General features: G+C 37.0%; 64 protein-coding genes and 3 pseudogenes (2 of these 67 cut by a window edge). 43 read left to right on the top strand and 24 right to left on the bottom strand.

Annotated elements, in window-relative coordinates:
* Both moaA and AC1DMU_RS23990 read left to right on the top strand, forming a co-directional pair.
* Positions 1–816, top strand: partial view of a GTP 3',8-cyclase MoaA gene (gene moaA, locus AC1DMU_RS23995; protein WP_088064603.1) — the 3' portion only. Its footprint begins 198 nt before the window's first position; the window shows 816 of its 1,014 coding nt (coding positions 199–1,014); the start codon falls outside the window, past its left edge; the stop codon is at positions 814–816.
* A 17-nt stretch (positions 817–833) separates the two neighbouring features.
* Positions 834–1,847 (top strand): molybdopterin-synthase adenylyltransferase MoeB, encoded by a 1,014-nt coding sequence (locus AC1DMU_RS23990; RefSeq protein ID WP_048540776.1) that lies wholly within the window; start codon positions 834–836, stop codon positions 1,845–1,847.
* Between the two features lie 37 nt (positions 1,848–1,884).
* Here the strand turns inward: AC1DMU_RS23990 and moaC are convergent, their stop codons facing one another.
* Complete coding sequence (moaC, locus tag AC1DMU_RS23985) at positions 1,885–2,370, bottom strand: cyclic pyranopterin monophosphate synthase MoaC (RefSeq protein ID WP_088064602.1); 486 nt, start codon at positions 2,368–2,370, stop codon at positions 1,885–1,887.
* Between the two features lie 83 nt (positions 2,371–2,453).
* Here moaC and moeA point away from each other — a divergent pair, with 83 nt between their 5' ends.
* From moeA to AC1DMU_RS23950, 7 genes are all read left to right on the top strand, one after another.
* Positions 2,454–3,743 carry a molybdopterin molybdotransferase MoeA gene (moeA, locus tag AC1DMU_RS23980; protein WP_088064601.1) on the top strand — a complete coding sequence of 430 codons (1,290 nt, stop codon included), beginning with the start codon at positions 2,454–2,456 and terminating at the stop codon, positions 3,741–3,743.
* Positions 3,713–4,228 (top strand): molybdopterin-guanine dinucleotide biosynthesis protein B, encoded by a 516-nt coding sequence (mobB, locus tag AC1DMU_RS23975; RefSeq protein WP_088064600.1) that lies wholly within the window; start codon positions 3,713–3,715, stop codon positions 4,226–4,228. The genes moeA and mobB overlap by 31 nt, the downstream gene beginning before the upstream one ends.
* Positions 4,225–4,689, top strand: coding sequence for a molybdopterin synthase catalytic subunit MoaE (gene moaE / locus AC1DMU_RS23970; RefSeq protein WP_000185929.1), 465 nt, complete (start codon positions 4,225–4,227; stop codon positions 4,687–4,689). Before mobB ends, moaE begins: the two co-directional genes overlap by 4 nt.
* Positions 4,690–4,691: 2 nt before the next feature.
* On the top strand, positions 4,692–4,925 hold the full coding sequence (moaD, locus tag AC1DMU_RS23965; protein WP_000621775.1) for a molybdopterin converting factor subunit 1: 234 nt from the start codon (positions 4,692–4,694) through the stop codon (positions 4,923–4,925).
* Positions 4,926–5,017: 92 nt separating this feature from the next.
* Positions 5,018–5,437 (top strand): DUF3888 domain-containing protein, encoded by a 420-nt coding sequence (locus tag AC1DMU_RS23960; protein ID WP_048540764.1) that lies wholly within the window; start codon positions 5,018–5,020, stop codon positions 5,435–5,437.
* Between the two features lie 36 nt (positions 5,438–5,473).
* Positions 5,474–6,331: a glucose uptake protein GlcU gene (gene glcU / locus AC1DMU_RS23955; protein WP_048540762.1), complete on the top strand. Its 858-nt coding sequence runs from the start codon at positions 5,474–5,476 to the stop codon at positions 6,329–6,331.
* A 13-nt stretch (positions 6,332–6,344) separates the two neighbouring features.
* A complete protein-coding gene (locus AC1DMU_RS23950) occupies positions 6,345–7,130 on the top strand; it encodes a glucose 1-dehydrogenase (RefSeq protein WP_088064599.1) in 786 nt (261 codons plus the stop codon).
* Positions 7,131–7,202: 72 nt separating this feature from the next.
* Here AC1DMU_RS23950 and AC1DMU_RS23945 read toward each other — a convergent pair whose 3' ends face one another.
* Complete coding sequence (locus AC1DMU_RS23945; protein WP_000451450.1) at positions 7,203–7,697, bottom strand: CarD family transcriptional regulator; 495 nt, start codon at positions 7,695–7,697, stop codon at positions 7,203–7,205.
* A 257-nt stretch (positions 7,698–7,954) separates the two neighbouring features.
* Here AC1DMU_RS23945 and AC1DMU_RS23940 point away from each other — a divergent pair, with 257 nt between their 5' ends.
* A complete protein-coding gene (locus AC1DMU_RS23940) occupies positions 7,955–8,191 on the top strand; it encodes a DUF2553 family protein (protein WP_000533808.1) in 237 nt (78 codons plus the stop codon).
* A 1-nt stretch (position 8,192) separates the two neighbouring features.
* Positions 8,193–8,375: a sporulation protein Cse60 gene (locus AC1DMU_RS23935; protein ID WP_000621751.1), complete on the top strand. Its 183-nt coding sequence runs from the start codon at positions 8,193–8,195 to the stop codon at positions 8,373–8,375.
* 34 nt (positions 8,376–8,409) lie between these two features.
* On the opposite strand, the gene AC1DMU_RS23930 is transcribed toward AC1DMU_RS23935, so the two are convergent.
* Positions 8,410–8,637, bottom strand: coding sequence for a DUF3973 domain-containing protein (locus AC1DMU_RS23930; protein ID WP_000498995.1), 228 nt, complete (start codon positions 8,635–8,637; stop codon positions 8,410–8,412).
* 424 nt (positions 8,638–9,061) lie between these two features.
* On the opposite strand from AC1DMU_RS23930, the gene AC1DMU_RS23925 reads away from it, so the two are divergent.
* The gene (locus AC1DMU_RS23925; RefSeq protein WP_000437776.1) at positions 9,062–9,493 is read left to right on the top strand and encodes an SRPBCC family protein; all 432 of its coding nucleotides are present in this window, start codon (positions 9,062–9,064) and stop codon (positions 9,491–9,493) included.
* The gene (locus AC1DMU_RS23920) at positions 9,494–9,817 is read left to right on the top strand and encodes an ArsR/SmtB family transcription factor (RefSeq protein ID WP_000098837.1); all 324 of its coding nucleotides are present in this window, start codon (positions 9,494–9,496) and stop codon (positions 9,815–9,817) included. It begins immediately after the preceding gene.
* Positions 9,818–9,849: 32 nt separating this feature from the next.
* Here the strand turns inward: AC1DMU_RS23920 and AC1DMU_RS23915 are convergent, their stop codons facing one another.
* Together AC1DMU_RS23915 and AC1DMU_RS23910 are read right to left on the bottom strand one after the other, a co-directional pair.
* Positions 9,850–11,289, bottom strand: a complete 1,440-nt coding sequence (locus AC1DMU_RS23915; protein ID WP_001228003.1) for an MDR family MFS transporter — start codon at positions 11,287–11,289, stop codon at positions 9,850–9,852.
* A 261-nt stretch (positions 11,290–11,550) separates the two neighbouring features.
* Entirely contained in the window at positions 11,551–12,822 is a 1,272-nt protein-coding gene (locus AC1DMU_RS23910; RefSeq protein WP_000558876.1) for a BaiN/RdsA family NAD(P)/FAD-dependent oxidoreductase, read from the bottom strand.
* A 294-nt stretch (positions 12,823–13,116) separates the two neighbouring features.
* On the opposite strand from AC1DMU_RS23910, the gene AC1DMU_RS23905 reads away from it, so the two are divergent.
* Positions 13,117–14,769 (top strand): putative polysaccharide biosynthesis protein, encoded by a 1,653-nt coding sequence (locus AC1DMU_RS23905; protein WP_001284033.1) that lies wholly within the window; start codon positions 13,117–13,119, stop codon positions 14,767–14,769.
* 41 nt (positions 14,770–14,810) lie between these two features.
* Positions 14,811–15,539, top strand: coding sequence for a pseudouridine synthase (locus AC1DMU_RS23900; RefSeq protein ID WP_001234944.1), 729 nt, complete (start codon positions 14,811–14,813; stop codon positions 15,537–15,539).
* A gap of 81 nt (positions 15,540–15,620) precedes the next feature.
* On the opposite strand, the gene AC1DMU_RS23895 is transcribed toward AC1DMU_RS23900, so the two are convergent.
* Positions 15,621–15,842, bottom strand: coding sequence for a DeoR family transcriptional regulator (locus tag AC1DMU_RS23895; RefSeq protein ID WP_000805512.1), 222 nt, complete (start codon positions 15,840–15,842; stop codon positions 15,621–15,623).
* Between the two features lie 357 nt (positions 15,843–16,199).
* On the opposite strand from AC1DMU_RS23895, the gene pepV reads away from it, so the two are divergent.
* The 4 genes from pepV to AC1DMU_RS23875 all read left to right on the top strand — a co-directional run bounded on the left by pepV (position 16,200) and on the right by AC1DMU_RS23875 (position 21,979).
* The gene (gene pepV, locus AC1DMU_RS23890; RefSeq protein WP_088064598.1) at positions 16,200–17,606 is read left to right on the top strand and encodes a dipeptidase PepV; all 1,407 of its coding nucleotides are present in this window, start codon (positions 16,200–16,202) and stop codon (positions 17,604–17,606) included.
* Positions 17,607–17,978: 372 nt separating this feature from the next.
* Positions 17,979–18,524 carry an RNA 2',3'-cyclic phosphodiesterase gene (thpR, locus tag AC1DMU_RS23885; protein ID WP_088064597.1) on the top strand — a complete coding sequence of 182 codons (546 nt, stop codon included), beginning with the start codon at positions 17,979–17,981 and terminating at the stop codon, positions 18,522–18,524.
* Between the two features lie 288 nt (positions 18,525–18,812).
* Positions 18,813–20,954, top strand: coding sequence for a type I pullulanase (pulA, locus tag AC1DMU_RS23880; protein ID WP_088064611.1), 2,142 nt, complete (start codon positions 18,813–18,815; stop codon positions 20,952–20,954).
* A gap of 227 nt (positions 20,955–21,181) precedes the next feature.
* Positions 21,182–21,979, top strand: coding sequence for a phosphotransferase family protein (locus AC1DMU_RS23875; protein ID WP_088064596.1), 798 nt, complete (start codon positions 21,182–21,184; stop codon positions 21,977–21,979).
* A gap of 3 nt (positions 21,980–21,982) precedes the next feature.
* Here AC1DMU_RS23875 and AC1DMU_RS23870 read toward each other — a convergent pair whose 3' ends face one another.
* The gene (locus AC1DMU_RS23870) at positions 21,983–22,261 is read right to left on the bottom strand and encodes a YtzH-like family protein (RefSeq protein WP_001122236.1); all 279 of its coding nucleotides are present in this window, start codon (positions 22,259–22,261) and stop codon (positions 21,983–21,985) included.
* Between the two features lie 228 nt (positions 22,262–22,489).
* On the opposite strand from AC1DMU_RS23870, the gene trmB reads away from it, so the two are divergent.
* Both trmB and AC1DMU_RS23860 read left to right on the top strand, forming a co-directional pair.
* On the top strand, positions 22,490–23,143 hold the full coding sequence (trmB, locus tag AC1DMU_RS23865; RefSeq protein WP_001239384.1) for a tRNA (guanosine(46)-N7)-methyltransferase TrmB: 654 nt from the start codon (positions 22,490–22,492) through the stop codon (positions 23,141–23,143).
* Positions 23,144–23,214: 71 nt separating this feature from the next.
* On the top strand, positions 23,215–24,069 hold the full coding sequence (locus AC1DMU_RS23860; protein ID WP_075311122.1) for a YtnP family quorum-quenching lactonase: 855 nt from the start codon (positions 23,215–23,217) through the stop codon (positions 24,067–24,069).
* Between the two features lie 40 nt (positions 24,070–24,109).
* Here the strand turns inward: AC1DMU_RS23860 and AC1DMU_RS23855 are convergent, their stop codons facing one another.
* Entirely contained in the window at positions 24,110–24,619 is a 510-nt protein-coding gene (locus AC1DMU_RS23855) for a GNAT family N-acetyltransferase (protein ID WP_088064595.1), read from the bottom strand.
* A 72-nt stretch (positions 24,620–24,691) separates the two neighbouring features.
* Positions 24,692–25,003, bottom strand: coding sequence for a PepSY domain-containing protein (locus AC1DMU_RS23850; RefSeq protein WP_048540743.1), 312 nt, complete (start codon positions 25,001–25,003; stop codon positions 24,692–24,694).
* A 148-nt stretch (positions 25,004–25,151) separates the two neighbouring features.
* Between AC1DMU_RS23850 and AC1DMU_RS23845 the strand changes: the two genes are divergently transcribed.
* The 10 genes from AC1DMU_RS23845 (at position 25,152) to murC (ending at position 37,218) form a co-directional block, all read left to right on the top strand.
* The gene (locus AC1DMU_RS23845; RefSeq protein WP_001031515.1) at positions 25,152–26,225 is read left to right on the top strand and encodes a M42 family metallopeptidase; all 1,074 of its coding nucleotides are present in this window, start codon (positions 25,152–25,154) and stop codon (positions 26,223–26,225) included.
* 286 nt (positions 26,226–26,511) lie between these two features.
* Positions 26,512–27,021 (top strand): DUF84 family protein, encoded by a 510-nt coding sequence (locus tag AC1DMU_RS23840; RefSeq protein ID WP_088064594.1) that lies wholly within the window; start codon positions 26,512–26,514, stop codon positions 27,019–27,021.
* Positions 27,022–27,104: 83 nt separating this feature from the next.
* The gene (locus tag AC1DMU_RS23835; RefSeq protein ID WP_000838193.1) at positions 27,105–27,419 is read left to right on the top strand and encodes a thioredoxin family protein; all 315 of its coding nucleotides are present in this window, start codon (positions 27,105–27,107) and stop codon (positions 27,417–27,419) included.
* Between the two features lie 78 nt (positions 27,420–27,497).
* Positions 27,498–28,310 (top strand): DUF1444 domain-containing protein, encoded by an 813-nt coding sequence (locus AC1DMU_RS23830; RefSeq protein WP_000784602.1) that lies wholly within the window; start codon positions 27,498–27,500, stop codon positions 28,308–28,310.
* Positions 28,307–28,921 (top strand): YtpR family tRNA-binding protein, encoded by a 615-nt coding sequence (ytpR, locus tag AC1DMU_RS23825; protein ID WP_001006767.1) that lies wholly within the window; start codon positions 28,307–28,309, stop codon positions 28,919–28,921. The genes AC1DMU_RS23830 and ytpR overlap by 4 nt, the downstream gene beginning before the upstream one ends.
* Before the next feature lie 194 nt (positions 28,922–29,115).
* Positions 29,116–29,460, top strand: coding sequence for a thiamine transporter (locus AC1DMU_RS23820; protein WP_088064593.1), 345 nt, complete (start codon positions 29,116–29,118; stop codon positions 29,458–29,460).
* Between the two features lie 38 nt (positions 29,461–29,498).
* Complete coding sequence (locus AC1DMU_RS23815; protein ID WP_098133123.1) at positions 29,499–30,455, top strand: N-acetylmuramoyl-L-alanine amidase; 957 nt, start codon at positions 29,499–29,501, stop codon at positions 30,453–30,455.
* 155 nt (positions 30,456–30,610) lie between these two features.
* A complete protein-coding gene (locus AC1DMU_RS23810) occupies positions 30,611–34,474 on the top strand; it encodes a DNA translocase FtsK (RefSeq protein WP_476941582.1) in 3,864 nt (1,287 codons plus the stop codon).
* Positions 34,475–34,535: 61 nt separating this feature from the next.
* A complete protein-coding gene (locus tag AC1DMU_RS23805; protein ID WP_000658380.1) occupies positions 34,536–35,654 on the top strand; it encodes a nicotinate phosphoribosyltransferase in 1,119 nt (372 codons plus the stop codon).
* Between the two features lie 253 nt (positions 35,655–35,907).
* On the top strand, positions 35,908–37,218 hold the full coding sequence (gene murC / locus AC1DMU_RS23800; RefSeq protein ID WP_000219461.1) for a UDP-N-acetylmuramate--L-alanine ligase: 1,311 nt from the start codon (positions 35,908–35,910) through the stop codon (positions 37,216–37,218).
* Positions 37,219–37,273: 55 nt separating this feature from the next.
* Here the strand turns inward: murC and AC1DMU_RS23795 are convergent, their stop codons facing one another.
* Both AC1DMU_RS23795 and AC1DMU_RS23790 read right to left on the bottom strand, forming a co-directional pair.
* On the bottom strand, positions 37,274–37,936 hold the full coding sequence (locus AC1DMU_RS23795) for an HAAS signaling domain-containing protein (protein ID WP_088064591.1): 663 nt from the start codon (positions 37,934–37,936) through the stop codon (positions 37,274–37,276).
* The gene (locus AC1DMU_RS23790) at positions 37,933–38,277 is read right to left on the bottom strand and encodes a PadR family transcriptional regulator (RefSeq protein WP_043935380.1); all 345 of its coding nucleotides are present in this window, start codon (positions 38,275–38,277) and stop codon (positions 37,933–37,935) included. Before AC1DMU_RS23790 ends, AC1DMU_RS23795 begins: the two co-directional genes overlap by 4 nt.
* 145 nt (positions 38,278–38,422) lie before the next feature.
* On the opposite strand from AC1DMU_RS23790, the gene AC1DMU_RS23785 reads away from it, so the two are divergent.
* From AC1DMU_RS23785 to AC1DMU_RS23775, 3 genes are all read left to right on the top strand, one after another.
* Positions 38,423–38,971 (top strand): GNAT family N-acetyltransferase, encoded by a 549-nt coding sequence (locus tag AC1DMU_RS23785; protein ID WP_088064590.1) that lies wholly within the window; start codon positions 38,423–38,425, stop codon positions 38,969–38,971.
* Entirely contained in the window at positions 38,968–39,459 is a 492-nt protein-coding gene (locus AC1DMU_RS23780; RefSeq protein WP_088064589.1) for a GNAT family N-acetyltransferase, read from the top strand. The genes AC1DMU_RS23785 and AC1DMU_RS23780 overlap by 4 nt, the downstream gene beginning before the upstream one ends.
* A gap of 76 nt (positions 39,460–39,535) precedes the next feature.
* Entirely contained in the window at positions 39,536–39,940 is a 405-nt protein-coding gene (locus AC1DMU_RS23775) for a PH domain-containing protein (protein WP_088064588.1), read from the top strand.
* 34 nt (positions 39,941–39,974) lie between these two features.
* On the opposite strand, the gene AC1DMU_RS23770 is transcribed toward AC1DMU_RS23775, so the two are convergent.
* Positions 39,975–41,090, bottom strand: coding sequence for an aminopeptidase (locus tag AC1DMU_RS23770; protein WP_088064587.1), 1,116 nt, complete (start codon positions 41,088–41,090; stop codon positions 39,975–39,977).
* Between the two features lie 187 nt (positions 41,091–41,277).
* On the opposite strand from AC1DMU_RS23770, the gene AC1DMU_RS23765 reads away from it, so the two are divergent.
* From AC1DMU_RS23765 to ccpA, 5 genes and pseudogenes are all read left to right on the top strand, one after another.
* The gene (locus AC1DMU_RS23765) at positions 41,278–41,790 is read left to right on the top strand and encodes a DUF948 domain-containing protein (protein WP_001197725.1); all 513 of its coding nucleotides are present in this window, start codon (positions 41,278–41,280) and stop codon (positions 41,788–41,790) included.
* Positions 41,790–42,116 carry a bacillithiol system redox-active protein YtxJ gene (gene ytxJ / locus AC1DMU_RS23760; RefSeq protein WP_046956174.1) on the top strand — a complete coding sequence of 109 codons (327 nt, stop codon included), beginning with the start codon at positions 41,790–41,792 and terminating at the stop codon, positions 42,114–42,116. Before AC1DMU_RS23765 ends, ytxJ begins: the two co-directional genes overlap by 1 nt.
* A 117-nt stretch (positions 42,117–42,233) precedes the next feature.
* Positions 42,234–43,250 carry a CamS family sex pheromone protein gene (locus AC1DMU_RS23755; RefSeq protein WP_088064586.1) on the top strand — a complete coding sequence of 339 codons (1,017 nt, stop codon included), beginning with the start codon at positions 42,234–42,236 and terminating at the stop codon, positions 43,248–43,250.
* A 56-nt stretch (positions 43,251–43,306) separates the two neighbouring features.
* Positions 43,307–43,411: pseudogene (locus tag AC1DMU_RS23750) on the top strand (hypothetical protein); the annotation flags it as partial.
* Positions 43,412–43,877: 466 nt separating this feature from the next.
* Entirely contained in the window at positions 43,878–44,876 is a 999-nt protein-coding gene (gene ccpA, locus AC1DMU_RS23745; protein ID WP_001103309.1) for a catabolite control protein A, read from the top strand.
* Between the two features lie 34 nt (positions 44,877–44,910).
* On the opposite strand, the pseudogene AC1DMU_RS23740 reads toward ccpA, so the two are convergent.
* The 3 genes and pseudogenes from AC1DMU_RS23740 to dhp61 form a co-directional block, all read right to left on the bottom strand.
* Positions 44,911–45,272: pseudogene (locus AC1DMU_RS23740) on the bottom strand (DUF4288 domain-containing protein).
* Position 45,273: 1 nt separating this feature from the next.
* Complete coding sequence (locus tag AC1DMU_RS23735) at positions 45,274–45,510, bottom strand: DUF3949 domain-containing protein (protein ID WP_088064585.1); 237 nt, start codon at positions 45,508–45,510, stop codon at positions 45,274–45,276.
* Between the two features lie 78 nt (positions 45,511–45,588).
* A pseudogene (gene dhp61, locus AC1DMU_RS23730) lies at positions 45,589–45,887 on the bottom strand (protein Dhp61).
* Between the two features lie 148 nt (positions 45,888–46,035).
* Here dhp61 and AC1DMU_RS23725 point away from each other — a divergent pair.
* Positions 46,036–46,308, top strand: coding sequence for a DUF3917 domain-containing protein (locus AC1DMU_RS23725; RefSeq protein WP_000636592.1), 273 nt, complete (start codon positions 46,036–46,038; stop codon positions 46,306–46,308).
* A 48-nt stretch (positions 46,309–46,356) separates the two neighbouring features.
* Here the strand turns inward: AC1DMU_RS23725 and mscL are convergent, their stop codons facing one another.
* The 4 genes from mscL to AC1DMU_RS23705 all read right to left on the bottom strand — a co-directional run bounded on the left by mscL (position 46,357) and on the right by AC1DMU_RS23705 (position 50,063).
* On the bottom strand, positions 46,357–46,764 hold the full coding sequence (mscL, locus tag AC1DMU_RS23720) for a large conductance mechanosensitive channel protein MscL (protein WP_088064584.1): 408 nt from the start codon (positions 46,762–46,764) through the stop codon (positions 46,357–46,359).
* Between the two features lie 128 nt (positions 46,765–46,892).
* Positions 46,893–47,819 carry a Gfo/Idh/MocA family protein gene (locus tag AC1DMU_RS23715; protein WP_088064583.1) on the bottom strand — a complete coding sequence of 309 codons (927 nt, stop codon included), beginning with the start codon at positions 47,817–47,819 and terminating at the stop codon, positions 46,893–46,895.
* Between the two features lie 154 nt (positions 47,820–47,973).
* Positions 47,974–49,104: an RNA-guided endonuclease InsQ/TnpB family protein gene (locus AC1DMU_RS23710; RefSeq protein WP_088064582.1), complete on the bottom strand. Its 1,131-nt coding sequence runs from the start codon at positions 49,102–49,104 to the stop codon at positions 47,974–47,976.
* Between the two features lie 743 nt (positions 49,105–49,847).
* A complete protein-coding gene (locus tag AC1DMU_RS23705; RefSeq protein WP_088064581.1) occupies positions 49,848–50,063 on the bottom strand; it encodes an ankyrin repeat domain-containing protein in 216 nt (71 codons plus the stop codon).
* Between the two features lie 149 nt (positions 50,064–50,212).
* On the opposite strand from AC1DMU_RS23705, the gene AC1DMU_RS23700 reads away from it, so the two are divergent.
* The 3 genes from AC1DMU_RS23700 to AC1DMU_RS23690 all read left to right on the top strand — a co-directional run bounded on the left by AC1DMU_RS23700 (position 50,213) and on the right by AC1DMU_RS23690 (position 52,751).
* Positions 50,213–51,667 carry a sensor histidine kinase gene (locus tag AC1DMU_RS23700; protein ID WP_088064580.1) on the top strand — a complete coding sequence of 485 codons (1,455 nt, stop codon included), beginning with the start codon at positions 50,213–50,215 and terminating at the stop codon, positions 51,665–51,667.
* Between the two features lies 1 nt (position 51,668).
* Positions 51,669–52,358 (top strand): response regulator transcription factor, encoded by a 690-nt coding sequence (locus tag AC1DMU_RS23695; RefSeq protein WP_088064579.1) that lies wholly within the window; start codon positions 51,669–51,671, stop codon positions 52,356–52,358.
* Positions 52,359–52,481: 123 nt separating this feature from the next.
* Positions 52,482–52,751, top strand: coding sequence for a hypothetical protein (locus AC1DMU_RS23690; protein ID WP_088064578.1), 270 nt, complete (start codon positions 52,482–52,484; stop codon positions 52,749–52,751).
* Positions 52,752–52,857: 106 nt separating this feature from the next.
* On the opposite strand, the gene AC1DMU_RS23685 is transcribed toward AC1DMU_RS23690, so the two are convergent.
* The 5 genes from AC1DMU_RS23685 to acuA form a co-directional block, all read right to left on the bottom strand.
* Positions 52,858–53,271, bottom strand: coding sequence for a VOC family protein (locus tag AC1DMU_RS23685; RefSeq protein WP_000660174.1), 414 nt, complete (start codon positions 53,269–53,271; stop codon positions 52,858–52,860).
* 68 nt (positions 53,272–53,339) lie between these two features.
* Complete coding sequence (locus AC1DMU_RS23680) at positions 53,340–54,212, bottom strand: alpha/beta fold hydrolase (RefSeq protein ID WP_098133575.1); 873 nt, start codon at positions 54,210–54,212, stop codon at positions 53,340–53,342.
* Positions 54,213–54,386: 174 nt separating this feature from the next.
* Positions 54,387–55,553 (bottom strand): acetoin utilization protein AcuC, encoded by a 1,167-nt coding sequence (gene acuC, locus AC1DMU_RS23675; RefSeq protein WP_000092828.1) that lies wholly within the window; start codon positions 55,551–55,553, stop codon positions 54,387–54,389.
* On the bottom strand, positions 55,550–56,194 hold the full coding sequence (locus AC1DMU_RS23670) for an acetoin utilization AcuB family protein (RefSeq protein WP_000634566.1): 645 nt from the start codon (positions 56,192–56,194) through the stop codon (positions 55,550–55,552). Before AC1DMU_RS23670 ends, acuC begins: the two co-directional genes overlap by 4 nt.
* Positions 56,195–56,211: 17 nt before the next feature.
* Positions 56,212–56,606, bottom strand: the 3' portion of a protein-coding gene (acuA, locus tag AC1DMU_RS23665; protein WP_063222474.1) for an acetoin utilization protein acetyltransferase AcuA. The gene runs 238 nt beyond the window's last position; the window shows 395 of its 633 coding nt (coding positions 239–633); the start codon falls outside the window, past its right edge; its stop codon occupies positions 56,212–56,214.

The following is a 56,606-nucleotide window of genomic DNA, read 5'->3' as shown; positions in this document are numbered from 1 at the left end:
GTACGAAAAATTAGACTTACTGGTGGCGAACCACTACTGCGTAAAGATTTAACAAAACTTATTGCTCGTCTCGTGAAAATTGAAGGGTTAGTAGATATAGGGTTAACGACAAATGCAATTCATTTAACGAAACAAGCAAAAGCATTAAAAGAAGCTGGATTACATAGAGTAAATGTTAGTTTGGATGCAATAGATGACGATGTATTTAAGGACATTAATGGCCGGAATATCAATACGAAACCTGTTATAAAGGGAATTATGGCTGCAAAAGAGGCCGGGCTTGATGTAAAGGTAAATATGGTTGTGAAAAAAGGGATGAATGACCATCAAGTACTTCCGATGGCTGCTTATTTTAAAGAGCAAGGAATCACACTTAGGTTTATTGAGTTTATGGATGTTGGTAGTACAAATGGATGGAACTTTGATCAAGTCGTTACAAAGCAAGAATTAATTGAAATGATTCATAGTGTGTATCCACTTGAGCCAGCCGAAGCGCATTATTTCGGTGAAGTTGCGAAGCGATATCGTTACGTTGGAACAAATGTCGAAGTCGGTTTTATTACTTCTGTTTCAGAGTCATTTTGTTCCTCTTGTACGAGAGCAAGAATTTCGGCAGATGGAAAGTTTTATACTTGCTTATTTGCGACAGAAGGATTGGATGTAAGGGAACTTCTTAGAGGAAATCTTTCGGATGATGAGTTAGTAAGCGTTATACAAGATGTATGGATGAATAGAAAAGACAGGTATTCGGATGAACGGACAGAAGAAAGTGCAAAGAATCGTCCGAAAATTGAAATGTCTTATATAGGAGGATAAGAAAGGGGGGCTATCGTATGCAGGAGCGATATTCAAGACAAATATTATTTTCTGGTGTTGGAGAAGAAGGTCAGAGAAAAATTAGAGAGAAGCATGTGCTTATTATCGGCGCTGGTGCTCTCGGGGCAGCGAATGCAGAAGCAATTGTTAGAGCAGGTGTTGGCAAAATAACAATTGCGGATCGTGATTATGTAGAATGGAGTAATTTACAAAGGCAACAATTATATACAGAAGAAGATGCAAAGCAATATAAACCAAAGGCGGTAGCAGCAGCAGAGCATTTACAAGCGATTAATTCTGAGGTGAAAATAAATCCGGTTGTGACTGATGTAACAGTGCAAGAAATGGAAGAGCTAGTGAATGATGTAGATTTAATATTAGATGCGACAGATAATTTTGAAACGCGTCTTCTTATTAATGATATTTCACAAAAGTATAATATTCCGTGGATATATGGTGGTTGTGTCGGAAGCTACGGAGTAACGTATACAATTTTACCAGGAAAAACACCGTGTTTCCGCTGTTTAATGGAACATCCAGCGAGCGGGGCAACATGTGATACGGCTGGTATTATACAGCCGGCAGTACAATTAGTAGTTGCGCATCAAATAACGGAAGCGCTGAAAATATTAGTAGAAGACTATGGGGCACTTCGCGAAACGATGTTATCGTTTGATCTTTGGAATAATCAACAGATGGCATTTAAAGTGAATAGGCAGAAAAAAGACACATGTTTATCTTGCGGAAGATTACGTACATATCCGAGTTTAACATTTGAAGCACAAACGAAAACAGAAGTGTTATGTGGCCGAAATACAGTACAAATCCGTCCAGGTGTGCGGAATGAATTTAATTTAGAAGAAATTAAAAAGCGCTTACAAAGAAGTGTGGATGTAAAAGCTACTCCGTATTTATTATCATTTCCGGTGGAGGAATTTCGTTTTGTTTTATTTACAGATGGCAGGGCGTTCATTCATGGAACGAATGACATAAATATAGCAAAACGCTTATATGCAAGATATATAGGTTGAACCTAAAGGGAGCCCTTTAGGTTCAACGGAAAGAAGATTAAGACTTTCTCGTATAATCTCCACTTTTTCCACCTGTTTTTTCAAATAAGTAAGTTTCGCCAATAATCATACCTTTATCAACAGCTTTGCACATATCGTACACAGTAAGAGCTGTAGCGGAAGCGGCTGTTAAAGCTTCCATTTCAACACCGGTGCTACCTTCTGTTTTAACTTTTACTTCAATAAGTAATCGATATTGTTCTTCGGATTGTTTCCAATCGAAAGAAACGTCAACACCTTTTAATAATAAAGGATGGCACATTGGGATAATATCAGAAGTGCGTTTCGCAACCATAATACCTGCGATTTGTGCAACTGCTAATACGTCACCTTTCCCAATTTCATTGTGAGAGATTTTATCGTAAATTTCTTTTGTAACGACAATGCTAGAGCACGCAATTGCTGTTCGGACGGTTGCTTTTTTGTCACTTATATCAACCATCTTCGCGCGTCCTTGGTCATTAAAGTGTGTGAATGAAGACATGGAATTCCTCCTTGAAGTAATTTCTATTTAATATATAAAGTTTAATCGAGATAAAAAAAATTGCAAATATGAGGTGAGAAACGATGATAGAAAAACGAATTCCAATTCAAGTTGCTGAGGCAGTAGAGAGAGTAATGGAATATGTGAAGCATGGTGAAGTAGAAGAGGTTTCTATTACGGAAAGTTACGGGAGAATTCTTGGGGAGGATGTTATCTCTGATCATGACGTTCCTCATTTCGATCGTTCTCCTTACGATGGTTTCGCGATTCGAGCAGAAGATACGAAAGAAGCAAATCAAGAGAATGCGATTGAGTTTGAAGTAATAGGAGAAATCGGGGCAGGATCTGTTTTTACAGAAGAAGTAGGACCTTTTCAGGCGGTTCGTATTATGACAGGAGCAGCTATTCCAGAGGATTGTAATGCAGTCGTAATGCTAGAGTTGACGGAAGGTTTTGAGAAGAACGGAAAAACATATATGAAGTTAAAGCGTCCTTTTCATAGTGGTGACAATGTGTCATTTAAAGGAGAAGATATAAAGAAAAATCAAGTTCTCGTTCAGAAAGGTGTTGCAATTAATCCAGGTGTTGCGGCCTTATTAGCGACGTTTGGATATAGTACTGTGAAGGTTGTAAAACAGCCTGTTGTTGGTATTGTGACGACAGGAAGTGAACTGCTAGAGGTACACGAGTCGTTACAGCCGGGGAAAATTAGAAATAGTAACTCGTATATGATTGCCGCTCAAATTATGAAAGTCGGAGGGAAAGTTCGTTATTATGGCCAACTTGCCGACGAGTTAGATGCATGCTTTGCAGCTGTTCAATCAGCGATGAATGAGGTTGATATTTTAATTACGACAGGCGGTGTGTCGGTAGGGGATTATGACTACTTGCCGGCTATTTATGAAAGATTACAAGCGAATGTACTCTTTAATAAAATAGCGATGAGACCAGGAAGTGTAACGACAGTAGCTGAAGTTGACGGAAAGTTACTTTTCGGTTTATCAGGGAATCCGTCAGCTTGCTACGTAGGCTTTGAGCTATTTGTGCATCCGGTTATAAAAACATATTTGTATGCGAAAGAACCCCACGTATATAGAGCGGATGCTATTTTACAAAAAGATTTTCCGAAGCCAAATCCGTTTACTCGTTTTGTAAGAGCAAACGTGACAATCGTAGACGGGGCATTACAAGCGATGCCGGTCGGTTTAGATAAATCGAGTGCGGTCTCTTCACTCGCCGATGCGAATGCTTTTATTGTGTTGCCTGGAGGAACGAGAGGATTTGAAGCAGGGATGAAAGTATCTGTATTATTGTTAGAGCACGACGAGGGATGTGATTGGCCATGGGCAAAGCCCCTTCAATCTTACAAATAGTAGGATATCAAAATAGCGGGAAAACAACGCTCGTTGAGAAAATTGTGTATGCATTAGCTGAACGAAACATGAAAGTTGCTACAATTAAGCATCACGGGCACGGAGGTTTTCCAGAAGTAGCGCAAAAAGATAGTGAAAGGCACCGAAAGGCTGGGGCTGTTGTCAGTAGTGTAGAAGGCGCTGGATTACTTTCACTGTCGTCATTAAGAGAGGAATGGTCCTTGCAAGAAATTATTCGCTTATATGAGTTTTTTGAAGTGGATACAATTTTAATAGAGGGCTATAAAAAAGAGAGCTATCCGAAAGTAGTATTACTTCGTTTTGCGGAAGACGTTGAACTTTTACATAAAGTAGAAAACATAGTAGCGGTTATTACGTGGCATGATGCACCTGCAAACTTACGAGAAGAATATAAAGTATTTCATATAACAGAAGAAGAGTTGTATATAGACTGGTTTATACAAACGGTAAGGAGTACGAAATGACAAATACGTATTATGAAGTAATTGATACAGAAATCTCGATTGAAGAGGTAGCAAAGAAGGTTATTCGCCGCGAATGCGGTGCTGTTACAACATTTATTGGAACGGTTAGGGAGTTTACGAAAGGGCGTCGTACATTATACTTAGAATATGTCGCTTATAAAACGATGGCAGAAAAGATGCTAGAGAAAATTGGCTCAGAAGTGAAAGAGAAGTGGCCAGGTACACACGTTGCGATTACACATCGCATCGGTACACTGCAAATTTCTGATATCGCGGTTGTTGTTGCTGTTTCAACACCGCATCGTAAAGCGGCCTATGAGGCGAATGAATACATTATGGAACGTATAAAACAAATTGTTCCGATTTGGAAAAAGGAGTTTTGGGAAGATGGAGACTCATGGATTGGTGATCAATTAGAAAAAACGCCATATCCAGCAGGGGAGCCTGGGAAGGAGCTGTAAGTATGATTCGAGTATTATTATTTGCGCACTTGCAAGAGGAAGCAGGAACAAGTGAATTACAAATAGAGAAAGAAAATATTACGGTTGCAGAGTTAAAAGATGTTGTTGCTAAAGAATATAATGTACCAGTGACAGCATCAACTATGGTTGCGATTAATGAAGAATATGCGAATGAAGATGATACGATCCGAGATGGTGATGTTGTTGCACTAATCCCACCAGTGAGCGGTGGTTAATATTGGATTCATTAAAACGACTTTCCTACATAGGGAAGTCGTTTTTTTATGGAAGTTTTGCGAACACTAACTTATAGAACAAGGAGGGTGTTATGAAAAAAATATGTGTAGTTATTACAATGCTATGTGCAATCTTTTTCTCTTCTCCAAGTGATTCTTTTGCGAAAGAATCGAGGGAGCAGCTGTTAGAGAGTGCATTATCAAATAGGTACTATTCAGTTATTAGACAAGTGACAGAAGATCAGTATGAATGTGCTTCCGTTATAAATATAAAACGTCTCGGTAAGAACGGTGAGTTCGTTCCTAGATTTGAAATTACGCTACAATTTCTTACGTTCCAAGGTGCACATAATCCGCCGAATGATAAAGTTACACTTATTTTGGAAGATTATTTAGATCACGTAAAAATAAAGAAGGTGGAGCGAGAAAAGAATGTTTCTGGTGCTATTGCAGAAAAAGTTTGTGAACGGGAAAAAGAAAAAATAAAAGCTCACTCTAATGATTCAGAGTGATAACTTATGACATTTAGTAAAGAAAGGTAATGAGCGATGGACATACTTTTAGCGATTTTACCGGCTATATTTTGGGGAAGTATTGTGCTATTTAACGTGAAACTGGGCGGGGGACCGTATAGTCAAACGCTCGGTACAACGTTTGGGGCACTTATTTTCTCGATTGTTGTTTATATTTTTATGAAGCCAGTATTAACTCCTACTGTTATTGGAGTTGGAATTGTGTCAGGTTTATTTTGGGCACTTGGTCAGGCGAATCAATTAAAAAGTATTGATTTAATGGGCGTTTCGAGAACGATGCCCATTTCAACAGGACTGCAATTAGTTGCGACGACTTTATTTGGAGTCATCGTATTTCATGAGTGGTCCACGACTATATCAGTCGTCCTTGGTGTTTTGGCTCTCGTTTGTATTATTATCGGTGTTATTTTAACATCACTTCAAAGTGAAGAAGAAAAGAGTGCAGAGCAGGCGGGTAATTTTAAAAGGGGCATTATCATTTTATTGATTTCAACAGTCGGTTATTTAGTTTACGTAGTAGTGATTAGGCTATTTAACGTAGATGGTTGGTCAGCTTTATTGCCACAAGCAGTTGGTATGGTGTTAGGGGGCGTTTTGCTTACGTTTAAACATCATCCATTTAATAAATATGCACTACGAAATATTATCCCAGGATTAATTTGGGCAGCTGGAAATATGTTTTTATTCATTTCGCAGCCGCGTGTTGGAGTGGCAACAAGTTTTTCGCTATCGCAAATGGGGATTATTATTTCAACGCTTGGCGGGATTCTTATATTAGGTGAAAGAAAAACGAAACGCCAATTAACGGGGATTGTTGTCGGTATCGTTTTTATTATCGCAGCCGGAATAATGTTAGGTGTTGCAAAAAGTTAAAGGGGGTATTGAAATGTATAGTGATTTAGCAGGAAAAGTTGTCGTTATTACAGGATCAGCAACTGGTCTTGGAAGAGCGATGGGAGTACGGTTTGCTAAGGAGAAAGCAAAAGTAGTAATTAACTATCGCTCACGAGAGTCAGAAGCGCATGATGTATTAGAAGAAATTAAAAAAGTAGGCGGAGAAGCGATTGCTGTAAAAGGTGATGTGACAGTTGAATCTGATGTCGTGAACCTCATTCAATCTGCTGTGAAAGAGTTTGGTACGCTTGACGTTATGATTAATAATGCAGGGATAGAAAACGCGGTCCCGTCGCATGAAATGCCGTTAGAGGATTGGAATAAAGTAATCAATACAAATTTAACAGGTGCTTTTTTAGGAAGCCGTGAAGCGATTAAATATTTTGTAGAACATGATATTAAAGGTTCTGTTATTAATATGTCGAGTGTTCATGAGAAAATTCCGTGGCCACTATTTGTGCACTATGCGGCGAGTAAGGGCGGCATTAAACTGATGACAGAAACGTTAGCGTTAGAATATGCACCAAAAGGTATTCGAGTAAATAATATTGGGGCAGGTGCAATAAATACGCCAATTAATGCCGAAAAGTTTGCTGATCCTAAAAAACGTGCTGACGTAGAAAGTATGATACCGATGGGCTACATTGGAAAACCGGAAGAAATTGCAGCAGTCGCAACGTGGCTTGCTTCCTCAGAAGCGAGTTACGTAACTGGAATTACGTTATTTGCAGATGGTGGAATGACTTTATACCCGTCGTTTCAAGCAGGGCGCGGTTAATAAAAAAGGACAAAGAGATTATCTCTTTGTCCTTTTTTCTGCAAAAAAAAATAGCGGTCGGCTATTTTAAATTTAATGATTAATTGTATCTTGAAGAAATTCTGTTGCTTGATGTTCAGAAACATTTTGCACAAGTGCAACTTCGCTAATCATCATTTTGCGTGCATTATCTAGCATTTGTTTTTCGCTCGCATTTAATGCTCTCTCTTTATTACGGCGAAGTAAATCGCGAACAACTTCTGCGCTATCTTGCAGATTGCCGTTTTTCATTTTTTCCATATTCATTGTATATCTCTGTTTCCAGGAAAGTGATGTGTCTGATTCCCCGTTTTGAAACTCAAGAAGTATAACATCTAATGTACCTTTATCTACGATATAACGAATACCTGATTTTTGTAATTGATCCATAGGAAGCATTATTTGCATGTCTTTACTAATGATACGTATCACACAATATTGACGTGTTGTTCCTAATATTTCTTTCTCTTCAATGGCTTCGATGACTCCTGCGCCGTTCATTGGATAAACGATTTTATCGCCAATTTGAAACAAATCATCCACCTCCATATGTGGTAACCACTTTTAATGATAGCACAAGTGAGTGAAAATGTCAAATTTTATATAATACCATAATGTTGATATTATAGTCAATAAGTAAAAACTCTTTTTTTTTTTATATATTTTTTTGCTCTTATTTATTGATGATTTTTTTGAAAAATAGTACAGACGAAGAAAGAAGGCATATCCACTTATTTTTAAGCATAAAATATAAAATCGCTAATACAATATACCTAAATCCGTTCTTTGCAAGGGAGGGAGAGAAGGTGGGGCGCACAATAAGAATTGATATTACAAATAAAGTTGTAGCTAAATTTAGACCGGATTATTTGGAATTATATACGAGTAAATTTATGATAGGTAAGTTTTATGTCTATACTGAAGGTAAACAATATGTGTTAGAAGACGGATATATATATGAAGACGGAAAATTTTATCGCATCATAGATACGCACCGTGGCAATAATCAAGCGGCGGAGGGCTGCGATCTAGGATGGTGTTAACATGATTCGTGTGAAAGTGTTTGATGAAAGTCACGAAAAAGACTTAGAAGACGCTGTAAATGTTTTTTTGAAAAAGATTGATGATAGTAATTTTGTAGATATTAAGTACCAAGTCGGTGTTTCCATTAATGATGACGAAAACCAAATTTATTGTTTTTCAGCAATGATCGTTTATAAAGCATAAAAAAGAGCTGGGTGAGCCAGCTCTTTTTTATGTTTTATGTTGGGACAACATGTGTCGGTAATACGTTCATAATAGATTGAGTTGTGCCTAATTTCTTTTTCGCTAAAAGAGGCTCCCCTGTTTCATGGTTTTGGGCATCTGTACACATACCAAGGTGATAACGATCACCTAAAAATGGATCGATATAAAAACCGTTTTTGAATACTTTATCATTCGGATGTTTTTCATGGTGAATGTCAGAGCAATTAATGCAATAGAACATAGCTTTCATCCCCTTTTTATTTTTGTTTGAAAAAAGTGAGTTGGTAGTCATTTCGCTCCTAAGGAAATGTTGAGGAGAAGAGAAATAACTACCTACTCAAATGGTGGGCATATTCCTTCTGATTTTTCATATCTCGCGTAGTGTCCCTGAGGGAAGGAGGAGAGACGAAATACGCATGATATACGTAAGGCACTTCTTTCAAGATAAATGATGGAGTTTCATGTTGAGAGAAGTTTTTATTTTTTGTTGCCTTTGTGAGTATATTATGAGGGAATGCTCAGAGGGTGTTTGTCCTGTTGAAAAAATGTTGAGAATTTCTCAACAGTAAAAAATAACTAGCGTTGACATGAAACCAAAAGGTGTTATATTATCGAAGTATAACCAAAAGGTGTTATATTTAATTGCCGAATAAAGGAGAATGAAAATGGAACAACAAAATACATTAACTGATATTAAACAAACGATCGTTTTTAACGCGTCTATTCAAAAAGTATGGAATGTAGTATCAACTGCAGAAGGGATTGCGTCATGGTTTATGCCGAATGATTTTGTATTAGAGGTAGGACATGAATTTCATGTGCAATCACCATTTGGCCCATCACCATGTAAAGTGTTAGAAATTGATGAACCAAACCATCTATCTTTCTCATGGGATACAGATGGCTGGGTCGTTTCATTTAATCTGAAAGACCTAGGAGATAATAAAACAGAATTTACGTTAATTCACGGCGGCTGGAAACATCCTGATGAAATTCTTCCGAAAGCGAATGCGAAGAGCTCTATTATTCGCGATAGAATGAGTGGCGGCTGGGTAGCGATTGTAAATGAAAAACTGAAAAAGGTTGTTGAAGGCTAAGTGTCTTCATCAGCAGCGAAATATGATGTATTTCAAGCAATTGCTGATCCAACCCGCCGAGAAGTAATACGGTTATTAAGTGATAAAGAGTTACCGATTTCCAAAATAACGGATCATTTTCCGATGAGTCGTACTGCGGTTGTAAAGCACCTTCATATTCTTTCGGAAGCGAATTTAGTAAGCGGAAGAAAAAGCGGAAGAGAGAAGATATATCGTTTGCATCCAGAACCATTAGAGGAATTACAACAGTGGCTCTCATATTATGAACGTTTTTGGGATAATAAATTATCTATGCTGAAACATATTGTGGAGAATGAAGAGTAAAAAGAGGATGACCAAAATGGTCATCCTCTTTATTATTGCTCACTTGTTTGAGTAGCTGGTTTTAATAAAATCCAAGCGATAATTAGTGTAAATACTGCTAATACGAAAGTACTCATATAAATGACGTGTACACTTGATGCTAATGCCTCTTGCGATTCGGTTACTACGTTTGCTGTAGTTCCTCCATGTCCGCCACCAGATACAAGATCAAGGTTTTGAATACCGCGTGCATGAATCATCGTATTAAAGATTGTGCCAAAGATTGCAGCACCTAAAGTTTGGCTAAATGTATTAATAAATGTGTTTAAACCAACGGCTGTTCCGCGTGTATGAGCTGGTACGGCTGCTTGAATTGTTACCATATAAATAGGTGTCACAAGCCCCATTCCTAATCCGAATAATCCGACTGCTACATAAATAAGGAACGATGGTGAATTTGTTGATAATGTAAATAATAAGAACGTAGCGACTGATAAAATGCTAGCTCCAAGTAAAATGATTTGTTTCGTTTTTAATTTGCCTACTAAGTTACCAGAGAAAATAGCACCAAATGTCCACATAACAGGGATTGGCATTAAAATAAGTCCGGCTTCTGTCGCATTTTTTCCTAATACACCTTGGCTCCAAATTGGAAGGTACATTGTAATACTAATGATCATTGCGCCAGCAATGAGCGTTAATATGTTTATTGTAGATAATGTACGGTTAGAGAAAAGTGCTAGCGGAATTAATGGTTCCGGAGATTTTTTCTCGATGAATAAGAAAATAATGAATGAAACGACGGCAAAGATTAATAGTCCGATAATTGTTATGTCGCCCCAGTTTTGCTTACTGCTACCTGTTAATAATGCATATAGTAGAGCGATCGTACTTAATGAGAAGACTGTTGCACCAAGATAGTCGATATGGTGTTTAGCGGGCTTAATAGATTCTTTGTAGTAAATGGCGATCATTAAGCAAGCGATAATTCCAAATGGGACGTTTAAGAAGAAAATATAACGCCAAGATAGAGAATCAACTAAAAATCCACCGACTAACGGTCCGATAACACCTGATACACCCCAAACGGCACTCATCCAACCTTGTGCTTTCGCGCGGTCTCTCGCTTCGCTATATAAGTCTCCAATAATCGTCATTGTGATCGGCATAACAGCACCAGCACCTATACCTTGAAGAGCACGGAAGAAGATTAATTGTTCCATTGATGTAACGACTCCGCAAAGCGCAGAACCGATTAAGAAGATTGTAGCTCCAATGAGTAAAACTTTTTTACGGCCGAATAAATCAGCTAACTTTCCGTATATTGGAGTCGAAACAGCTGTTGCAAGCATATAAATTGCATATACCCAACTAACAAGTTCGACGCCTGACAAATCACTCGTTATACGAGGGATCGCTGTACTAACAATCGTTCCTTCTACCGCAGAAAGAAACGTCATTAGCATTAAAGACATCATGACTTTTTTTCTCATATTTTTTCCCCTTACCCTTTTTCAAATATTCAACAATATAAAATATAAAGGTACTAAGGTATATAAAGCAACAAAAAAGCAATGGGAAGTTAGGAGGAGCGTATATTTGTCGTTCTTTGTCGGTAAGTCGATATATTTAAGAAAACGCCGATATATGTTGTAGAAACGCTGATATATTCGAGGAATCGCCGATATAATTGTAGAATCACTGATATCATTTCATATACCTAAAAAAAGAAACAGGAAGCCCTGTTTCTTTTTTTAATATTGCATTTTCGCGTTTTCTCCAGCTGTTGTTCCGGCAATTCTACCAGTAACGAGAGCAGATGTAATATTATAGCCGCCAGTATAACCGTGAATATCAAGAACTTCTCCGCAGAAATATACGCCGTTCGTGAATTTAGAAGACATTTCTTTCGGGTTAATTTCTTTAACGGATACACCGCCGCCAGTAACGAATGCTTTTTCAATTGACTGCGTACCATTTACATTCACAGTAAACTCTTTAAAGTCTTTCACAAGTGCACGAATTTTCTCGTGAGAAACTTGTCCAGCTTGTTCGCTGCCATCAATTTCATTTTTTTCTAATAAGAATAGGAAGTAACGTTCAGGAACATAACCTTTTAATACATTTTTAATCCCTTTTTTCGGATCTTCTTTCATTTGTTTCAGCATGCGCTGGAATAGTTGTTCACTATTTTCTTCTGGCAATGCATCGATACTCATTTGAATCGTATTCGTTTTAAACTTTTTCAGTGCTTTCACGACGAATTGGCTACAACGAAGAGCGGCAGGACCAGATAGGCCGAAATGAGTGAAGAGCATGTCCATTTTGTGAGAAATGATAGCTTTTCCTTTCGGGTTTAATACGCTTAAGTTAACATCGCGTAAAGCAAGACCTTGTAAGGAGCGATCACGAATAAATGGTTCGTTTGAAAGGATTGGTACTTCTGTTGGGAATAATTCTGTAATAGTATGTCCAGCCTTTTCAGCCCAAGCGTATCCGTCTCCAGTAGAGCCAGTTTGAGGAACGGATTTTCCGCCAACAGCGATAACGACATGATTCGTTTCTAACACTTCGCCAGTTTGCAATACGACTGCTTTCGTTTGACCGTTCTCATATTCAATTGTTTCAACGGGTGTATTCGTACGGATTTTTACACCTAAGTCTTTTAATCGTGTTAAAAGTGCGTCTACTACTGATTGTGCTTTATTTGATACAGGGAACATGCGACCATGATCTTCTTCTTTTAGTTGCACGCCAAGCTTTTCGAAGAATGTAATAATATCTTCATTATTGAAAATAGAAAAAGCGCTGTATAAGAAGCGACCGTTTCCTGGTATATGTTTAACGATCTCATCAAGTGGTAGACGGTTCGTTACGTTACAACGACCACCACCAGAAATCGCAAGTTTACGCCCTAGTTTATTTCCTTTATCAAGAAGTAAGACACTTGCGCCTTCTTCTGCAGCACCGATTGCAGCCATTAGCCCAGAAGGCCCGCCGCCGATGACAATAACATCATAATGCATAATATATCGACCTCATTTTCTACATTTCCTGCCTAAAAGAATAGCATGTTTTCCCTTAAAAGAAAAATAGAGTGAAGTACTGCTTAAGGAGAGAATTGTGGTACAATACAAAAGTTAGAGTTCAGCACTATCCTGCTATTTGTGGGCAATAAGACAAAAACCTTAAGATGTAAGAGAAATAAAAAGGGAATTTGGTAGCTCATAAATGCTCGAATAGTTCAACTAATAATCAGTGGGGAAGAACACCCACACTGATTAAAGTTTCACTTTATGTAGATGTAGGAGGATTTTTGTATGTCCGATTCGAAATTTCTGCGCGGAACGCTTATTGTTACGTTAGGGACATTTTTAGTAAAGTTCTTAGGCATGATTTACGTCTTTCCGTTTCATGCATTAGTAGGTACAGAAGGCGGAACGCTCTATACATATGGATACATTCCATATACGATCTTTTTAAGTATTGCAACGGCAGGGGTGCCGCTTGCTGTTTCCAAATTTGTTTCCAAATATAATGCGCTTGGCGATTATAAAACGAGCCGGAGAATGTTCCGCTCGGGAATGGTTATGATGATAGTAACAGGAGTTCTTTCGTTCCTAGTTCTATACATGACAGCGCCACTGTTTGCAGAAGCAATGCTTGGTAAACAAAGTATACACAGTAATGTAGAAGAAGTTACGACGATTATTCGTCTTGTAAGTTTTGCACTTATTGTTGTACCAGCAGCGAGTTTAATTCGTGGTTATTTCCAAGGTCACCAATCGATGGGACCGACTACTGTTTCGCAAATTATTGAACAAATTATTCGTATCGTCTTTTTATTAGCGGGTAGTTTTATTGTTATTAAAGTACTTGGCGGTACAGTTGCAACAGCAGTTGGGGTAGCGACATTTGCTGCGTTCGTTTCAGCAGTTGGAGCGCTCGGTGTACTCATTTGGTACTGGTTAAAACGTAAAAAACATTTGGATCAATATTTAATTGAACAAACTGTACCAGAATCGACAGTGAGTACGGTTCAATTATTTAAAGAATTATTTGCATATGCGATTCCTTACGTTGTAATTGGGTTAACAATTCCTTTATATCAACAAATTGATACATTGACATTTAACTCAATTATGCAAGCGATTGGCCAAGGTGATATCGCAGAGCGAGCGCTTGGTATTTTCACAATGTGGACGCATAAATTAATTATGATTCCTGTATCGCTTGCAACAGCGTTTAGTTTAACGCTTGTACCAGCGATTACAAAATCATTTACTGAAAAACAATACCGCTATTTAAAGTTACAAATTACACAAACATTCCAGGCAAATATGTTCTTAACATTGCCAGCAGTTGTCGGTATTTCAACACTTGCATATCCAATTTATACTGCGTTCTATGATTCAGATCCACTAGGTGGACAAGTATTAATGTGGTATGCACCGGTTGCGTTGTTATTCGCTTTATTTACAGTAACAGCAGCAATTCTGCAAGGGATCAATCAACAAAAACATGCGATTGTCGCGCTTATTATGGGTGTTATTTTGAAATTCGTATGTAACGTAATCTTTATTCGTTATTTCGGTACAGTTGGAGCGATTTTAGCAACTGCAGTCGGATTCTTAGCTTCCGTATGGTATACGAATCGACAAATCAAAAAACATGTACACTATTCATTTGGTGTTGTATATAAGAGAACTTTCCAAATTGCAGTATTAACACTTGTAATGGTCATTGCTGTAAAGTTATCACAATGGACTCTGTCCTTCATGATCTCACCTGATGGCCGAATGGGTGCTCTTATTACAGTTGTGGTTTGTGCAGGTATTGGTGGTCTTGTGTATGGATTGTTAGCAATTCGCACAGGAGTACTTGAACGAGTATTTGGTGGAGAAGCGTTAGAGAAAATCCAACGTAAACTTGGCAATAGATTCAAAATAAAGTTGAAATCAAAAGGGGCGTAATTACGTCCCCTTTTCTATGATAAACAAAGAAGGTGAAAAACGTGAGATTAGATAAATTATTAGCAAATATGGGATATGGAAGTAGAAAAGAAGTAAAGAAATTATTGAAAGACGGCGTTGTAAAAATTGATGGAACGCCAGTGAAAGATGCGAAGGTTCATGTAAATGTAGAAGAGCAAGAAGTTATGATTCACGGAGAAGTTGTGGAATATAAAGAGTTTGTTTATTTAATGTTGCATAAACCACAAGGCGTTATTTCAGCGACAGAAGATGATAATCATGAAACGGTAATAGATTTATTAGAGTTAGAAGATGCAATCTTTGATCCGTTCCCAGTTGGACGACTTGATATTGATACGGAAGGTTTCTTATTGATAACAAATGACGGGAAGTTATCACATCAATTGTTATCTCCGAAAAAGCATGTGCCGAAAAAATATTATGCACACGTTGCAGGAGTAGTAACAGAAGAGGATGTAAAAGAGTTTGCTAAAGGTGTTATTTTAGATGATGGCTATGAAACAAAGCCAGGTGCACTTACAATATTAAAAAGCGATGAGATTTCTGAAATCGAGCTTGTAATTACAGAAGGAAAGTTCCATCAAGTGAAGCGTATGTTTGAAGCGGTAGGGAAAAAAGTAGTCTACCTAAAGAGAACAGAGATGGGACCATTAGTATTAGATGAAGAGCTAGAACTTGGACAATACCGAGAGCTATCAGATGAAGAAGTAGAAATGTTAAAAACATATCAAGTCGATACTGAGAAATAGTGCTGTTTTTGGCGCAGAAAAGACCCCTTTCTAATGAGTTAGAAAGGGGTATGTATTTATTTACATACAATTATTTTTTCGTTATGAGGTCATTCTCACTTTCTTTCCTGTTGTTGTCCACTTACCGCGGCAAGGGCTATACACGAGTTCATTAAACTGCAACACATTTAGATCACGTTGTATCGTTCGCGGTGTGATCCCGAACTCATCTACAAGGTCTTTCGTCGTTACCGTTCCGTTTTCATTGATGTACATATAAATTGATTTAATGCGTGTTAGCATACGAGTAGTTGTAGGTTTCAAGAGAAAACCACTCCTCTACTAGTTTTTTTGACCCCATTCAGGAAAGAAGGTCGTTACTACCATTGTACTCTACATGATAAAATTCATGCTTTAATCTACTTAAATTTTACAGAAATTTAACAAATATTCATATAGAAAAATATTGGTAGTTGACATTGTATATATGGTCAGTCAACTAACACATAAAATTCTACGTAAAACGCCAAATTCCTGCAAATTTTTTTAGAAAAATAAAAGAAAAACTAATAAGAAATATCTGAAATATTACAATTGTTAGGTATTTGAGTTTCGTATATGGCATAAGAGATTTCGGTTTGTTATGATGAAAGAAACAATATAGTGAAGGATGGATGCGTGATGTCAGCGATTAATTGGACAGAAGAAGTTGCAAAACGAAAAGATGATTTAATTCGTGATACACAACAATTTTTACAAATTAAAAGTGTATGGGAAGAAGAATCAGCGAAAGAGGGCGCACCATTCGGTGAAGGTGTAGAAAAAGCTTTATCTTTCATGTTACATAAAGGGGAAACTGAAGGTTTTGCTTCTAAAAATTTAGAAGGGTATGCAGGTCATCTTGAAATGGGACAAGGAGAAGAGTTAGTAGGTATTCTTTGTCACGTTGATGTTGTGCCAGAAGGAGATGGCTGGACGACTCCGGCATATAGTGCAGATATTCGCGATGGAAAGATTTTTGCACGTGGTGCAATTGACGATAAAGGCCCAACGATGGCAGCTTATTATGCGATGAAAATTGTGAAAGAATTAGGTTTGCCTCTTTCAAAACGCGTTCGCATGATTTTAGGAACAGATGAGGAAAGCAATTGGAAATGTGTAGATCACTACTTTAAAAACGAAGAAATGCCAACAATCGGTTTTGCGCCAGACGCAGATTTTCCAATTATTAATGCCGAAAAAGGAATTTCTGATATACAAGTTGTGCAAAGTGGTAGTGAAGAAAAGAAAGGTACATATGAACTTGTTTCATTTGAATCAGGTCGCCGTTTAAATATGGTTCCTGATTTTGCAGAAGCGATTATTACAGGAGAAGATGTAAATGCACTTACAGTAGCATATGAAGAGCATTTACAAACTGCTAAAAAAATAGGTGAAGCAATTGTAGAAGGTAATACGGTGACGTTGCAAATTAAAGGGATTTCAGCTCACGGATCTACTCCAGAGAAGGGTGAGAATGCAGGTTTATTAATGGCAAACTTCTTAACTACAGTTGCTCTTGATGGAAAAGGGGCTTCGTTTGCATCGTTTGTAACAGAAACATTTACAGGAGATATTTTAGGAGAGAAAGCTGGTATTTCTTATAAAGACGATATTAGCGGACCGTTAACTGTGAATGTTGGTCGCCTTTCTTATACGAAAGAGAATGGTGGTAATTTAGGATTAAATGTACGTTACCCGGTTACGACTAACTTTGACGAAATGATTGCAAAGTTAAAAGAATACGTTGGTAATCATGGATTTAAAGTGGCGGATTATTCAAACTCTCGCCCGCATCATGTTGATAAAGACCACGTGTTAATTCGTACGTTGCAGCGCGTATATGAAGAACAAACAGGAGAAAAAGCAGAGCTATTAGCAATCGGCGGCGGTACTTACGCTCGTTCATTGAAAGCTGGCGTTGCGTTTGGTCCGTTGTTCCCTGGAAAAGAAGAACTTGCGCATCAAAAAGACGAGTACATTGAAATTGAAGACTTATTAAAAGCAACAGCAATTTACGCGCAAGCAATTCATGAATTAGCGAAGTAATGGATATATAAATAAGAAGAGGCGGCCGTCCCGATACATATTTTGGGACGGTTTTCTGTTACGTATAGGTTGCTTTTCTTATCGTATTTAGTTGTTAAGTCGATATAATTTCATTTATCCCGCATTAACGGGCAGTAAGACCCCCACTTTAAAATTTAGCGAAAGCGAAGAAGTTAGGTGGGGATCAACTGCCCGTAAAAGCCCGATTGGTGAGGGCTGATAATCAGTAGGGGATGGACAAAACCCCCACTGATTAAAGTTTCACTTTATTAACGCGACCCTAACTTGGTTAGACTTGTAGGGAAGTTTGATTCTATTTAATTGAATGAGATAAGAAAGAAAAGCAACAATAGAAAGAAGGAGAAGATGTACATGGAGCTGCATTATTTTGTCGCGATTACGTTACCGAATCATATAAAAGAAGTGCTGTCTAACTATAAAGAGGAAATGCAGGAGGCATTACCATTTCGTTCATGGGTACATAAAGAAGACTACCATATTACCCTTTCATTTTTAGGTAGTGCAACAGAGGAACAATTAGAAGGAATAAAGAATGGATTACAAACCCTTACAGAAACGCAAGAACTATCGTTCACATTACAAGGATTTTCTACGTTCGGTATGGAAGATAGGCCGCGTATTTTTTGGTCGAAGGTAAGCGAGAATTACGATTTGCTTCAATTACAAAAGCAAGTGCACGCTATGTGTGAAGGGAATGGATTTTCTTTAGAAGCACGCCCGTATCATCCGCATATTACTGTTGCTCGTAAATGGGTAGGAGAAGAGAAGTTTGATTTAGAACATATAAAGGAAGTACCTGAAATATCATTTCAAGCGGATACGATTACTTTATACGAATCTCACGTGAAGGAGACACCGAAGTATAAAGCGATTGCTGAAATAAAATTACAAAAATAGAATGTATGAAAACGTTTTTTATACAGGTGAATATACTATAGAGAATAATGAGTTACTGTATAGGGCTTCAATGATAAGAAAAGTCTTATCATTTGCAGCTCGTTTCATCCCTCTATTTGCGGGCAGTAAGACTCCTACCTCAAAATTAAGATCAAGCAAAGAAGTTAGGTGGGAGATCAACTGCCCATAAAGGCCCAATTGGTGAAGGCTAATAATCAGTGGGGTAAAGCTTTCCCGCTGATTAAAGTTTCACTTTATTTTAACTTTAAGAATGATGGTGATTTTTTTATGTTGAAAGTAAAACGTCCATTTGATGCCTATTTAGATGAAATGAATAAAATTACAATTTTGCTCCCACATGCGTATGGAACAAGCCGGACATTTCGTTTGCAAGAAGGAAGTAACGTGAAAGATTTACCGATTGCTCATACAATTGCGCTTCCGGATGCAACGAAGTATGAGTGCTTTATAGAAGAGCCGCTAGATGTGGGGAAGTATTATACAGTACGAGATGAACGGAATGAAGAAACAGATTTACAAATAGGTGCTGTCATAAGAACAGCGATTTTCGATGAAAAGTATTATTACGAAGGTACAGATTTAGGTGCTGTTTATCAAAAAGAAGCAACGACATTTAAAGTATGGGCTCCAACTGCGAGGCTTGCGAAAGTAAGGATTTATAAAAGTGATAAAGAATATACCGATCATGAAATGTATAGAGGAGAAAGTGGGGTTTGGACTCATACATTACAAGGTAATTTAGCTGGAGAAAAGTATACATTTCTTGTTTGTATTAATTTAATATGGAATGAAGCAGTGGATCCTTACGCAAAGTCAGTGACTGTAAATGGGAAGTACGGCGTTGTTATCGATTTGGAAAAGACAAATGTAACAAGACGAGAGCAATTACCACCATTGCACGCAATGACAGATGCCATACTGTATGAACTGCATATTCGTGATGCCACTATTCATCAGGGCAGTGGAGTGGGTAAAAAAGGAACATATAAAGGGCTAATGGAAGAAGGGACAACAGGGCGAAATGGGACGTTAACAGGTTTGTCTCATATAAAAGATTTGGGTGTTACACATGTTGAATTATTGCCTTTATATTGTTTCGGTGGTGTAGATGAGGCGAATCCTTCTTCTGCATATAATTGGGGTTACAATCCATTATATTACAATGCGCCTACGGGATTTTATGCTACAAACCCTTCTGACCCGTATAACAGGATAGTAGAGTGTAAGCAACTAATTGAAACATTTCATGAGCACGGCATTAGGGTGATTATAGATGTTGTATACAATCATGTGTATGAAAGAGAGCTATCATCATTTGAAAAGCTTGTCCCAGGATATTATTTTCGTCATGGTGAAGATGGTATGCCTTCTAATGGGACGGGAGTCGGGAATGATATAGCATCTGAACGGAAAATGATGAGGAAATTTATTGTAGAGTCTATTTTATATTGGCTTACTGAATACAATGTTGATGGATTCCGATTCGACTTAATGGGAATTTTAGATGTTGATACAATGAATATATTAGAAAAAGAAGTACGAAACATAAAGCGAGATGCATTGTTATTAGGAGAAGGGTGGGAGCTACAAACACCACTTCCTCTAGAGGAAAAAGCAACGTTAAATAATGCAAAGAAAATGCCGCATATTGCGCAATTTAATGATCAATTTCGTGATGGGATAAAAGGGAGTACCTTTCATATAAATAAGCGTGGTTTTGCATTTGGTGGGCATGTAGACTGTAATCATTTGCAGTATATAGCATCGGGAAGTCTTTTGAGTATGAAAGAAACAGGTCTGTTTCTAGAGCCTGTGCAAAGCATTAACTATGTAGAATGTCATGACAATATGACGATGTGGGATAAACTAATGCGGAGTAATGAAGAACCAGAAGAGATTTTGAAAAAACGTCACCTTCTAGCGAGCGCAATGGTGATTCTTTCGCAAGGTATCCCTTTCTTACATGCTGGGCAAGAGTTTTATCGTACGAAGCAAGGAAATGAAAATAGTTATAATGCAAATGATGAAATTAATCAATTAGATTGGGATCAAAAAGAGGAAGAGATAGAGACCGTTAACTATATAAAAGGTTTAATTGCGATTCGCAAAGAGCACAGAGCATTCCGATTACAAAACGCAGACCTTATAAAAAAGCACATGACTTTTTTGCAAACATCTCCAGAAGTACTTGCATATCACCTAGAGCATGCAGAATCATTTGGACCGTGGAAAGAGATTATAGTTTTATTTAATAGCGGTTTAGAAGCTAAAACGGTGCAACTTCCGAAAGAAGAAACGTGGCATGTGTTAGTAAACGAAAAGCAAGCGAAAATAGAGCCAATTTCTTCATTTAGAGGAAAGGAACTTAGGCTCGCTCCGATTAGCACGTATATATTGACGATAATGTGACAAATCGCTACTTGACGATGAGAATGTAATAAATGTAGAATTGACAAAGGTGACGATTTTGATAAGTTGTCATTCTATGACAGGTTTTGTAAAATAAAATAGAGAGTTTTTGGCTTATGCCAAGTTTTCTTTTCATTTACAGTAAAATATATGAATCCACAACATATGTAGAAATGTTGCGGTTTTTCTTTTCATAACTATAAAAGATAAGGATTTGTTAACGGGTAATGAATATGGAATGGTTGGAACAATTATTAGGAAAAGAGTGGAGTCTTGTACCGGCTGGTGGAGTAACGGGCGATGCGTATATTGCGCAAAACGGACAACAGAAGTTATTTTTAAAGCGGAATACATCGCCCTTTTTAGCGGTATTGTCAGCAGAAGGAATTGTTCCAAAATTACTTTGGACAAGAAGGGTAACGAACGGTGATGTAATTTCTGCTCAAAAATGGCTTCCGGGACAGAAGCTAGAGCCAGAGGATATGAAACTAGAACGTGTTGCGAAACTTTTGAAGAAAATACACTCTTCTAAAGCGCTTGTACAGATGATTCAAAGACTTGGGAAGCAGCCGCTTCACGCACAAGAGTTATTACAACAACTGCAACTGGTTTTAAGAGGAGATATAAGGGATGATGAAACAATTCAGCAAGGCCTTCAATATTTAATGGATTCATTAAAAGATATTGAATACAATGAATTCGTTGTATGCCATTGTGATGTGAACCATAACAACTGGCTATTGTCGGATGAAGATGAGTTGTTTTTAATTGATTGGGATGGAGCTGTAATTGCTGACCCAGCTCTAGACCTCGGTATGTTATTATATTGGTACATTCCGCGCCACGAATGGAGCGAGTGGCTCAAATATTATGATATTGAAATGGATGAATCGCTGCTTAGGCGTATGAGATGGTATGTAATAGCACAAACGATTTTGTCTATGCAATGGCACAAAACAAAAAAACAGCAAGCAGAAGCTGAATATTGGCATCAATATTTACAGCAACTACTTGCTTCAGAGTAATACTTAAGAAAAATTGTCCATTCCAGCAATCCACTGAGTAAGTTGTTCTTGATTATTGGAAATGTGGTTGTCCAAATTAGAGGAAGATTTACCCGATTGACTATAAGAATATACATCGTTTAGCATTGCTTTAGCGTCACTACTTATACTATCGTTTGCGAGTAACGATTGAATGAGACGCTCTAATTGCTCGCATTCAGAAACTGTCCCGCAACAATCACTTTGGTGATTGACTAAAATATCTTTCAGCACTTCTAATTGATGTTGTTGATTAATTGGCATGAACGGATCATCCTTTCGATTGTTTTTCTCTTCAAATGTACGAGAAAAAGCTGTTTCGTCATGGAATGTTTAATGCTGTATGTAGTTTTTATCAAAATGGTACATCTTATACTTGAAAGAAACGGACCGAGTGCTCGTACGTACTTGGTTTTTTGTTTGGGAGATTGATTAAAACAGAGAGAAGGAATTATTCCTTTAAAATAGCTATGTAAAGAGAGGGAGACATCTATGCGTTTAAGACATAAACCATATGCAATGGATCGAATTAATGAGTATTCACATATCGTAATTGGAAACCCAGAGGAGCGCGCTGGTAACTGGAAAGAAGTATTTGGAAATGAGCAACCAATTCATATTGAAGTAGGTACAGGTCGTGGCCGCTTTATGTACGATATGGCAAAAGCAAACCCACATATTAATTATATTGGAATTGAAAAATTCACAAGTGTTGTTGTAGATGCACTTGATAAATTAATTGAAGAAGAAGTACCGAACTTAAAGTTAATTAATAAAGATGCTGAAGATTTAACAGTTTTCTTTGCAAAAGGTGAGATTGACCGCGTTTATTTAAACTTCTCAGACCCATGGCCGAAGAATCGTCATACGAAGCGTCGTCTAACGTATAAAACATTTTTACGCAATTATGAAGAAGTGTTAGTAGAAGGCGGAGAAATTCATTTCAAAACAGATAACCAAGGTTTATTTGAATACTCTCTAATGAGTATGGCTGAGTATGGTATGTTATTAACTTACCTGAGCCTAGATCTTCATAATAGTGATTATGAAGGAAACATTATGACAGAATACGAAGAGAAATTCTCAAGTAAAGGTCATCGTATTTACCGAGTTGAAGCAAAATATCGCACAGAGCCTATGCAGTAATGCATAGGTTTTTTTTGTAACTAAAATAATCGGAATTTTATGTTAATATTGAAAGGAAAGGGGGATGAAAAATGGAACAGTTACAAATTGGAGATATAAAAGTGACGTGGCTAAAAGGCGGGAACACACATTTAGATGGGGGAGCAATGTTTGGTGTTGTACCGAAAGTGCTTTGGTCACGTAAATATAAACATAATGATACAAATCATATTTATTTACGAACAGATCCGTTACTTTTGCAAACGAAAGACGGTAATATGCTCATTGATTCCGGAATAGGAAACGGTAAATTGAATGAGAAGATGAAGCGAAATCAAGGTGTAACAGAAGAGTCATCGGTTTATAAATCATTAGAAAAACTAGATTTAAAACCTGAAGATATTCAGTATGTCTTAATGACACACCTGCATTTTGATCATGCATCTGGTTTAACGAAATGGGAAGGTGATCACCTTGTGCCATCGTTTCCGAATGCGAAAGTTTACGTAAGCGAAACAGAATGGAATGAAATGAGGAACCCAAATATCAGGTCGCGTAATACATATTGGAAGGAAAATTGGGAGCCGATTGTAGATCAAGTTGTTACATTCCAGCAAGAAATAGAAATTACGGATGAAATAAAAATGGCGCATACAGGTGGTCATAGTGATGGACATGCAGTTATTGCTTTAGAAAGCAAAGGTGAAACGATGATTCATTTAGCAGACCTATTGCCGACGCACGCACATCAAAATGTACTATGGGTGATGGCCTACGATGATTATCCGATGACATCAATTGAAAATAAGAAAAAGTGGATGGAGTACGGCGCTGAAAACGATGCTTGGTTTACGTTTTATCATGACGCGTATTACCGTGCAGTAAAGTGGAATAAGGAAGGACATATTGTAGAAAAGATAGAGCGGAAAACGAGTGTAGAAGCATAAAAATAGGAGGTTGTTCCAGAATATTTGCTGGAGCAGCCTCCTATTTAGATATGCTATATAAATAATGAAGCATATCTCCATTATAATATTTAGTCATGAATTCTTTTTCTTTAATCATACCAAGCTTCTTAGCAACTTTTTGTGAAGCAATATTGTCATGTTTAATAATTGAATAGACTTTTGACAGTCCTAATTCATTAAAAGCATATTCTTTAATGCTTTTAGTAATTTCACTTGCGTAACCTTTATGCCAAAACTCTTTTTTTAACAAATATCCAATTTCTATGACCTGTTCAACATCGGTATCCTGCATACTTAAACCGGCATTCCCTATAAATTCATCAGTTTCTTTTAGATACATCCCCCATAAGCCAAACCCAAAATCTTTATATCGTTTTATATTTTTATCTAACCAGGATTGGACATCAGCATCAGAAAAATTGTGCTTATAAGCATACATTACATCTGGATCTTGCAACATCATTTTTAAATCATCAAAATCATCTTGTCGCATTTCCTTTAGGCATAAGTATTCGGTTTCTAATATCATCTAACATCGATACTCCTTTTATTTCTTTCACAATTAAAAAATAAGAGGTTCACCTAATGGGAACCCTCCTTTTTATGCTGCTATAACCTCTAAAACAGTACCTGTTTTAGCATCAACTAAAAATTCAAATCGTTCTTGTATATCATCTAACATCGTTGTAAGACCGCCACGATAAACTTCGTATGCGACATCATATTTTTCAAATGCCTCTGGAACCATATGTACCCAAGAGCCAGTAATTTCACCTTTATGACTTAATGCTTGTTTCACCATTTTCAATGCTTTTTCTGAAGAAATATGGGATTGTTCTTGTACTTTGTTTGCAACAAGATAACCAGCTGCGAACCCAACGCCAAGACCTGCTACTAAACCTTTCCAGCTCATATATTCACCTCAATTCTATAAAATAAAAATAGTGTACCAATAATAATTATAAAGCAAATACAGTTAAAAAAGAAGAAACTAGAAACATTTCGAAAATTTCGTTACAATAAAAGAGGTATTCTACTAAGGTTTGAAAGAAGGGGACTTCGTGAATAAAGAGACATTACAATTATTTCGTACGTTAACAGAATTACAAGGTGCATCAGGTTTCGAACATGATGTACGCCGTTTTATGAAGCAAGAATTAAGCAAATATGCGGATGAAATTGTGCAAGACGGTTTAGGTAGCGTATTTGGTCTGAAAAAAGGGGACGAAACTGGCCCACGTGTTCTTGTAGCAGGTCATATGGATGAAGTAGGTTTCATGGTTACGCAAATTACGAAAAACGGGATGCTTCGTTTTCAAACGTTAGGCGGCTGGTGGAGTCAAGTGTTATTAGCGCAACGTGTACAAGTTATGACGAAGAATGGTCCTGTTATTGGGGTTGTTGGTTCTATTCCTCCTCATTTATTAAGTGACGCGCAACGTGCAAAACCGATGGATATAAAAAATATGTTAATTGATATAGGTGCAGATAGCTACGAAGATGCGATTGAGATTGGTGTAAAACCAGGACAACAAATCGTGCCAATCTGTCCGTTTACGCCGATGGCAAATGAAAAGAAAATTATGGCGAAAGCTTGGGACAACCGTTATGGATGTGGCCTTGCAATCGAATTATTAAAAGAATTAAAAGATGAAACATTACCAAACACATTATACTCTGGTGCGACTGTACAAGAAGAAGTTGGTCTTCGCGGTGCACAAACTGCTGCAAATATGATTCAACCAGACATTTTCTATGCGCTTGATGCAAGTCCAGCAAACGATGCATCTGGTGATAAAACGCAGTTCGGTCAATTAGGAAAAGGTGCTCTTCTTCGTATTTACGACCGTACAATGGTAACACATAGAGGAATGCGCGAATTCATTTTAGATACAGCAGAAACACACAACATTCCGTACCAATACTTTATTTCACAAGGTGGTACAGATGCAGGCCGTGTACATACAAGTAACTCAGGTATCCCATCAGCAGTAATTGGTGTTTGCGCACGTTACATTCATACACATGCTTCTATTTTACATGTTGATGATTATGCGGCAGCGAAAGAACTCATTACGAAGCTTGTAAGAGCAACGGATAAAACGACGTTAGAGACAATTAAGAATAACGCGTAGAGGAGAAGGGCGAAAAACCCTTCTTTTTTTAGGTTGAATAGATGCCCCAGCGGTGTGTGGTGGCGGTTAGTGCTTAATAGGTGCTCGAATGGTGTATTAAGACCGTGGGTAGGAAGAAAGAAGAAGCCTGTTTTTTTTGTTTAGGACCAATAATATTGTGGAAAGCCATCTTCTTTTATAGGTAGAAGGGATTCCACTGTGGTGTGTGATAGTGGTTGGTACTTAATTTGTGCCGAAGCGGATATTGGATGGAACAAAATGATGAATTTTTATAGAGGTGAACGAAATGAAAGTAGTAGTTGGATCGAAGAATAAAACGAAAGTTGGTGCTGTGGAGAAGGTTTGGAAAGATGCTACAATTACATCTCTTTCTGTTCCTTCAGGGGTAGCAAACCAGCCGTTTACAGATGAAGAGACGATGCAAGGAGCGATTAATAGAGCGAAGCGAGCGCTACAAGAAGGAGAAGCTCAAATTGGTATTGGATTAGAAGGCGGCGTAATGAAAACGGAGCACGGTTTATTTATGTGTAACTGGGGCGCGCTAGCAACAAATACCGGTAAAACATTCGTTGCAGGCGGTGCACGTATTAAGTTACCAGATGATTTTTTAGCACCTCTTGAAGATGGCAAGGAGTTAAGTGAAGTGATGGAAGAGTTTGTACAAAGAAAAGATATTCGTAGTCACGAAGGTGCTATCGGTATTTTTACAGATGATTATGTCGACCGCACGGAATTATTTGTACACGTTGTTAAGTTACTTGTTGGGCAATATAAGTATGACGAAAAGCAAGCATAAACCTTGCACCATGCGCGATGTATGGTAGTATAAAAGAAAGATTATAACATGAAAAAATGCACTCGTTAGAGGAGGAAATATAGATGAAATCATTAGAAAGCATGGAGCAATTCCAACAATTGAAAAATGAAGAGAATGTAGTCTTTATGTTCTCAGCAGAATGGTGCCCAGACTGCCGTTTTGTAGACCCGTTTATGCCAGAAGTAGAAGAGAAATATAGTGATTTCTCATTTTACTATGTAGATCGTGATGAGTTTATTGATCTATGCGTAAAATTAGACGTATTTGGCATTCCGAGCTTTGTAGCGTACAATAAGGGTGAAGAAACAGGTCGCTATGTAAACAAAGATCGTAAAACACAAGAGCAAATCGAAGAGTTCATTGAAGGTTTAAAATAAGGCAATTTGCCAATTGAATTGTAAAACAACCTCTACCTTCGCGGGGGAGGTTATTTTTTTGGAAGGGAGGAAAAAGAGATGAAGATGACAAGTAAAAAGATGAAAGACGAGTTAATGAAGAAATTATCTCGCCCAGAATGGGACTTTCAGTATGATAGCGAGAAAGAAGTTCTACGTATAGAACAGAAAGACTCGAAAAAAGGTATTAACGTATCGCTTCCAGGAGTTGTGGCAAAATGGGAAGTGAATAAAGAAAAAGCAATTGAAGAGGTTGCTTATTACGTACAAGAAGCGTTAATTGCGATGCATAAAGAAGAAAATAGCGCAGCGAAAATTTTACCTGTTATTCGCTCTACTTCTTTCCCGAAACAAGCAGAAGAAGGAAATCCGTTTATTATGACGGATCATACGGCGGAAACACGTATTTACTACGCGTTAGATTCGAATAAAACGTATCGACTCATTGATGAGCGTCTATTACAAAAATTAGAACTTACAGAGCAACAAGTGCGTGAAATGGCATTATTCAACGCTCGCTCATTAGGTTATGAATTTAAACAAGAAACAGTAGCAGGGAATACATTCTACTTTTTAAACACAAATGATGGGTATGATGCGACGCGTATTTTAAACGAATCGTTACTACAATCGATGCGTGAAAAGATTTCTGGTGACATGGTTGTTGCTGTTCCTCACCAAGATGTATTAATTATTGCTGATATCGTCAACGAAATCGGTTATGATATTATTGCACAAATGACAATGAAATTTTTTGCCGAAGGGCATGTTCCGATTACATCACTTTCATTCGTATATGAAGATGGAGACTTCGAGCCAATCTTTATTTTAGCGAAGAATCGGAAGAAGACAGATGGAAAAGAGAAAGGATGAACGAAGTGAACGTTTTTTACAACCTTGAAGGAATTGGTGACACTCTAATTGTTGCCTTACAAGATATTACTTTAGAGAACCGTACTTTTGATCGCAAAGGAGATGTTGCACGCGTATACGATCGTGAAAGCAATGTAACAGCAGGATTCAACATCTTTAATGCGTCTTCTTACTTAGAAGTAAAAGAAACAGGTAACCTAACATTAACGAAAGAATTTGTAGAAAAAATCAACGGGATTTTAGCGAAGAACGGCTTTGAAGAAACAGTAGAAGCAGATCTTTCTCCAAAATTTGTTGTAGGCTATGTAGCTGAAAAAGAGAAGCATCCAAATGCTGATAAGTTAAACATTTGTAAAGTAGAAATCGGTACAGAAACATTACAAATCGTATGTGGCGCACCGAACGTTGATGCAGGACAAAAAGTTGTCGTTGCAAAAATTGGCGCTGTAATGCCAAGCGGTATGTTAATTAAACCAGCTGAACTTCGCGGTGTTCCTTCTTCTGGAATGATTTGCTCAGCGCGTGAATTAGAGCTTCCAGATGCTCCACAAGAAAAAGGTATTCTTGTATTAGAAGATAGCTTTGAAGTTGGACAAGAGTTCAAATTTTAATTGATGTAAGAAAAGAGAGGTTGTCCTTTTGGACAGCCTCTCTTTTCTGTTGAATCGTTGATATATTGCGAGTTGTGACAGATATATTCAAAAAATCGTTCATATGATAAGGATGTCACCTTTTTTCTCAAAAACTATATTGTATTTTATAAACAAACTAGTTAAAATTTAGAAAAATAGAAGGGGATAGACGTATGAAACAACAACTAAAAATTGCAGAACTTCTGAAACGAATTGAAACTTCAAAACAGCAAGATATCGAACTAGGTTCCTATGAAATATATGTGTTTAGCGAAAATGAATTAGAAAAAGGACAAATCGGTTATCGATATGATAAACATAAAAATTCATTAATAGGTGAAGAACATGGAAAATGGAAAGAAGAATGGATTGTTATCGGATATGAAACAGATATGGGGGATCCGATTTTCGTAAATGTGGCTGATGGTGCGTATTTAGTTTATACGGCAGAGCGTGGTACAGAAACGTGGCAACCCGTTCATATTGGAAATATGGATGAGGTTATAAAACAATTATAAAAAACTTTGAGACCGGTGCAAAGTGATGGGAGAAACACATGAAGTATATAAAAATAATGAGCATGATCGCATTCATTGGAATATATATGGGAGGTTGTTCGCAAGAAGAACCGAAAAAAGAAGTAACATCTTCTATGCAGGAAAAAAACAAAGATAACAAGGAAGACGCACCGGTAGAAAAGCAGCAAGAAGAGAAAGAAAAGAAAGAAGAACCGCTAGCAGTTCAAACGAATGAGCAAGTGGAGCAGAAGCAGGAGGAAGTGCTGGCTGAAGAAAAGAAAGAGGAAGCTACGCCAGCGCAGCCAACAGAGCAACCGCTGCAAAATAATGAACAAAAAGTAGAGAGTAATGAAAAACAAGGAAAGTTTCTTGTTGTTATTGATCCGGGGCATCAACAAAAAGCAAATTTATATTTGGAGCCAATCGGGCCAGGAGCAACGACGCAAAAATATAAAGTGACAGATGGTACAACTGGTGTTGTGACGAAAAAAAGAGAGGCTGTTCTTGTATTAGAAATGGCTTCCGTATTAAAAGAAAAGTTAGAAGCAAAGGGAATACAAGTATTAATGACGAGAACGTCACAAGATGTGGATATAAGTAATAAAGAACGCGCGACATTTGCGAATGATCATAAGGCGAATTTATTTTTACGTCTTCATGCAGATGGCTCTGAAAATCCGAATCAAAGTGGATTTGCTGTATTAACGCCGGCAGAAGGAAGTCCGTACACGAAAGAGATTTATGCTGAAAGTCTTCAAATCTCTCAAACGATTGTAAATAAAATGAGAGAGAATCATCAAGTGAAAGTAAATGGAATTAAATTCAGGGATGACCTTTCTGGATTTAATTGGGCAAAGGTTCCTGGCGTACTATTAGAACTTGGATTTATGTCAAATTCTGAAGAAGATAAAAAATTATCTGACCCACAATATGTAAATTCTTTATTGCAAAGTGTAACGGATAGTGTAGATGAGTATCGGAAGAGTAAAGCTTAAACGCAGTCTTACATGGAAGGCTGCGTTTTTCCATATGAAAACACTCGTAAATTAGAATGTTATGGATAAATATGACATGCTTAATTTTACCTGCACTTTTTGCCGAATGCTGATACAATAAAGGATGTTACTATTTAGTAGAAAGAGTGGTAAGCATGTTAGATTGGATGAAAAAGCTGTTTAACAAAGAGGAAGAACAAACAGCGATAAATAAAGAAGTACCAAAGCAAATCGAAAGTCAGCCGAAGATCCCTCGTGTAAACCACTACACTGAAGCAAGAGAAGCACAAATGGCAAGTCGGAATGCAGGTAAATGCCGTTTTCCATTAGTACCGGATAATGGGTTCGATGAAGAGGATGTTATAGCAACAGGGCATTTTGAAGAACAACCTGTTCAAGTTGTAACATATGAAAATCAGCCTACTCAAAGAGGGGTCAAAGTGGAAAGAAGTAGACGACAGTATGTGGAAAAAGTAGTTTCTACATATGAAGAGCCGGCAGTACAATATGAACCGGAGAGAGAGCCTGTCGTAAAGAAAGCATCTGCACCTTCGCAAGAAAGTAACCGTAGACCATTTCGTCCAACAGAAATGATCTCGCCAATTTACGGATATAATCGTCCTTCTGTAGAGAAAAAGGTAGAAAAGCAGGAGGAAAAAAAGGAAAGAGAAGATCTTGAAATATCTGTAGAGGGCAAATCAGTCGTTGATGCATGGTTAGAGAAAAAAGGATATACATTATCTGATTTCTCAGAAGGACAAGCAACGAATTCTTCCAGTCATGAAGGTGTTGATCAGCGAGATCAACAAAGTAAAAAGGAAGAAAAGTCAGTTGTCGATCAATGGCTAGAGAAAAACGGTTATGAAATTGAACGCCAAGAGCCTATAGTAGAAGAAAAAGAAGTGGTTCAAGAAATTAGTGCACAGCAGGCAGTTCCAGCGGGTGAAGTACCTCATCAAACAATTGCTGAGCGTATGGAAGATGCTAAGCAAGAAAGTGATGTAGTGGTCAAAAACATTCTACAAACAGAATTAGTAGATTCTAAAGTAGAGCACGAGGATACAATATTATCAGAAGAAACTAAACGTAATACAGAAATAGAACAACCTACTATTGAAGTAGAAAAGCAAGCTCCAGAAGAATCAGTGATTGTCAAAGCAGAAGAAAAACTTGAAGAAACAATCATCGTGGAAATACCAGAAGAAGTGGAAGTAATTGCAGAAACAGAAGAGTCAGAAGAAGTGGAAGTAATTGCAGAAGCAGAAGAGCTAGAAGAAGTGGAAGTAATTGCAGAAACAGAAGAGTCAGAAGAAGTGGAAGTAATTGCAGAAGCAGAAGAGYYAGAAGAAGTGGAAGTAATTGCAGAAGCAGAAGAGCTAGAAGAAGTGGAAGTAATTGCAGAAGCAGAAGAGCTAGAAGAAGTGGAAGTAATTGCGGAAGCAGAAGAGTTAGAAAAAGTGGAAGTAATTGCAGAAACAGAAGAGCTAGAAGAAGTGGAAGTAATTGCGGAAACAGAAGAGTCAGAAAAAGTGGAAGTAATTGCGGAAACGGAAGCGCCAGAAGAAGCAGAACCTGTAGTACTTGAGGAAACACAGCAAGAAATGGTTTTAAATGAAGCAATTGAACAAACGAATGAATTCATACATGTTGCAGAGGCTGAAGAACAAGCGAAGAAAGATGTTCAAAGCTTTGCGGATGTTTTAATTGCAGAAGAACAACGAGTTGTAGAAGAAGCAACGATTGCAGAAGGACAACAAGTTGTAGAAGAAGCACCGATTGCGGAAGAGCAACGAGTTGTAGAGGAAGCACCAGTTGCAGAAGGACAACAAGTTGTAGAAGAAGCACCGATTGCGGAAGAGCAACGAGTTGTAGAGGAAGCACCGATTGCAGAAGGACAACAAGTTGTAGAAGAAGCACCGATTGCGGAAGGACAACAAGTTGTAGAAGAAGCACCGATTGCGGAAGAGCAGCCAGTTGTAGAAGAAGCACGGATTGCAGAAGAACGACAAGTTGTAGAGGAAACACCGGTCTCAGAAGAGCAACCAATTGTACAAAAAGAAGAACCAAAACGTCAGAAAAAGCGCCATGTCCCATTTAATGTTGTTATGTTGAAACAAGACAGAACGCGATTAATGGAAAGACATGCGGCTAGAGTAAATGCAATGCAACCTTCTATGAGTGAACGAGTAGAGAATAAGCCTGTCCAACAAGTGGAAGAAAAGCCAATGCAGCAAGTAGTAGTGGAACCACAAGTGGAAGAAAGACCAATGCAACAAGTGGCAGTAGAACCACAAGTGGAAGAGAAATCAATACAGCAAGTAGTGGTAGAATCACGAGTGGAAGAGAAACCAATGCAGCAAGAGGTAGTAGAACCACAAGTGGAAGAAAAACCAATGCAGCAAGTAGTGGTGGAATCACAAGTGGAAGAACGTCCAGTGCAGCAAGTAGTGGTGGACCCACAAGTGGAAGAGAGACCAATGCAGCAAGTAGTGGCAGAGCAAGTACAAAAGCCAACTTCAAGTACGGAAGTACAAGAGAAAGCATATGTTGTAAATCAAAGAGAGAACGATATGCGAAATGTATTGCAAACACCACCGACATATGCAATTCCGCCATTAACATTGTTGTCAATTCCGCAGCAGGCAGCTTTAGATAATACGGAATGGTTGGATGAACAGAAAGAATTATTAGATACAACATTTAATAATTTCCACGTTGGTGCACATGTTATTAACGTATCGCAAGGTCCAGCGGTAACTCGTTTTGAGGTACAGCCAGACCCAGGTGTGAAAGTAAATAAAATTACAAACTTAAGTGATGATATTAAACTGAGTTTAGCAGCGAAAGATATTCGTATTGAAGCACCGATTCCAGGGAAGAGTGCGATTGGAATCGAAGTTCCAAATAAAGAAAGTAAGCCAGTATTCCTTCGTGAAATTTTAAGAAGTCCTGTGTTTACAAAGAGCGAATCACCGCTTACAGTTGCGCTAGGACTTGATATTTCAGGCGATCCAATTGTAACGGATATTCGAAAAATGCCACATGGACTTATTGCGGGTGCAACGGGTTCTGGTAAAAGTGTGTGCATTAACGCAATTTTAACGAGCATTTTATATAAAGCGAAACCGCATGAAGTGAAGTTAATGTTAATCGATCCGAAGATGGTTGAGCTTGCACCATACAATTCTGTTCCGCATCTTGTAGCACCTGTTATTACGGATGTAAAAGCAGCGACAGCTGCATTAAAGTGGGCGGTTGAAGAAATGGAGCGTCGTTATGAATTGTTTGCGCACGCTGGTGCTCGTGATTTAACTCGTTATAATACGATTGTAAGTGGGCGAGAAATTCCAGGAGAGACATTACCTTATATCGTTATTGTCATTGACGAGTTAGCCGATTTAATGATGGTAGCACCTGGTGATGTTGAGGAAGCGATTTGTCGTATTGCGCAAAAAGCACGTGCTTGTGGTATTCATTTATTAGTAGCAACGCAGCGTCCGTCTGTAGATGTTATTACAGGTTTAATTAAGTCAAACATTCCAACGCGTATTGCGTTTACTGTATCATCTCAAGTTGATTCGCGTACGATTATTGATATTGGGGGCGCGGAGAAATTACTTGGCCGTGGTGATATGCTATTTTTAGGAAACGGTACGTCTAAACCAGTTCGTGTACAAGGTGTATATGTATCGGATGATGAGATTGAGAAAACAGTTGATCATGTGAGAAAGCAAATGAAGCCGAATTACTTATTTAAGCAAGAGGATTTATTAGCGAAAACAGAACAAGCTGAGTCGGAAGACGAATTGTTCTTTGATGCATGTCAATTTGTTGTAGAACAAGGGGGAGCGTCCACATCTTCTGTACAGCGAAAATTCCGCATCGGTTATAATCGCGCGGCACGTCTCATTGAAGAGATGGAATCGCAAGGGATTATTTCTGAAGGAAGAGGAACGAAACCGAGAGATGTCCTTATTTCTGAGGATGAATTCGCTGCTATGCAGGAAACAAATGTATAGTAAACGGTTTTGCTGTATACTAATAGAAAATGTTGGATAGTAAAGTAGGGAGTAAAGCGACATGAAAGAAATTGAATTAAAATTAAAAGGTGAAATAAATAGACTAACAAATAGAACATTTAAATTTGACGAACGTGTTGGAGAAGGTTGGTTCTCTGCCGTTTACTTTTTAAAGACTAGAGAAATCATTGAAGAATTTCGCCCGAAAAGTGTTGTGACGATGCAATTTTTCCAAAAGGAAAATGCAGTTCTTTGCGGAACAGATGAAGTGATTGCGTTGCTACAAACATTCGCCAAAAATCCTGAGGAACTTGAAATTAACTCTTTAAAAGATGGCGATAATATTAGTCCGTTTGAAACAGTGTTAACAATTCATGGTCCTTATGAAAATTTCGGATTTTTAGAAGGTGTCATTGATGGAATTTTAGCCCGTCGTACATCAGTTGCGACAAACGTATATAACGTTGTCCAAGCTGCGCGTAGCGTAGATAAAGAAAAACCAGTTATTTTCATGGGAGATCGTGACGATCATTATACGCAACAAGCTGGTGACGGTTATGCAGCATACATCGGAGGTATGAGCGCACAAGCGACGCATGCGATGAATGAATGGTGGGGTAGAAGTGGTATGGGGACAATGCCTCACGCATTAATTCAAATGTTTAATGGTGATGTTGTGGAAGCGGCAAAAGCATATCATAAGAAATTCCCAGAAGATGAATTAGTTGTATTAATTGATTACAATAATGATGTCATTACAGATGCACTTCGCGTAGCGCGTGAATTTGGATCAACATTAAAAGGTGTACGTGTAGATACGTCGCGCACGATGATTGATCAATACTTCATTCGCCACCCAGAAGTACTTGGAACATTCGATCCACGTGGTGTAAACCCATCGCTTGTATTCGCACTTCGTAAAGCACTTGATGAAGAAGGATTCCAGCATGTAGACATCGTTGTAACTGGTGGATTTGATGAGAAGCGTATTCGTGAATTTGAAGCTCAAAACGTACCTGTTGATATATACGGAGTAGGAAGTAGCTTATTAAAAATGAATATTGGCTTTACTGGTGATAACGTAGAATTAAATGGAAAACCAGAAGCGAAAGCTGGTCGTAAATATCGTCCAAACCCACGTCTAGAGCGTGTTCAATTAGAAAAAAGAGAAGATATGTAAAAGAGAGAAAAACTGATAGGTGATTGACCCTATCAGTTTTTCTGTTATCATAGTATAGCGGCTTCTTTTTTGCTATAATGGATTTGTTATGGACATAAAAAAGAAGTACGTACGAGTTTATCCTGATAAGTGAAGGGAAAGAATAACTTCACTACATCAAAAATGTATGATGATTACCAAAATAAGAAAAGATTCATATACTGTCTTATAGATAGGCCGTTGTATTAGTTCGAAATGTTGGAGGTTCTTTAAGATGACAGTTTACCATTTTGTAGGAATTAAAGGAACAGGAATGAGTTCATTAGCTCAAATTCTTCATGACATGAAGCATACTGTTCAAGGGTCTGATTATGAAAAGCGTTTCTTTACACAAACAGCGTTGGAAAAGCGTAATATCTCGATCCTTCCTTTTGATAAAAATAATGTAAAAGAAGGACAAGTGATTATTGCAGGAAATGCATTTCCTGATACGCATGAAGAAATTGTAGCAGCAAAAGAATTAAACATCCCAGTACATCGTTACCATCACTTCTTAGGTGATCTTATGAACCAATACACAAGTGTTGCTGTAACTGGTGCACATGGAAAAACATCAACAACTGGTTTGTTAGCCCATGTAATGCAAGGTGCACACCCTACATCTTACCTCATTGGAGATGGAACAGGGCATGGGGTAGAAAATAGTAAGTATTTTGTATTTGAAGCTTGTGAGTATCGTCGTCATTTCTTGTCTTACAATCCAGACTATGCAATTATGACAAACATTGATTTTGATCATCCAGATTATTTCTCAGATATCAATGATGTATTCAATGCATTCCAAGAGATGGCATTGCAAGTGAAAAAAGGTATTATTGCATGTGGGGATGATGAAGAACTTCAAAAAATTCAAGCGAAAGTACCTGTTATTTTCTATGGATTTGGAGAAGATAATGATTTCCAAGCACGTAACATTCAAAAGAGAACAGATGGTACTATTTTCGATGTATTCGTTCGTAATACGTACTATGACACGTTCAAAATTACAGGATACGGCAACCACAGCGTATTAAATGCATTAGCAGTAATCGCGCTTTGCCATTATGAAAACGTTGATGTAGAAGCAGTTAAGCATCAGTTAACAACTTTTGAAGGCGTAAAACGTCGCTTTAATGAAAAGCCAATGGGAGAGCAAGTTATTATCGATGACTACGCACACCATCCGACAGAAATTAATGCAACGATTGAAGCAGCTCGTCAAAAACATCCAGAGCGTGAAGTTGTCGCTGTATTCCAGCCGCATACATTCTCACGTACAGAAAAGTTCTTAGATGAGTTCGCTGAAAGCTTAAGCAAAGCTGACCAAGTATACTTATGTGATATTTTCGGATCAGCGCGCGAAAACAAAGGTGAATTAACAATCGAAGATCTGCAAAAGCGTATTGACGGTGCAGAACTAATTACAGATACAACAACGGATGTATTAAAGAAACATAAAAACGGCGTTCTAATTTTCATGGGCGCAGGAGACATCCAAAAATTCGAAGCAGCTTACGTAAAAGAAGTTCAAGTTGCAGAGAAGTAATAGAAAAGACGCATAGCTGTGGCTGTGCGTCTTTTTTTGTTGTGTTCGATATATTTTAAAAAGCGTTAATCTGTTGATATTGTTTATTCTTTTTGTATAGTTGTTTTAATAAAAAGATATATAGTGAACTAAAAAGTACATATCCGATTAAATAATAGAATGAAAATATATCGAATTGTTTTGTTATCATAATTCGAATCGCGAAGAATGCAAACGGAAGTGCAATTAAAACGCTAGTACTAAAGGAAATCATTGTTTTTAAAAATTTTAATTGCTTTGTATTCCAATGGTTTTCTCTACAGATGAACCAAATATTGCTTACGATAAAGGCTAATAAAAATGGTAAATTAGCTGAAATATTTATAAAGCCAAGTGCGATAGGTACTGATAAAGCAACGAGTGGAGCAACAGATAGCCCTGTAAAGTATTTAATAAATGTATTTGTAAATTGCTGTGCATCTTGAATAACGTCTGTATATTCTCCGGCAATTTCCTTTGCTAATTCTTTTGGAGGAAGAAATTCTTCAATCACTTGTGAAGGGATGATTTCTAATGGTATCCCTTCACTTTCTTTACTTAATGCATTTTCATATAAATCCGATTTGATCTCTAGCACATGTTGTTCTCTTGCTGACGTAGGTAGGTTCATTAAACCTTTATGAAGATCGTGTAAGAAAGAAGTAATGAGTTCATTTGAAAAGAATTGTTCTTTATTCATTTTTTATCCTCTCCTTTAGCTAGTAACATTAGAGCATGATACACTGCATCATAATCATGTAAGCGACTATTTAAAATTTCTCTCCCTTCGTCTGTAATTCGATAGTATTTTCTTTTTGGGCCATCACCGGACTCTTCCCAATAGGAAATAGCCCAATTGTTTTTCGTGATTCGATTTAATATGGGGTAAATCGAACCGTTTGGGATATGAAACACAGGGATATCTTGTAATGCACTTGTAATTTCGTATCCGTACATAGGTTGTTTACTTATTAAAGACAAAATAGCGAGATCAAAAACACCTTTACGTAATTGAATTATAAAATTATCATTTTTTTCCATACTTTAACTATATATGACTCATATCTAGATATCAATCATATATAGTGGTTGTTCATATATAAAATTCAAAAGAAAGTGTGAATATTTAACAATTTACATCTGTAAGTGTTAGAATAATAAGAAAACTGAAAGGGAGCTAAAAAACATGTTCACACTTCGAGTAGACGAAGAAATCGAATTACAGTTATTAGAGAAGCATTATAAAGAGGAACTATATCAATTAATAGACCAAAACCGTAATCATTTACGAAGATGGCTTCCTTGGGTAGATGGGATGAAATCAGCTGGTGCGTATGATGAGATTTGTCCGATGTGGTTAAAGAAGTTTGCAGAGGGAGACGGTTTTGAAAGTGGCATACGTTATAAAGGAAAGTTCGTTGGGATGGTAGGCATTCATCCGGTAAGTTGGGGGAAGAAAGCGGCCAGTCTCGGATATTACCTGGCAGAAGATGCTGGTGGGAAAGGTATTATGACGCGTAGCGTGAAAGCTGTACTTCACTATGCATTTGAGGATTTAAAATTAAATAAAGTGGAAATTAGATGCGGTGTTGAAAATGTGAAAAGCCGCGCTATCCCAGAGCGTTTAGGTTTTAAGTTAGATGGTATTTTAAGAGATGATGAATGGCTATATGATCATTTTCACGATATCGCTGTATATAGTTTACTAGCTTCAGAGTGGAAGGAGATTCGATGAACGAGAAGATACGTATTATTCCGTATGAAAGTACGTTTCAAGATGAAGTAGTAGATCTTATCGTGCATATTCAGCAAAAAGAGTACAATGTCCCCATTACGAAAGAAGAGCAGCCAGACCTGCTTGAAATAGAAACATTTTATCAAAGGAATCATGGAAACTTTTGGGTAGCAACTTATGATGATAAAGTAGTTGGAACAGTAGCTTTATTAGATATTGAGAATCAGCAAGTAGCGTTAAGAAAAATGTTCGTAAAAAAAGAATTTCGCGGAAAAGAATGGGGCGCATCACATAAGTTGCTCCAAACAGCAATTTCGTGGGCTGAGAATAAAAAGCTGAAAGATATTTACTTAGGAACGACAGTGAAATTTTTAGCAGCACATCGCTTTTATGAAAAGAATGGTTTTCAAAGTGTGGATATAGAAGATTTGCCAAAAAGTTTTCCAGTGTTACAGGTGGATAAGAAATTCTATAGATATATTGTTTAAGAAGGTCATGTAGAAATGGCCTTTTTTTATGAACTAAAATGGAAAAATTGGTATAATTTAGGGTAGGGGGGCGTGTATGAACATTCCGATTCAAAGAAGTAAATCGGTAGTAATTTTCGTTTGTCTCACGTTAGTTTTTATGTTCGTATATCCACTTGTCATGATTATCTCAAATAAAGAGCAGTGGATGTCAGCGTTAATTGGAATGGGTTTATGTTTCCTTGTAAATGTACCACTCGTTTGGGAAGTATTTATTAAAAAGCATAAAGTAGAAAATGGTGTATTAAAGTACGGTATTTTAAATGACGATATCGTATTGAAAGAGATACGAATCATTCGTCAAGTTGGGAAATCCCTTGAAATTACGACGAATACATACAAAGTACATATGGTTACGATGCCGCAACATATGGAGCAGTTTTTATCGCTTGTAGAAAAAGAGAGTCCACATGTGAAAATAGAAATGGTAGGTAATAAATAAAAACGCTCGGAGAACATTCCGAGCGTTTTTATTATTATTTTAAGTTCTCTGGGTTTAAAGCTTCTAGTTCAGATACAACGAAGCGTCCGTCTTTACGGATTAGTACGTCGTCGAAGTAAATTTCGCCGCCGCCGTATTCAGGGCGCTGGATGCATACTAAATCCCAGTGAATGTTCGAGTTGTTGCCGTTCCATGCATCTTCGTAAGCTTGTCCAGGTGTAAAGTGGAAGCTGCCATCGATTTTTTCATCGAATAGGATGTCTCCCATTGGATGTAAGATGTATGGGTTTACGCCAATTGCGAACTCACCAACGAAGCGTGCGCCTTCGTCTGTATCGAAGATTTTGTTAATGCGCTCTGTATCGTTTGCAGTTGCTTCAACGATTTGACCGTTCTCAAATTTAAGTTGTACATTTTCAAATGTATAACCGTTGTAAGGAGATGGTGTGTTGTAAGAAACTGTACCATTAACAGAATCGCGAACTGGTGCAGAGTATACTTCACCGTCTGGAATGTTTAAATGACCTGAGCATTTAATAGCTGGAATATCTTTAATAGAGAATGTTAAGTCAGTTCCAGGGCCAGTTAGGCGAACTTTATCAGTTTTATTCATTAATGTAACAAGGCTATCCATCGCCTTATCCATTTTACCGTAGTCTAAGTTACAAACTTCGAAGTAGAAGTCTTCGAAAGCTTCTGTGCTCATTTTAGCAAGCTGCGCCATAGAAGCATTTGGGTAGCGAAGAACAACCCAGCGCGTTTTCGGAACGCGGATGTCTCTATGAACTTTCTTACCAACTGTTTGACCGTGAATTTGCATTCTTTCACTTGGCACGTCAGCTTGTTCGTTAATGTTATCGCCAGAGCGAAGACCGATATAAGCGTCCATATCTTTCATTATGCTTGCTTCATATGCAGCGATTTGTTCAAAATGTTCTTCAGTAGCACCCATTAATAAAGAGCGATCTACTTGATGATCTTTTAAAGAAACGAATGGGAAACCACCAGCTGCATATGCTTCTTTTACAAGTGCAGTTACAAGTTCTTTTTGTAAGCCAAAGTTTTCAATTAATACTTTTTCGCCTTTTTGTAAGCGGATAGAGTAGTTAATTAAATTGTATGCTAACTTTTCAATGCGTGGATCTTTCATATGTAAAGCCTCCCTACTAATTATGTATCCTCTCCTATTGTAACCTACTTAGTGGAATTTGTTGAATCATTTATGTTAAAGTTAACGAATAAGTATGAAAATTCTAATGAAAAGATAGGGATTAGAACGAAACGGAAAATGATTGTATAATAGGGGAAAGTATGAAAAAGATAAAGGAAGTGATGAAATGCAAGTTCTTTTATATGTAAGTGCGGCTATTATCGCGGTTGCTTTCGCTGTATTAGTAGTATATGTATGCAGAACGTTGTTATCGGTTCAAAAGACGTTAGAAAACGTTGCAAGCACGTTAGAAGGTTTAGAAAAGCAAATGCAAGGGATTAGCGTAGAGACGGAGCAATTATTACATAAAACAAATGCGTTAGCTGATGACATTCAACAGAAGTCACAATCATTAAATAAAGTAGTATCGGGTGTAGATGGAATTGGAACGACAATCCATTCTTTAAATACGAAACTTCGTAATGTATCAGATTCTGTTACGGACGAAATTGAAAATAATGCCGATAAAGTAGCGCAAGTTGTACAGTGGAGTAGCGCAGCAATTGAAGTATACAATCATTATCGTGCGACAAGACAAGAGAAAAAGGTTGAAAAAGAAGAGCGTAAATTAGAAAGACTTGAGAAAAAAGCTGAAAAGAAAGAAAAGCGCTCTAGACTTCGTATGAGAGGTGAATCGTGATGAATATGACAAAAATTGAAGCAATTGAAGAACTTGAAGTATTAGTAGAAAAAAACGAGCCTTATGTTCTTTTTAAACATAGTACGACATGCCCGATTAGTCACGGTGCATATACAGAATTTCAAGCGTATTGTAGTGAAGAAAGAGCAGTACCAGCGTATTACTTATACGTACAAGATGCGAGAGATGTTTCGAATCGTGTTGCAGAACAGTACAGCATTAAACATGAATCTCCGCAAGTGTTATACATAAAAGATGGGATGGTAGTATGGAATACGTCTCATTGGAACATTAAAAAAGACGCTTTAGAAGAGAATATTAAGTAAAAAGAAGCAAGCGAAAGGTGCTTGCTTCTTTTTTTTGTTTTTGTTGAAATATATTTAATGGTACACTGTTATTAGTTCAAATTAAATAATTAGATTGTTGAAAGTAGGTTTTAAGTAATGAAGAAAATGGCATTATCCTTCGCGGTCGTAAGTTTATTACTAGGAGCTTGTAGTAATGATACGATTAGTAAGAAGGATGAAGTTATACAGAAGGATACGAAAGAAAAAAGCATGATTCCGAGAACTGCTGTTTCTAAAGATTATTATAGAACTGTAATTCCTTTAAAAGAACAAAAGGTTATCAATACAGCTAATATAACAACAAATTCTAAATTAGATTTAGCAGAGTATGAAAATGGTTTAATGAATATTGCAAAAGAGCAATTTGATACAGAAAATCATGTACTACAATTAAATCAGTATATTCCGGAGAAGTTAGTTGATGAACTAGTCGCAAAAGTAAAAGCACCCGTTTTGACAAATATTATAGAACAAGACTATTTCGGGAAGCAGAATTCAAATGAATTAAGTTTATCTGGCGTTGTGATCGGGTTAGCCATGTCTTCAAGTGTATCGAATGAAGAAGCTATGTCTAAGGGTACTGAAGTTGCCAAGCAACTTATTGAAGCGATTAATAAAAATGACAAGTATAATAAGTCTCCAATTACGTTTGCGATCTTTAAGCAAGAAAGTACAAGTTCTTTAAAAAATGGGACGTATATTGCTAGTGCTACCGTTCAAAAGAATGATACGAACCTTGGAAATTGGAATACGATCGATGAACAAGCATATTCATATCCTTCTGATGAATTTAAACAAGCACATGGAGAAGATAATACAAAAATAACTGAATTTGCTGATGCGATGAAAGGTTTTTCTACTGGAGACTTTATCCCAGTAAATGCTAAGGTTTCTTATAAGAAAAATCAAATGGATACATTAAATATGAATATCGTTATTAAATATAACGGTAAAACAGAATTAATGGCTCTTACCCAACTGGCTGCTCAAAGTATGTTAGAAAAATTACCTAAAGATGCGAAAGTACAATTGCAGATAAAGTCTGAGAGTAAAATCGAGGCAATTATTATAAAAGAGAAAAACAGCGAAAAACCGTTTGTTTCCTTCTTATAAAAAAAGACAGTGTTTAAACTGTCTTTTTTTTTATTGTAAGTGAAAATGTACGAAGGGAAAGAGCGACGCTTAATACGCTTCATGTTTCCGCTGTGCCGATTTTAAAGAAAGAAGCATATTTACCTGTCGTTGTCGATATAACGCATTCTACAGGGTGCCGCACACCTCCAAATCCAGCGCATCAAATGACTACCATTGTCGTTTTCTGTCGGTAAGTCGATATATTTAAAAAATTGCTGATATAATTGGAGTTGTGGTCGATATATTTGGAAAATCGCTCATATATTTCGAGTTTTGATCGATATATTCGAAAAATCGCCGATATAAATTTCATTTACTATCTACTATCGTATTGCTTAAAATAAGGTTTCTACGTATTGAATATCTATATTTTTACAAAAAATGCCCTTTTTTTCATAAAAAATACGAAAATACGAGAAAAGAAGCGAATTTTTTCGAAACTTTTGCGGGAAAATATTGTATGAGCCTGCGTTTTTATCGTATCATTAGTAAAAGGAAGAACTCGGGACGATTGGTGGCATCTGCAAATAGAGTTGATGTCTTTTTTTCATTCAAGTAACCGATACATAAAAATAGATAACAAAAATAGAAGGAGTGTGCGATGAGATGAACGTAACAATTTATGATGTAGCGCGTGAAGCAAACGTTTCAATGGCTACCGTATCTCGTGTAGTGAACGGTAATCCAAATGTAAAGCCTACAACAAGAAAGAAAGTATTAGAAGCGATTGATCGTTTAGGGTACCGCCCAAATGCGGTAGCACGTGGACTAGCAAGTAAGAAGACAACTACAGTAGGTGTTATTATTCCTGATATCTCAAATACGTTTTATGCAGAACTTGCTCGTGGAATTGAAGATATCGCAACAATGTACAAATATAACATCATTTTAAGTAACTCTGACCAAAACAAAGAGAAAGAGTTCCATTTATTAAATACGATGCTTGGAAAACAAGTGGACGGAATTGTTTTCATGGGTGAAGATATTACAGACATTCACATTGAAGAATTCAAAAAGTCTCCAGTACCAATCGTATTAGCAGCGTCATTTGATGAGCAAAATGAAACGCCATCAGTAAATATTGATTATACGCAAGCAGCTTACGACGCAATGAAGCACTTTATTGAGCAAGGGCATACGCGTATCGGTTTCGTCTCTGGTCCTTTCATTAATAAAGCGGGAAGCGCGAAGAAGTTACAAGGTTATAAAAAAGCTTTAGAAGAAGCAGGTATTTCATATGATGAAAATCTTATAATCGATGGAGATTACACATATGATTCAGGTATCGAAGCATTCGAAAAGCTTTGGAGCAGTGATGAAAAGCCAACAGCAATCTTCGTATCTTCTGACGAAATGGCACTAGGTGTAATCCATGCAGCACAAGACGCTGGATTAAACGTACCAACTGATGTAGAAGTACTTGGTTTCGATAATACACGCCTTGCATTAATGGTTCGTCCGCAACTTTCAACAGTTGTACAACCAATGTATGATATCGGTGCAGTAGCAATGCGTCTATTAACAAAGTATATGAACAAAGAAAAAGTGGAAGATCACACTGTTATCTTACCTCACCGTATCCAATTTAGAGATTCAACGAAATAAGTATAAAAAAGCTCACAGCAATTGCTGTGAGCTTTTATTCGTATTCAGGGTAGTATGTTTTAACTATTGTATCTACCGTTTCATTTTTTTAACGTGTAAAAATCTTGCGTACAACTCTGTTCCTGTTTCAAATGAAGTATCATTTAATTCAAATACATGTAGCACTTTTCGAAACTTCCATGTGACTTGTTCACCGTACACATTATCGTACGATTCTTCAGAGTGTATAGCTATTTTTTTGCCTAATTCGTGAGCTTCCTCTAGGTCGTTTGCTTTAACGAGGATAATACTTTCTTCAAAAAGTTTATCGTGATTTTCTTCATAATGCTCATCCACTTTCGTAGGATGAGGCTCACCAGAATGAACAGATTCAAATAATAATTTTACAGCGTACATATTATGCTGCATGTTTCACCTTATAAATAATACTTGCGACAAGCGAAGCAGGTATTGTAAATACGTTGCTTTGATAATGATAGTGTATTTGGGATTCTTCATAAGACATGTTGTCATATAGCTCGTTTTGTGACACGTTCATTTTTTTCTGTTTTTTCTTTAATATCTTAATATAGTTATACTGTATTGGGACGAGAATGATGAAATAGGCTAATACGATTAGTGAAATCCAAATCATTATGAACACTCCCTTGTAAAGAATATTTATATATGGTAATTATATCGATTTATATAAAAAATATCCATTTTTTGGTGGTCAATTTTCTTTCCAAAATGCAAAAAGTTCTTCAGGACTTCGTAAATTATGTTCCAGGCATGTTTGTGTGCAGTGCGTTTAAAACTTTGTATTAATTGTTCTAACCTAGAAGGATTATATTGTTTTACATTGCCAGCAATAATAATTTCATCTTTGTCTAAGTTAAGTGATAATTTTAGTAAAGTTATATTTGTTTCTAATTGTACAACTTAGACATAAAAAAACTTTTTGTCTAAGTCGATTGTAATATAATCGAATCGCTCTACCTGTTTAAAATATCCTACAATATCATCTTCCAATTGAAATCCTCCCGAGTATATGGCCTATTGGTGACTTCGCTATAAAATGGTATTGTTCCTTGTTATATGTCACATAAGTGCAAATTTAACTATTATAGGGCAATGTCATGTATAATAGAAAGAAAAGGCTTGTGAGGGGGGAGAAGAGATGATCGTTCTTTGGATAATTACGCTTTGTATGACTGCTATTTTTGCATATATGACGTTAAAACAAAATGGCTTAAAGCGATTTGTTCCAGGAAGTATTCTTGCAGGAATTGCCCTTATCACGTATGTAATTTCTATTTTTATTGAAAGTGTATCAGTGGACATGAGCACAAGTTTAATGTTCATGGGTATTACACTATTTGCAGGTAGTATTATGGTACTTATGGTTGCAGGTATTATTTTATTTATTCATATGAATTCGGAAACGTTATAGAATATAGAAAAGGCATGTCCCGAGGGGCATGCCTTTTTATCCGTTCAATTATGCTCTATCTTTAGAAGAATTTTGTTGTTTTAATAAGTCGCGAATTTCGCTAAGAAGAACTTCTTCTTTTGTTGGTTCTGGAATTTCTTCTGTCTTTTCTTCTTCTTCTTCTTCTCTTTTAGATGTTAGTTTGTTGAACACTTTAACGAACATAAAGATAGAAGCTGCAATAATTAAGAAATCAAAAATAGTTTGGATGAAGTTACCATACATAACAGCAGATTTACCATATCCAAAATGTAAATCTGTAAAGTTAACGCCACCTAATACCATACCAAGTAATGGTGTGATAATATCTTTTACTAAAGAACTAACGATTTTACCAAATGCAGCACCGATTACAACCCCGACAGCTAAATCGATTACATTCCCTTTGAATGCGAATTTTTTAAACTCGTTCCACATGTGTTAATCCCACCCTTTCCACGATTCAATATGAAATTTATAATTCCTATCAACATATTCTATAGAAATTTGTGAGAGAAATAAAGGGGAAATGGGAATGAAAGTAAATTCTGAAAAATGTATCCGTTTTAAATTTTGTTTACATTCTCCAGTAGAGATTGCAGCAGTTGCTGCGTTTTTAATCCTTCTAATCCATCTACAACAGGCTTTGTATCTCCTTGTACACATTCAATAAAATGATGAACAGCATCTTCAAAACCACGTTGTTTTAACGTCGTATCCCATGATGGTGAACCAATCTGAGAAACTGCATTTTCCTGCTCAACTTCAAATGTGTTCATATTTTTTACGCGAATGATTTTACCTGTCGTTACAAGTTCAATTTGTTCTAAATTTGTACCGGCGTGGCGATGCATTGCGGTAGAAAGTAACAGTCCACTTAGCGTTGTATATGTGTGATGTCCGTAAAGAAGTTCATTCTTTTCATTTATTTGCATCATATTATGAACGACGTTAAGATCATCATTAGCTAACCAGCGAGCAGTATCTACAATATGTAAGTAATCATCTAACATAGTAAAGTCGTACGTATATGGCCCCACTTTATTTGTGCGGTGTTTTTCAATTCGAACCCATGAAATATTATGAGCTTGCTCTTTTGCAGCAACATACATAGGAACGAATCGGCGATTAAATCCGACCATTAACTTTCTGTTATGCTTTTCGCTCAACTCGACTAGTTGCTCAGCTTGTTCCACTGTAGCTGCTAGCGGCTTATCAACATAAACGTCAATTCCTTTTTTCAGAAGTTCAGAAACGATTTCATAATGTGTAGCAGTTGAACTATGGACGAAGATTGCATCACATTCTGAAGCCAACGTTTCAATAGAATGAAAGTCTTGAATGCGGTATTGGTGGCAAACTTGTTTCCTTTTCTCCGCGTTAGGTGTAAACGCCCCTACAAAATTCCAATCTGTTTCTTTTGTAAGTGTTGGAAGATAGGCCTTTTGCGCAATACCTCCAAGTCCAATCATCCCAATTTTAGGTTTATTCATGTTTATTCCCACCGATACGATAAACTTAACTAAATCTATACAATTCAATCAAATTTACACAAGTTAGTGCTTCATCGTGTTCTCGCAGCCCCAAAGGGACGAGGGGTATAACACTCCACACGAGGCAGTATCGTTACCTCCTATTATCAAGCATTTATTTTACCCATCTTGATAAATTTATCGACGCATTTACATCCCTATCGTGATGGCTATTGCACCCAACACAACACCACTCACGTATTTTTAAACTCCACTGTCCTTCCGGTTGAACTGAATGGTTGTATTTTACTCCGCAACATGAACAAATCTTGCTTGAGGCGAACCATTTATCAGCTTTTACATACGCAATGCCGTACTTCTCGCACTTGTATGACAAACATTGAAAGAAGAAGTTTAATTTTTGAAAGGAAAGTGCCTTCGATAGTTTTTTGTTTTTTAACAGGTTTGAGATAGGTAAGTCTTCCACAACAATTCTCCTTGGTTTGGTTTTCACCAATTTAGCTGTTGCTTGATGGATATGGTTATTTCGGATATTCGTAATTTTCCTAGATAACCGCAGGTGCTCAGTTTTAGCTTTTTCATATCCGGCAGATTGAATTTTTACACCTTTTTTAAATCTCCTAGACATATCTCTTTGCGCTGACTTTTTCCTTCTCAAAAGTTTTTTAACCTTGGCATCTTTGTTTATATTTCGTTCTCTCGTACCATTAGAAGCTACAAACAGCTCTTTTAAACCAACATCCACACCAATCGACTCATTGGTTAGTTCTTGGGATTCAAAGTTTTCTTGGAACCCTACACTCATCCACCAGTGACGACCATCAAAGGTAACTCTTGGATTGGATGGTTTTTTGTTTCGTGGTAGTTGTTGGCTTGTTTTCACTTCTCCAATGGACTGAATATAAACTACTTTCTTTCCTATAATCAGTCTTTCATAATTGGCATAAAATCCTTGAATTAAATCTTTTTTGGATTTATAAGAAGTGTGATAACCATTTTTGTACTTTTTGAACGAATGTTTCCTCGCCGTATCAAAATCTTTTGAAGCCTGTTTAGGAACTTGTGCATTAATGTCTTTTAACCACTCATATCTCTTTCGCTTCTTGATCTTTGTAAATCGTTTCTGTAAAGCTAACTGTGAAACAGATTTTCCAAATAGCTTATAATATCTATCACTCATTCTTTTACAATAGTTATAAGCAAATCTTGCAGCACCAGCATGGTTTCTAAGCACTTGTTCTTGTTCAGGCTTTGGAATCAGTCTGACTTTCTTCGCCAATATCATCAGAATTTAACTCCTTTACTGTGCGAATATTCGAGCACTTATCTTTTAGATAACGAAAGATTGATTCTTCTGAATGGCAGCGTGTTCCACCAGCATTCTCCTGAGACTACTCGGATACAAACCTGTTAATTTCGATACTTGACTAACTCGTGAAAATTTCATTATTATTCTCACCTCATTGAACCTAACATAGCACATACGTTCGACAAGTTCAATGAAGTTTGATAGATTCAATAAAATTTATCTTGTTCAACTAAGGGCGCAATTCCTTAGCCAGTTCTCTTATGAACTTCTCATATTTTCACATGAGCGCAGACTATATGTTTATCTCTTTAGAGATAGAGGATTTTTCCACCACCATAGGCTTGTGGTGTACTCTCGTCAGTTATACGAGATAGTCGTTGAACGTTCATCTTATCACTTTTGACTTAGATGATTCGAGGCGGAAGACCCATTGTTCTAGTGTTTAGGATTTAACCTTGCACCATCTGATTGATTTTTTCTGCTTTCGCAACATTCACGCTCACCATTTCTAGCCACGTTGTAGTTCAATCAGCTTTAGGGATTGCCCGCAGTTAACCCTCACTACTAGCCAATCACTTGACTAGCAGGGCTTACTGATATATTTAATTAACTTTGGTTATAATTTGTTAAATAAATCGTAACAGTTAGTTACCCTATTAATATTGATGTAACGGCTTAAATGTAGCATAGGGTGGGAGAGAAAGGCAAAAATTAGCTTTTTACTTACGTCCTTCTAACAAAATCTTCTCTATCTCTTCAAAGTTATGAGCGCGAGCATGCTCTAACGGGGTAACACCATCGTTGTCTGGAATATTTACATCAGCACCGTGTAGCGCTGTCTCCATGCTTGTCATCTCCTTTTTAACTTCTTGTTCTTGTGAGCAACCTTGTAAAAAAATTACGCAACATAACATGCTTAATGTTTTTTTGAACATGGAATTTCAACCTCCTCATTTCAACTGTAAAAGAAGAACATTAAATTTTTATAAACTGACGCTAAAATTACTATAAAATCGCTTGAGTATTTGAACATATATTTTTATGCTTATGAATAACATGGTTTGTTAAAGTGAGGATGTAACATATGTCTATTAAAACAAGATTTTTATTCTCTTATATCGCTGTTATTCTCGTTTCCATCACGCTCATATTAGTCGCGGGATTTTTAATTGTTTTTTCTATAACAGGAGACTTGGAATCAGTGAAAAATTTCTATAAAAGTTCCTATATTCAAAAGCCGCTTACGCCAGAAGAAGAGAATACGTATATTGAATTGAAATTAGCGGCAAAGAAAAATCAATCACAACTATTAGATGAATCGTTCGTTTCATCACTTGAAAAAGAAGGGGTGAAAATAGTTGTAAGAAAGGGAGAAACCATTTCTTATGCTACAAAAATATTTGAAGGTGTATCTTTAAAAGAAGCCATTCCGAAATTTGAATCAGCAAATATTAATAGTCGTGGTACAACAGAACTAGGCGATACATTTTATCGATATGTAAAATTTGATTTTTATTTTCCCGGAGATGAAGAAGGGAGTATATTTGTACTAAAAAGGCAAAGTTCATTTGTAGATCTTACACAAAAATTATTTCCAATTTTATTCGTAGCACTTTTACTGTTAGCGATATTACTCATTGGATTAGTAAGTTATTTCGTCTCAAGAAGTGTGATAAAACCAATTTTTGTGTTGAAAGATGCGACTGGGAGAATTAAAGAAGGGAATTTAGATTTTCAAATTCCAGTTACATCCCATGATGAAATCGGGCAATTAAATCAAGGGTTTGAGGAAATGAGAAAGAAATTAAAAGAGTCGATAGAGATGCAAACGCAGTATGAAGAAAATCGAAAAGAGCTCATTTCCAATATATCTCATGATTTAAAAACACCGATCACATCTATTATCGGATATGTAGAAGGCATAGAAGATGGAGTCGCAAATACGCCAGAGAAAATGGATAAGTATTTAACGACCATTCATACGAAGGCAAAACATATGGATACACTTATTGATGAGCTCTTTTTGTTTTCGAAGCTTGATTTGAATCGAGTTCCCTTTCAGTTTGAAACGATAGAGTTAAACGTGTTTATGCAGGAATTATTAGAAGAGATGCAGATGGATTTAAGTGAGGAAGGTATAGAAGTTTACTTACAATTACATTCATCACCACTATATGTAACGGCTGATTGCGAAAAGATAAATAGAGTGATATCAAATTTAATTCATAATAGTGTGAAATACATGGATAAAGAAGAGAAGAAAATTACTGTAACAGTATTGAGTGATAACAATAAAGTTATTGTGAAAGTGATGGACAATGGGGCAGGTATAGAAGCTGATACGCTGCCGTATATATTTGAGCGGTTTTATCGTGCAGAGCAATCGCGAAATTCTAGCACAGGTGGAAGTGGACTTGGCTTAGCGATAGCGAAGCAAATTGTTGAAGAACATGGCGGAGAAATTTGGGCGGAAAGTAATCTTGGGGAAGGTACAAGTATTTTCTTCTCATTGAAAAAAGTACAGGAATGTGGTGAGTAGAATGAAGAGAATTTTACTAGTAGAAGATGAAATAAGTATTGCAGAATTACAGCGAGATTATTTAGAAATTAGTGATTTTCAAGTCGATGTAGAACATTCAGGAGAAGTAGGTCTACAAATGGCTCTTCAGGAAGACTATGATTTAATTATTTTAGATATTATGCTTCCGAAAATGAATGGTTTTGAAATTTGTAAACAAATACGTGCTATAAAAGACATTCCAATTTTACTTGTTTCAGCAAAGAAGGAAGATATAGATAAAATTCGGGGACTCGGTTTAGGAGCGGATGATTATATAACGAAACCGTTTAGCCCGAGTGAATTAGTAGCAAGAGTAAAGGCGCATATTTCTCGTTATGAAAGATTATCAGGAAATGTGAGTAAGCAACGCGATACGTTATACATTCACGGAATTTCTATTGATCAGCGAGCAAGAAAAATTTTTATAAACAATGAAGAAATCGCGTTTACAACGAAAGAATTTGATTTATTAACATTCTTTGTAACAAATCCAAACCAAGTATTAAATAAAGAACAGTTATTTGAACGTATTTGGGGACTAGACTCAGCTGGCGATTTAGCCACTGTCGTTGTTCACATTAGAAAGCTACGTGAAAAAATTGAAAGAGATCCTGCTCACCCGCAATATATTGAAACAGTATGGGGAGCTGGTTATCGCTTTAACGTGTAATGTACCTGCCGAGTAATTGGTAGGTTTTTTATGTTATTCGAACGAAAAGAGAATAATAGGTAATTTATGTTAAAATATAAAGAGAGATAAAACATAGGAGAGCATGAGAGGGCGTGCTACATTTTGGGAGATACATTAAAAGATAATAAATTAAACAAGGCTTTAAAGATTGGAAAGAATATCGTACTTATCTTATTAATTATCGGTGCAATACAAATGTTTTATGATGGAGATTCTACGAATGATCATTTCGGTTGGTTATTTATGATGGTCTTTTTTGGAATTAAAATAATTTCTAGTTTTATGATAAGTTTAAAAGAAGGAGATAAAAAGGCAGTATTACTTGATGTAGGTTTAATGATTTTTTTGTTCTTCTTGTTGTTTCTAGTGTGAAATATTTCTTTTGAAGGTTAATATATTCATTAACGAGGCTTTAATGGAATAAGCCTCGTATCTTTCTATGTTATTTAATACTTACGTCTGATTGTAAAAAATCACTCTATATTAGGTATTTTTCTTTGAAAATAGGACTTAATTCACTCCAAACATCAAATTTATTACCATCTAAATCATAAAAAACAAAATTCTTCCCAGCATGCCCTCTGTTTTCAATCTCTCCAACTAGAATTTCCTTTTCAATAAATTCACTATGAATTGATTCTAGTACATGTAATCCGTTAACTTCGAATGTTATAGAAAAGCGTTCTTCACCGTGAAAATCAAAAAAATTTAAGGTTTGATTATCTTGGGATTTAACTAGAAAAAAGCTTTGATTTGCAAAGTTAATAATAGCTTTGTCTTCGTCTTTAAAGTTCAACTCTGCTCCCAATTTATTTACATACCAGTTTAAAGAAAGCTCTACGTTGGTAACTGGAATATAAGTCGTTCCAACTCTTAATAATTTTTCTTTCACCCTATTTTCCTCCTTTAGCAAAACAGCACTAATAAACTTGTTCTCTCTTCCTAGACTTATTGCCTTTGTTAGTCCTTAATTTTCTTTTTAATCCCAAAAAATTCTTGAGTAATAGAAGTAAACCGACTGGATTCTTCTAAAAAAGGATAATGGTTACTCTCCTCAAATATCACAAAGATAGAATTACGTATGCCATCATGCATCTCAATAGAATACTGAATTGGGCACTGTACATCATGTCTTCCGCATATAATAAGTGTCTTTGTTTGGATGGAAGGTAAATGCTCTCTTAAATCAAATGAAGGATATTCATTGGCGAAAGCATTCATCCGGCTAGCGGACATTGCTTTTTGGATTGGTTTACAAAAATAAGAGTTGTAGTTTTCTGGTTTATACAATGATAATTTTGTCCTCTTAGTAGATAGTTCTTTCCGTTCTTCACTTGTAAGGTGAGGGGTTTTTAAGTTTTCGATGAGCTGTTGCATATAATGAAACTGAGGATGTGCTGGGTGATAAATGCAAAATGGTGTTTCGGTATAATTACTTGCTGCAGCTCCGGCCACGACTAATGATTGTAAGGAATTTGGATATGTAATTGCATATAAAAGTCCAAGCATACCGCCTGTTGAGTGACCAGCGAAATGCCATGTTGGGAGTTGTAAAGCTTCCCGTATTGCTTCTAAGTCGTGAACGGTTTCAATCATACTTAATTCTTTTTCTGAATTGGCTTTTGCTGAGTTACCAGCATCTCGTAAATTAATGAGGAATACACGATGCGTAGCAGTGAAAACATTCGCAAAGTAATCACCAGTTTCATTAAATTGTGAATAGTGATGTGTAATGCAAAGCGGTTCGCCATTTCCTTTTGTAAAGATTTCAAATGTGCCACGTTTCGTGTTGATTATTTGTTGTGTCCACATAATATCACGACCTTTTCTCATAAAAGTTGGACCACTTAATTATGAAATAAAATATATCAGCGATTTTCGAAATATATCGGCGGTTATTAAAATATATCAGCGAATCTCAAGATATATCGACTTACCGACAGAAACCGACAATAATAGCAAGCTATAAATAAAAGGAGGCTATTCAAAAACGAGCCTCCTTTTCGTTTAGTACAAAGATTTTGTCATATTATTCCGAATTATTTCAAGGGATTTCGTTACAGTTAATGCGTTCTTTTCTTCAATTTCTGGTTTACGGGGGATCGGTTTATACATGTTGTCTGGATCTTCCCATGTGAGGGGAAGTTCTGTTTCAGCTTGTCCTTTCCAAGCGTCAATCCATTCTGGAGGGAGATAACCTGAGATGTTTTGGATGTTGTTCATTTCGAGCCAAATGAGTGCCCAAGCTCTTGGGACGACGCGCCAGTGGTCATAGCCACCGCCGCCGACAGCGATCCAGCGACCTTCGCAATATTCATTAGCGATTTCGCGAGCGAGCTTCGGTATTTCACGGTAAATATTCATCGTTGCGCAAAGGTGTGTAAGTGGGTCGTAATAATGTGCGTCAGCGCCGTTTTGCGTTAAAATAATATCCGGTTTAAAGTATGCGGCAACTTCTTTTACGACAGTGCGATATGAATTTAAAAACGATTCGTCTTCTGTAAAGGCATCGAGTGGAACGTTAAAAGAATAACTATAGCCATTACCTTGTCCGCGTTCATTTACAGCACCAGTTCCAGGGAATAAATAACGCCCAGTTTCATGTAGTGAAATGGTGCATACGTTAGGATCGTCGTAAAAAGACCACTGTACACCATCACCGTGATGAGCATCTGTATCAATATATAAAACACGTAAACCGTATTTTTTCTGTATATATTTCATTGCGATGGAACTATCGTTATAAATACAAAAGCCAGATGCCTTGCCGCGGAAGCCATGATGTAAGCCACCGCCTAAATTAAGCGCGTGTTTTACTTTCCCGGAAAGAACAGCGTCGACAGCAGTTAACGTACCGCCAACGAGTAATGCGCTTGCTTCGTGCATATTTGGAAACATCGGTGTATCTTCTGTTCCGAGTCCATATGTCATCGCAATTGATTTTTCTAACTTACCTTCTCCAGCACGTTTTACCGCATTTATGTACTCCTCTGTATGAACGTAGGCGATCTCTTCATCTGTAGCCATCCGTGGTGAGATGATTTGGGAGGGAGAGATAAAACCGCCCTTTTGTAATAAATCATACGTAAGTGTGACGCGTAGTTGGTTAAAAGGATGATCAGGGCTAAACGAATAGCCCCGAAAGTCATCCGAATAAATAAACGCGCTACTCATGCTTGCATCCCCATAATGTTCGGCCATAATACGCGGTAGCCTTCTGCTTCAAGTGCATCAATCACTTTTAGCGGATTCATCGTTTGAATGCGGAAAACGAGTACTTTATCATTCTCATCTTTTGCTGGATAGACGAGAACGCTCACGATATTTATTTGCAAATCACTAAAAATAGCAACGACTTTTCCAAGAATCCCAGGTTCGTTTTTTACTTGAATTTCAATTTGTGAACTTGGTTGATGTGCTCCTGTTAATTTTACTAACGTGTGCAGTACAGTAGATTCAGAAATGATTCCAACTAGCTTGCCAGCCTTTGTAACAGGGAGACAGCCAATTTTATTTTCAAAAAATAAAGTAGCAATTTCTTCAACGAAATCGAGAGGATGGCAAGTCATTACAGGATGTTTCATAATAAGTTCAAGTGGTTGCTTCAGCATATCGAGTGAAACTTGTTCATCTAAAATAGACGGACTTGCATCTCTTACATCCCGATCAGAAATAATGCCTACGACATGATTATTTTGATCGACAATTGGAATGTGCCGAATGCCTTTCGTGCGTATCGTTCGGATTGCTGTTTCGATTGTATCGTTTGGATGTAGTGTCACCACATCTTGATTCATAATTTCTTCTACAATCATTCCAGTTGCCCCCTTTATTAATACATAAAACGATTGTGAAAACGTAGACGATCAAATGCTTGAATAGAATCCGTATCAACGCGTTTACCGATGCGGACCATTAAACAGTTAGCAGGATGTGAACAAATTTCAGGATCATCTGTAGCCATCCATTGTAAGCCACCAGCATTCATCATCTTTTCCATTACTTTTCGGTACTCCCAAACATTTAAGCCTGTTTGTTTTAAATCCCAGTGCCAATAATATTCAGTCGTCAATATAATGTAATCTTCCATATAATCGTCCATCATTGAAACTTCTAATAAGTTCTTTCCGACAGCGCAACCGCGGAAGGCGGGGACAACTTCAATTGCCCCGAGTTCAATTAAGTTTTCAATCTTTCCTTCTGACCATCGTTCGAGCGGATCAGGAT

It is taken from the genome of Bacillus sp. 01N45 (genome assembly GCF_056399205.1).
Note: the sequence above shows the minus strand (reverse complement) of the source record. Positions and strands in the feature narration are given on the sequence as shown.

Bases quoted from the DNA above. Each gene is read 5' to 3' on its own strand.
- AC1DMU_RS23990 (WP_048540776.1), top strand. From the start codon at position 834: ATGCAGGAGCGATATTCAAGACAAATATTATTTTCTGGTGTTGGAGAA.
- moaC (WP_088064602.1), bottom strand. From the start codon at position 2,370: ATGTCTTCATTCACACACTTTAATGACCAAGGACGCGCGAAGATGGTT.
- moeA (WP_088064601.1), top strand. From the start codon at position 2,454: ATGATAGAAAAACGAATTCCAATTCAAGTTGCTGAGGCAGTAGAGAGA.
- mobB (WP_088064600.1), top strand. From the start codon at position 3,713: ATGGGCAAAGCCCCTTCAATCTTACAAATAGTAGGATATCAAAATAGC.
- moaE (WP_000185929.1), top strand. From the start codon at position 4,225: ATGACAAATACGTATTATGAAGTAATTGATACAGAAATCTCGATTGAA.
- moaD (WP_000621775.1), top strand. From the start codon at position 4,692: ATGATTCGAGTATTATTATTTGCGCACTTGCAAGAGGAAGCAGGAACA.
- AC1DMU_RS23960 (WP_048540764.1), top strand. From the start codon at position 5,018: ATGAAAAAAATATGTGTAGTTATTACAATGCTATGTGCAATCTTTTTC.
- glcU (WP_048540762.1), top strand. From the start codon at position 5,474: ATGGACATACTTTTAGCGATTTTACCGGCTATATTTTGGGGAAGTATT.
- AC1DMU_RS23950 (WP_088064599.1), top strand. From the start codon at position 6,345: ATGTATAGTGATTTAGCAGGAAAAGTTGTCGTTATTACAGGATCAGCA.
- AC1DMU_RS23945 (WP_000451450.1), bottom strand. From the start codon at position 7,697: ATGGAGGTGGATGATTTGTTTCAAATTGGCGATAAAATCGTTTATCCA.
- AC1DMU_RS23935 (WP_000621751.1), top strand. From the start codon at position 8,193: ATGATTCGTGTGAAAGTGTTTGATGAAAGTCACGAAAAAGACTTAGAA.
- AC1DMU_RS23930 (WP_000498995.1), bottom strand. From the start codon at position 8,637: ATGTTCTATTGCATTAATTGCTCTGACATTCACCATGAAAAACATCCG.
- AC1DMU_RS23925 (WP_000437776.1), top strand. From the start codon at position 9,062: ATGGAACAACAAAATACATTAACTGATATTAAACAAACGATCGTTTTT.
- AC1DMU_RS23915 (WP_001228003.1), bottom strand. From the start codon at position 11,289: ATGAGAAAAAAAGTCATGATGTCTTTAATGCTAATGACGTTTCTTTCT.
- AC1DMU_RS23910 (WP_000558876.1), bottom strand. From the start codon at position 12,822: ATGCATTATGATGTTATTGTCATCGGCGGCGGGCCTTCTGGGCTAATG.
- AC1DMU_RS23905 (WP_001284033.1), top strand. From the start codon at position 13,117: ATGTCCGATTCGAAATTTCTGCGCGGAACGCTTATTGTTACGTTAGGG.
- pepV (WP_088064598.1), top strand. From the start codon at position 16,200: ATGTCAGCGATTAATTGGACAGAAGAAGTTGCAAAACGAAAAGATGAT.
- thpR (WP_088064597.1), top strand. From the start codon at position 17,979: ATGGAGCTGCATTATTTTGTCGCGATTACGTTACCGAATCATATAAAA.
- pulA (WP_088064611.1), top strand. From the start codon at position 18,813: ATGTTGAAAGTAAAACGTCCATTTGATGCCTATTTAGATGAAATGAAT.
- AC1DMU_RS23875 (WP_088064596.1), top strand. From the start codon at position 21,182: ATGAATATGGAATGGTTGGAACAATTATTAGGAAAAGAGTGGAGTCTT.
- AC1DMU_RS23870 (WP_001122236.1), bottom strand. From the start codon at position 22,261: ATGCCAATTAATCAACAACATCAATTAGAAGTGCTGAAAGATATTTTA.
- trmB (WP_001239384.1), top strand. From the start codon at position 22,490: ATGCGTTTAAGACATAAACCATATGCAATGGATCGAATTAATGAGTAT.
- AC1DMU_RS23860 (WP_075311122.1), top strand. From the start codon at position 23,215: ATGGAACAGTTACAAATTGGAGATATAAAAGTGACGTGGCTAAAAGGC.
- AC1DMU_RS23855 (WP_088064595.1), bottom strand. From the start codon at position 24,619: ATGATATTAGAAACCGAATACTTATGCCTAAAGGAAATGCGACAAGAT.
- AC1DMU_RS23850 (WP_048540743.1), bottom strand. From the start codon at position 25,003: ATGAGCTGGAAAGGTTTAGTAGCAGGTCTTGGCGTTGGGTTCGCAGCT.
- AC1DMU_RS23840 (WP_088064594.1), top strand. From the start codon at position 26,512: ATGAAAGTAGTAGTTGGATCGAAGAATAAAACGAAAGTTGGTGCTGTG.
- AC1DMU_RS23835 (WP_000838193.1), top strand. From the start codon at position 27,105: ATGAAATCATTAGAAAGCATGGAGCAATTCCAACAATTGAAAAATGAA.
- AC1DMU_RS23830 (WP_000784602.1), top strand. From the start codon at position 27,498: ATGAAGATGACAAGTAAAAAGATGAAAGACGAGTTAATGAAGAAATTA.
- ytpR (WP_001006767.1), top strand. From the start codon at position 28,307: ATGAACGAAGTGAACGTTTTTTACAACCTTGAAGGAATTGGTGACACT.
- AC1DMU_RS23820 (WP_088064593.1), top strand. From the start codon at position 29,116: ATGAAACAACAACTAAAAATTGCAGAACTTCTGAAACGAATTGAAACT.
- AC1DMU_RS23815 (WP_098133123.1), top strand. From the start codon at position 29,499: ATGAAGTATATAAAAATAATGAGCATGATCGCATTCATTGGAATATAT.
- AC1DMU_RS23805 (WP_000658380.1), top strand. From the start codon at position 34,536: ATGAAAGAAATTGAATTAAAATTAAAAGGTGAAATAAATAGACTAACA.
- murC (WP_000219461.1), top strand. From the start codon at position 35,908: ATGACAGTTTACCATTTTGTAGGAATTAAAGGAACAGGAATGAGTTCA.
- AC1DMU_RS23795 (WP_088064591.1), bottom strand. From the start codon at position 37,936: ATGAATAAAGAACAATTCTTTTCAAATGAACTCATTACTTCTTTCTTA.
- AC1DMU_RS23790 (WP_043935380.1), bottom strand. From the start codon at position 38,277: ATGGAAAAAAATGATAATTTTATAATTCAATTACGTAAAGGTGTTTTT.
- AC1DMU_RS23785 (WP_088064590.1), top strand. From the start codon at position 38,423: ATGTTCACACTTCGAGTAGACGAAGAAATCGAATTACAGTTATTAGAG.
- AC1DMU_RS23780 (WP_088064589.1), top strand. From the start codon at position 38,968: ATGAACGAGAAGATACGTATTATTCCGTATGAAAGTACGTTTCAAGAT.
- AC1DMU_RS23775 (WP_088064588.1), top strand. From the start codon at position 39,536: ATGAACATTCCGATTCAAAGAAGTAAATCGGTAGTAATTTTCGTTTGT.
- AC1DMU_RS23770 (WP_088064587.1), bottom strand. From the start codon at position 41,090: ATGAAAGATCCACGCATTGAAAAGTTAGCATACAATTTAATTAACTAC.
- AC1DMU_RS23765 (WP_001197725.1), top strand. From the start codon at position 41,278: ATGCAAGTTCTTTTATATGTAAGTGCGGCTATTATCGCGGTTGCTTTC.
- ytxJ (WP_046956174.1), top strand. From the start codon at position 41,790: ATGAATATGACAAAAATTGAAGCAATTGAAGAACTTGAAGTATTAGTA.
- AC1DMU_RS23755 (WP_088064586.1), top strand. From the start codon at position 42,234: ATGAAGAAAATGGCATTATCCTTCGCGGTCGTAAGTTTATTACTAGGA.
- ccpA (WP_001103309.1), top strand. From the start codon at position 43,878: ATGAACGTAACAATTTATGATGTAGCGCGTGAAGCAAACGTTTCAATG.
- AC1DMU_RS23735 (WP_088064585.1), bottom strand. From the start codon at position 45,510: ATGATTTGGATTTCACTAATCGTATTAGCCTATTTCATCATTCTCGTC.
- AC1DMU_RS23725 (WP_000636592.1), top strand. From the start codon at position 46,036: ATGATCGTTCTTTGGATAATTACGCTTTGTATGACTGCTATTTTTGCA.
- mscL (WP_088064584.1), bottom strand. From the start codon at position 46,764: ATGTGGAACGAGTTTAAAAAATTCGCATTCAAAGGGAATGTAATCGAT.
- AC1DMU_RS23715 (WP_088064583.1), bottom strand. From the start codon at position 47,819: ATGAATAAACCTAAAATTGGGATGATTGGACTTGGAGGTATTGCGCAA.
- AC1DMU_RS23710 (WP_088064582.1), bottom strand. From the start codon at position 49,104: ATGATATTGGCGAAGAAAGTCAGACTGATTCCAAAGCCTGAACAAGAA.
- AC1DMU_RS23705 (WP_088064581.1), bottom strand. From the start codon at position 50,063: ATGTTCAAAAAAACATTAAGCATGTTATGTTGCGTAATTTTTTTACAA.
- AC1DMU_RS23700 (WP_088064580.1), top strand. From the start codon at position 50,213: ATGTCTATTAAAACAAGATTTTTATTCTCTTATATCGCTGTTATTCTC.
- AC1DMU_RS23695 (WP_088064579.1), top strand. From the start codon at position 51,669: ATGAAGAGAATTTTACTAGTAGAAGATGAAATAAGTATTGCAGAATTA.
- AC1DMU_RS23680 (WP_098133575.1), bottom strand. From the start codon at position 54,212: ATGAGAAAAGGTCGTGATATTATGTGGACACAACAAATAATCAACACG.
- acuC (WP_000092828.1), bottom strand. From the start codon at position 55,553: ATGAGTAGCGCGTTTATTTATTCGGATGACTTTCGGGGCTATTCGTTT.
- AC1DMU_RS23670 (WP_000634566.1), bottom strand. From the start codon at position 56,194: ATGATTGTAGAAGAAATTATGAATCAAGATGTGGTGACACTACATCCA.